Annotated in this window: 52 protein-coding genes and 1 pseudogene (2 of these 53 cut by a window edge); 21 read left to right on the top strand and 32 right to left on the bottom strand. The window is 45.5% G+C overall.

Features of this window, described 5'->3' with window-relative positions:
• Positions 1-615, top strand: the 3' portion of a protein-coding gene (locus tag ACXAGQ_RS17655; protein ID WP_475255573.1) for a hypothetical protein. The gene continues 69 nt to the left of window position 1, outside the view; only the last 615 of its 684 coding nucleotides appear in the window; its start codon lies off the left edge, out of view; it ends in the stop codon at positions 613-615.
• A 76-nt stretch (positions 616-691) separates the two neighbouring features.
• On the opposite strand, the gene ACXAGQ_RS17650 is transcribed toward ACXAGQ_RS17655, so the two are convergent.
• From ACXAGQ_RS17650 to ACXAGQ_RS17630, 5 genes are all read right to left on the bottom strand, one after another.
• A complete protein-coding gene (locus ACXAGQ_RS17650) occupies positions 692-1,594 on the bottom strand; it encodes a L,D-transpeptidase family protein (protein ID WP_475255572.1) in 903 nt (300 codons plus the stop codon).
• Positions 1,595-1,822: 228 nt separating this feature from the next.
• Positions 1,823-2,956, bottom strand: coding sequence for an acyl-CoA desaturase (locus tag ACXAGQ_RS17645; RefSeq protein ID WP_475255571.1), 1,134 nt, complete (start codon positions 2,954-2,956; stop codon positions 1,823-1,825).
• Between the two features lie 147 nt (positions 2,957-3,103).
• Positions 3,104-3,748 (bottom strand): SDR family oxidoreductase, encoded by a 645-nt coding sequence (locus ACXAGQ_RS17640; RefSeq protein ID WP_475255569.1) that lies wholly within the window; start codon positions 3,746-3,748, stop codon positions 3,104-3,106.
• Positions 3,749-3,872: 124 nt separating this feature from the next.
• Complete coding sequence (locus tag ACXAGQ_RS17635) at positions 3,873-4,358, bottom strand: acyl-CoA thioesterase (RefSeq protein ID WP_475243056.1); 486 nt, start codon at positions 4,356-4,358, stop codon at positions 3,873-3,875.
• A gap of 190 nt (positions 4,359-4,548) precedes the next feature.
• Complete coding sequence (locus tag ACXAGQ_RS17630) at positions 4,549-5,223, bottom strand: hypothetical protein (protein WP_475255568.1); 675 nt, start codon at positions 5,221-5,223, stop codon at positions 4,549-4,551.
• 270 nt (positions 5,224-5,493) lie between these two features.
• Between ACXAGQ_RS17630 and ACXAGQ_RS17625 the strand changes: the two genes are divergently transcribed.
• From ACXAGQ_RS17625 to ACXAGQ_RS17615, 3 genes are all read left to right on the top strand, one after another.
• Positions 5,494-6,342, top strand: coding sequence for a lipase family protein (locus ACXAGQ_RS17625; RefSeq protein WP_475255567.1), 849 nt, complete (start codon positions 5,494-5,496; stop codon positions 6,340-6,342).
• Between the two features lie 77 nt (positions 6,343-6,419).
• The gene (locus tag ACXAGQ_RS17620; RefSeq protein WP_475255566.1) at positions 6,420-7,148 is read left to right on the top strand and encodes a nitroreductase family protein; all 729 of its coding nucleotides are present in this window, start codon (positions 6,420-6,422) and stop codon (positions 7,146-7,148) included.
• 90 nt (positions 7,149-7,238) lie between these two features.
• Positions 7,239-7,733 (top strand): hypothetical protein, encoded by a 495-nt coding sequence (locus ACXAGQ_RS17615; RefSeq protein ID WP_475255565.1) that lies wholly within the window; start codon positions 7,239-7,241, stop codon positions 7,731-7,733.
• 112 nt (positions 7,734-7,845) lie between these two features.
• Here the strand turns inward: ACXAGQ_RS17615 and ACXAGQ_RS17610 are convergent, their stop codons facing one another.
• From ACXAGQ_RS17610 to ACXAGQ_RS17575, 8 genes are all read right to left on the bottom strand, one after another.
• Positions 7,846-8,655: an alpha/beta fold hydrolase gene (locus ACXAGQ_RS17610; protein WP_475255564.1), complete on the bottom strand. Its 810-nt coding sequence runs from the start codon at positions 8,653-8,655 to the stop codon at positions 7,846-7,848.
• A 66-nt stretch (positions 8,656-8,721) separates the two neighbouring features.
• The gene (locus ACXAGQ_RS17605) at positions 8,722-10,074 is read right to left on the bottom strand and encodes an MATE family efflux transporter (RefSeq protein WP_475255563.1); all 1,353 of its coding nucleotides are present in this window, start codon (positions 10,072-10,074) and stop codon (positions 8,722-8,724) included.
• A gap of 107 nt (positions 10,075-10,181) precedes the next feature.
• Positions 10,182-10,760, bottom strand: coding sequence for a nucleoside triphosphate pyrophosphohydrolase family protein (locus ACXAGQ_RS17600; protein ID WP_475255562.1), 579 nt, complete (start codon positions 10,758-10,760; stop codon positions 10,182-10,184).
• 222 nt (positions 10,761-10,982) lie between these two features.
• The gene (locus tag ACXAGQ_RS17595; RefSeq protein WP_475255560.1) at positions 10,983-11,339 is read right to left on the bottom strand and encodes a YibL family ribosome-associated protein; all 357 of its coding nucleotides are present in this window, start codon (positions 11,337-11,339) and stop codon (positions 10,983-10,985) included.
• A 516-nt stretch (positions 11,340-11,855) separates the two neighbouring features.
• The gene (locus ACXAGQ_RS17590) at positions 11,856-12,641 is read right to left on the bottom strand and encodes an HAD-IIB family hydrolase (protein WP_475255559.1); all 786 of its coding nucleotides are present in this window, start codon (positions 12,639-12,641) and stop codon (positions 11,856-11,858) included.
• A 58-nt stretch (positions 12,642-12,699) separates the two neighbouring features.
• Entirely contained in the window at positions 12,700-13,983 is a 1,284-nt protein-coding gene (locus ACXAGQ_RS17585; RefSeq protein WP_475255558.1) for a TRAP transporter large permease, read from the bottom strand.
• Positions 13,984-13,991: 8 nt separating this feature from the next.
• A complete protein-coding gene (locus tag ACXAGQ_RS17580; RefSeq protein ID WP_475255556.1) occupies positions 13,992-14,456 on the bottom strand; it encodes a TRAP transporter small permease in 465 nt (154 codons plus the stop codon).
• A 93-nt stretch (positions 14,457-14,549) separates the two neighbouring features.
• Positions 14,550-15,563 (bottom strand): C4-dicarboxylate TRAP transporter substrate-binding protein, encoded by a 1,014-nt coding sequence (locus ACXAGQ_RS17575; RefSeq protein WP_475255555.1) that lies wholly within the window; start codon positions 15,561-15,563, stop codon positions 14,550-14,552.
• A gap of 273 nt (positions 15,564-15,836) precedes the next feature.
• On the opposite strand from ACXAGQ_RS17575, the gene ACXAGQ_RS17570 reads away from it, so the two are divergent.
• The 3 genes from ACXAGQ_RS17570 (at position 15,837) to ACXAGQ_RS17560 (ending at position 18,854) form a co-directional block, all read left to right on the top strand.
• Positions 15,837-16,541 (top strand): glycerophosphoryl diester phosphodiesterase, encoded by a 705-nt coding sequence (locus ACXAGQ_RS17570; protein WP_475255553.1) that lies wholly within the window; start codon positions 15,837-15,839, stop codon positions 16,539-16,541.
• A 42-nt stretch (positions 16,542-16,583) separates the two neighbouring features.
• Positions 16,584-17,330 (top strand): DeoR/GlpR family DNA-binding transcription regulator, encoded by a 747-nt coding sequence (locus ACXAGQ_RS17565; RefSeq protein WP_475255552.1) that lies wholly within the window; start codon positions 16,584-16,586, stop codon positions 17,328-17,330.
• A 231-nt stretch (positions 17,331-17,561) separates the two neighbouring features.
• Positions 17,562-18,854, top strand: a complete 1,293-nt coding sequence (locus tag ACXAGQ_RS17560; RefSeq protein ID WP_475255551.1) for a DEAD/DEAH box helicase — start codon at positions 17,562-17,564, stop codon at positions 18,852-18,854.
• A 51-nt stretch (positions 18,855-18,905) separates the two neighbouring features.
• Here the strand turns inward: ACXAGQ_RS17560 and ACXAGQ_RS17555 are convergent, their stop codons facing one another.
• Together ACXAGQ_RS17555 and ACXAGQ_RS17550 are read right to left on the bottom strand one after the other, a co-directional pair.
• Entirely contained in the window at positions 18,906-19,805 is a 900-nt protein-coding gene (locus tag ACXAGQ_RS17555) for a PfkB family carbohydrate kinase (protein WP_475255550.1), read from the bottom strand.
• Between the two features lie 141 nt (positions 19,806-19,946).
• Positions 19,947-21,797 (bottom strand): beta-ketoacyl synthase, encoded by a 1,851-nt coding sequence (locus ACXAGQ_RS17550; RefSeq protein WP_475255548.1) that lies wholly within the window; start codon positions 21,795-21,797, stop codon positions 19,947-19,949.
• Positions 21,798-21,953: 156 nt separating this feature from the next.
• On the opposite strand from ACXAGQ_RS17550, the gene ACXAGQ_RS17545 reads away from it, so the two are divergent.
• Both ACXAGQ_RS17545 and ACXAGQ_RS17540 read left to right on the top strand, forming a co-directional pair.
• A complete protein-coding gene (locus ACXAGQ_RS17545) occupies positions 21,954-22,934 on the top strand; it encodes a GlxA family transcriptional regulator (protein ID WP_475255546.1) in 981 nt (326 codons plus the stop codon).
• 99 nt (positions 22,935-23,033) lie between these two features.
• Positions 23,034-23,546: a hypothetical protein gene (locus tag ACXAGQ_RS17540; RefSeq protein WP_475255544.1), complete on the top strand. Its 513-nt coding sequence runs from the start codon at positions 23,034-23,036 to the stop codon at positions 23,544-23,546.
• Between the two features lie 110 nt (positions 23,547-23,656).
• Here ACXAGQ_RS17540 and ACXAGQ_RS17535 read toward each other — a convergent pair whose 3' ends face one another.
• The 3 genes from ACXAGQ_RS17535 to ACXAGQ_RS17525 form a co-directional block, all read right to left on the bottom strand.
• Positions 23,657-23,941: a hypothetical protein gene (locus tag ACXAGQ_RS17535; protein ID WP_475255543.1), complete on the bottom strand. Its 285-nt coding sequence runs from the start codon at positions 23,939-23,941 to the stop codon at positions 23,657-23,659.
• Positions 23,942-24,106: 165 nt separating this feature from the next.
• The gene (pulA, locus tag ACXAGQ_RS17530; protein WP_475255541.1) at positions 24,107-27,427 is read right to left on the bottom strand and encodes a pullulanase-type alpha-1,6-glucosidase; all 3,321 of its coding nucleotides are present in this window, start codon (positions 27,425-27,427) and stop codon (positions 24,107-24,109) included.
• A gap of 335 nt (positions 27,428-27,762) precedes the next feature.
• Positions 27,763-28,995 carry an autotransporter domain-containing protein gene (locus ACXAGQ_RS17525; protein WP_475255539.1) on the bottom strand — a complete coding sequence of 411 codons (1,233 nt, stop codon included), beginning with the start codon at positions 28,993-28,995 and terminating at the stop codon, positions 27,763-27,765.
• A 313-nt stretch (positions 28,996-29,308) separates the two neighbouring features.
• Here ACXAGQ_RS17525 and ACXAGQ_RS17520 point away from each other — a divergent pair, with 313 nt between their 5' ends.
• The 3 genes from ACXAGQ_RS17520 to ACXAGQ_RS17510 all read left to right on the top strand — a co-directional run bounded on the left by ACXAGQ_RS17520 (position 29,309) and on the right by ACXAGQ_RS17510 (position 31,476).
• A complete protein-coding gene (locus ACXAGQ_RS17520; protein ID WP_475255537.1) occupies positions 29,309-30,634 on the top strand; it encodes a winged helix-turn-helix domain-containing protein in 1,326 nt (441 codons plus the stop codon).
• A 77-nt stretch (positions 30,635-30,711) separates the two neighbouring features.
• Positions 30,712-31,101, top strand: coding sequence for a hypothetical protein (locus tag ACXAGQ_RS17515; RefSeq protein WP_475255536.1), 390 nt, complete (start codon positions 30,712-30,714; stop codon positions 31,099-31,101).
• 87 nt (positions 31,102-31,188) lie between these two features.
• Positions 31,189-31,476, top strand: a complete 288-nt coding sequence (locus tag ACXAGQ_RS17510; protein WP_475255534.1) for a hypothetical protein — start codon at positions 31,189-31,191, stop codon at positions 31,474-31,476.
• An 82-nt stretch (positions 31,477-31,558) separates the two neighbouring features.
• On the opposite strand, the gene ACXAGQ_RS17505 is transcribed toward ACXAGQ_RS17510, so the two are convergent.
• Both ACXAGQ_RS17505 and ACXAGQ_RS17500 read right to left on the bottom strand, forming a co-directional pair.
• Positions 31,559-31,885: a peptidylprolyl isomerase gene (locus tag ACXAGQ_RS17505; protein ID WP_475255533.1), complete on the bottom strand. Its 327-nt coding sequence runs from the start codon at positions 31,883-31,885 to the stop codon at positions 31,559-31,561.
• 185 nt (positions 31,886-32,070) lie between these two features.
• Positions 32,071-32,760 carry a VC0807 family protein gene (locus ACXAGQ_RS17500; protein ID WP_475255531.1) on the bottom strand — a complete coding sequence of 230 codons (690 nt, stop codon included), beginning with the start codon at positions 32,758-32,760 and terminating at the stop codon, positions 32,071-32,073.
• Between the two features lie 241 nt (positions 32,761-33,001).
• Here ACXAGQ_RS17500 and ACXAGQ_RS17495 point away from each other — a divergent pair, with 241 nt between their 5' ends.
• Both ACXAGQ_RS17495 and ACXAGQ_RS17490 read left to right on the top strand, forming a co-directional pair.
• Positions 33,002-34,546 carry a glutamate synthase-related protein gene (locus ACXAGQ_RS17495; protein WP_475255530.1) on the top strand — a complete coding sequence of 515 codons (1,545 nt, stop codon included), beginning with the start codon at positions 33,002-33,004 and terminating at the stop codon, positions 34,544-34,546.
• 78 nt (positions 34,547-34,624) lie between these two features.
• Entirely contained in the window at positions 34,625-35,164 is a 540-nt protein-coding gene (locus ACXAGQ_RS17490) for a hydrolase (protein WP_475255528.1), read from the top strand.
• Between the two features lie 85 nt (positions 35,165-35,249).
• Here ACXAGQ_RS17490 and ACXAGQ_RS17485 read toward each other — a convergent pair whose 3' ends face one another.
• A complete protein-coding gene (locus ACXAGQ_RS17485) occupies positions 35,250-36,011 on the bottom strand; it encodes a DmsC/YnfH family molybdoenzyme membrane anchor subunit (protein WP_475255526.1) in 762 nt (253 codons plus the stop codon).
• Positions 36,012-36,185: 174 nt separating this feature from the next.
• Entirely contained in the window at positions 36,186-37,592 is a 1,407-nt protein-coding gene (locus ACXAGQ_RS17480; RefSeq protein WP_475255524.1) for an MDR family MFS transporter, read from the bottom strand.
• Between the two features lie 228 nt (positions 37,593-37,820).
• Between ACXAGQ_RS17480 and nagA the strand changes: the two genes are divergently transcribed.
• On the top strand, positions 37,821-38,945 hold the full coding sequence (gene nagA / locus ACXAGQ_RS17475; protein WP_475255522.1) for an N-acetylglucosamine-6-phosphate deacetylase: 1,125 nt from the start codon (positions 37,821-37,823) through the stop codon (positions 38,943-38,945).
• Between the two features lie 112 nt (positions 38,946-39,057).
• Positions 39,058-39,948, top strand: a complete 891-nt coding sequence (locus ACXAGQ_RS17470) for a LysR family transcriptional regulator (RefSeq protein ID WP_475255521.1) — start codon at positions 39,058-39,060, stop codon at positions 39,946-39,948.
• Positions 39,949-40,023: 75 nt separating this feature from the next.
• On the opposite strand, the gene ACXAGQ_RS17465 is transcribed toward ACXAGQ_RS17470, so the two are convergent.
• Positions 40,024-40,326: a hypothetical protein gene (locus ACXAGQ_RS17465; protein ID WP_475255520.1), complete on the bottom strand. Its 303-nt coding sequence runs from the start codon at positions 40,324-40,326 to the stop codon at positions 40,024-40,026.
• Positions 40,327-40,639: 313 nt separating this feature from the next.
• Between ACXAGQ_RS17465 and ltaE the strand changes: the two genes are divergently transcribed.
• The gene (gene ltaE, locus ACXAGQ_RS17460; protein WP_475255518.1) at positions 40,640-41,650 is read left to right on the top strand and encodes a low-specificity L-threonine aldolase; all 1,011 of its coding nucleotides are present in this window, start codon (positions 40,640-40,642) and stop codon (positions 41,648-41,650) included.
• Between the two features lie 74 nt (positions 41,651-41,724).
• On the opposite strand, the gene ACXAGQ_RS17455 is transcribed toward ltaE, so the two are convergent.
• Both ACXAGQ_RS17455 and nhaD read right to left on the bottom strand, forming a co-directional pair.
• A complete protein-coding gene (locus ACXAGQ_RS17455; protein WP_475255517.1) occupies positions 41,725-42,378 on the bottom strand; it encodes a hypothetical protein in 654 nt (217 codons plus the stop codon).
• A gap of 231 nt (positions 42,379-42,609) precedes the next feature.
• Positions 42,610-43,998, bottom strand: coding sequence for a sodium:proton antiporter NhaD (nhaD, locus tag ACXAGQ_RS17450; protein ID WP_475256615.1), 1,389 nt, complete (start codon positions 43,996-43,998; stop codon positions 42,610-42,612).
• Positions 43,999-44,409: 411 nt separating this feature from the next.
• Between nhaD and ACXAGQ_RS17445 the strand changes: the two are divergent.
• The 3 genes and pseudogenes from ACXAGQ_RS17445 to ACXAGQ_RS17435 all read left to right on the top strand — a co-directional run.
• Positions 44,410-44,679: pseudogene (locus ACXAGQ_RS17445) on the top strand (ABC transporter ATP-binding protein); the annotation flags it as partial.
• A complete protein-coding gene (locus ACXAGQ_RS17440) occupies positions 44,676-45,146 on the top strand; it encodes a hypothetical protein (RefSeq protein WP_475255515.1) in 471 nt (156 codons plus the stop codon). The pseudogene ACXAGQ_RS17445 and the gene ACXAGQ_RS17440, both read left to right, overlap by 4 nt.
• A gap of 156 nt (positions 45,147-45,302) precedes the next feature.
• Positions 45,303-46,517, top strand: coding sequence for a serine hydrolase (locus ACXAGQ_RS17435; RefSeq protein WP_475255514.1), 1,215 nt, complete (start codon positions 45,303-45,305; stop codon positions 46,515-46,517).
• A gap of 53 nt (positions 46,518-46,570) precedes the next feature.
• On the opposite strand, the gene ACXAGQ_RS17430 is transcribed toward ACXAGQ_RS17435, so the two are convergent.
• From ACXAGQ_RS17430 to fdhF, 5 genes are all read right to left on the bottom strand, one after another.
• Positions 46,571-46,693, bottom strand: a complete 123-nt coding sequence (locus ACXAGQ_RS17430) for a hypothetical protein (RefSeq protein ID WP_475255513.1) — start codon at positions 46,691-46,693, stop codon at positions 46,571-46,573.
• A gap of 166 nt (positions 46,694-46,859) precedes the next feature.
• Positions 46,860-48,572 carry an SgrR family transcriptional regulator gene (locus ACXAGQ_RS17425; protein WP_475255511.1) on the bottom strand — a complete coding sequence of 571 codons (1,713 nt, stop codon included), beginning with the start codon at positions 48,570-48,572 and terminating at the stop codon, positions 46,860-46,862.
• A 263-nt stretch (positions 48,573-48,835) separates the two neighbouring features.
• Positions 48,836-49,204: an NADH:ubiquinone oxidoreductase gene (locus tag ACXAGQ_RS17420; RefSeq protein ID WP_475255510.1), complete on the bottom strand. Its 369-nt coding sequence runs from the start codon at positions 49,202-49,204 to the stop codon at positions 48,836-48,838.
• Between the two features lie 491 nt (positions 49,205-49,695).
• A complete protein-coding gene (locus tag ACXAGQ_RS17415; protein WP_475251115.1) occupies positions 49,696-51,132 on the bottom strand; it encodes an IS1182 family transposase in 1,437 nt (478 codons plus the stop codon).
• Positions 51,133-51,275: 143 nt separating this feature from the next.
• Positions 51,276-55,430, bottom strand: a complete 4,155-nt coding sequence (fdhF, locus tag ACXAGQ_RS17410; RefSeq protein ID WP_475255509.1) for a formate dehydrogenase subunit alpha — start codon at positions 55,428-55,430, stop codon at positions 51,276-51,278.
• Positions 55,431-55,781: 351 nt separating this feature from the next.
• Between fdhF and ACXAGQ_RS17405 the strand changes: the two genes are divergently transcribed.
• Positions 55,782-56,720: a chemotaxis protein CheV gene (locus ACXAGQ_RS17405; protein ID WP_475255507.1), complete on the top strand. Its 939-nt coding sequence runs from the start codon at positions 55,782-55,784 to the stop codon at positions 56,718-56,720.
• A gap of 175 nt (positions 56,721-56,895) precedes the next feature.
• Here ACXAGQ_RS17405 and ACXAGQ_RS17400 read toward each other — a convergent pair whose 3' ends face one another.
• On the bottom strand, positions 56,896-57,156 hold the full coding sequence (locus ACXAGQ_RS17400; protein WP_475255506.1) for a hypothetical protein: 261 nt from the start codon (positions 57,154-57,156) through the stop codon (positions 56,896-56,898).
• Positions 57,157-57,167: 11 nt separating this feature from the next.
• Positions 57,168-57,671, bottom strand: partial view of a sortase-associated OmpA-like protein PdsO gene (pdsO, locus tag ACXAGQ_RS17395; RefSeq protein WP_475255505.1) — the 3' portion only. It continues 249 nt past the right edge of the window; the window shows 504 of its 753 coding nt (coding positions 250-753); the start codon falls outside the window, past its right edge — the gene reads right to left on this strand; it ends in the stop codon at positions 57,168-57,170.

The raw sequence follows: 57,671 nt of genomic DNA, 5'->3' as shown, positions 1-57,671 counted from the left end.
CATACTGCTTACATGCTCATCATATCTTCAGGATGTGCTTTTGTTCGCTTGGGTAAGGCGGAATACACTGTGACTACGGGTAATGGTTTATTTATCCCTTTCGACTGTCTGCATGCTGTTACTATCATGCCTGGTTCAAGCTATAGCAAAGTTGAGTTTTCTCCTCGCCTGACACAACCAATCTGCCGTGAAGCTGGGTTCTTCAGAGTGACACCGCTTATTTCTGCAGTCTCAAGAGAGCTCAATAAGTGGTTAAAGATGGATAATGAGATATCACTTGAGGGCGAGAGCGGAAACCTGCTGCGCGTTTTGGCTGATCAAGCAACGAAGCTAAAAGTAAATAGCAAAGCGACCTGCCCGTCACTCAGTGGACACCATCAATTGTGCCTTAATTCACTACTAAAAGGTGACAAGGTAACAGATAGTAAAGCTTTAGAAGCGATCACCGCCTACACGAGCTTCTCTGTTAAAGAGATTGAATCTTGTGTGCTAATGCGTGAAGCACTCAAGCTTTCTCGTTCTGGTCGTAAGCTTCCTCAAATCGCCGAAACACTCAACACATCACCTGAGATGATTTCCTCTCTAGCTATGCCTGTACTGGGCCAAGATCTGTAATATAACGGCATTAGTCCCCCAATAAACAAAAAGCCACCTTCCGGTGGCTTTGTTGATCTCTGCTCGAGGTTACTGCTTAGTTTAGTCTTAGCGGCACACCAGATTGCTTAAGCAAAGCAACTTCAAGGTTCTGGTAACCCTCGTCACTACCAGCCACCTCTGCAATTAGGCTGTCTGGGGCTTTAACAGTCTTAAATTCACCTTTTTGGTTTTCACTTCTGGATAGTGGCTCATGAACCTCTACATACACACTGCCATCAGGCTCTACTGTGTGCTTCAAAGGCTGGTTGATGATTTGTACTCGGGTTCCTCGGTTAACCTGGCTAAATAACCACTCAACGTCCCATGGGTTCATTCGAATACAACCAGAGCTGACACGCATGCCAATACCAAAGTCTTTATTAGTACCGTGGATCAAATATTGGCCGCTGCCATAAGACAGCCTCATTGCATACTCACCCAATGGGTTTTCTGGGCCTGCTGGTACAACACCCGGAAGCTCAATGTTGTGCTTCTCACGGTATTCCTTACGAATGTTGGCCGTCGGTGTCCAGGTTGGATTCTCAATCATCTGACTGATACTGGTTGTCATCTTAGGGGTTTCACGCCCTACCCGACCAATACCAATTGGGAATACGTACATTCTTTCACTATCTTTCGGGAAGTAGTACAAACGAAGCTCAGCAAGGTTGATTACTATGCCCTGTCGTTTTGCATTGGGCAGTACAAGCTGCATCGGTACCGTCAACAGCGAGCCTGGAGTCGGTAGGAACGGGTCAACACCCGGATTGGCAGCCATCAACTGCAACAAACCGATGTTGTATTTATTGGCAATATCAAGAAGACTGTCGCCTTTAACAACTTGATAGTACTCCATAACGCCAACTAACTTACTGTCGGCATCAGGCTTTATATATTCAACGGCTTGAACAGAGCACGACATTACACCAGCGAGTAGCATTAACAACAAGCGTCTCACACCAGTACCTCCATCTATAGATCCCCTAATTATGGCAAATCTCATTCTGCTTAATTTTATGAATCACTACATTTGCAAAAATGAGACATTCTTTGACAATTCTACTGGTGACCTTGCATCGCTACGTCAACAAAACGTCAATGATTTTTTAAGAGCTTAACTTGTGACCAATCAATAAGTCAAAAAAAGCGGGGATATTCCCCGCTTATGTTAACTATGTCACTGTTTTTAAGCATATTGCGCAGTAAGGCGATGCCATGACTTCCGCTGCTCCTCGAGCATGGATTTCATTTCTTTATATTGTTGCAAGAACTCGAAACTCTCGTAATGCTTGAGCAACTTCTTCTTCTTGAGGTCGATTAGACGCTTCTTAACGGCATAGTAATCCGCAATTTTCTGCAACAGTAGCTCATATTCTTCATCTAACCGTGCAAGTTTCAATTGGGTGGTTTGACTTTGTGTATTCCCCATCAATTTCTCTTGAACTCGCTTGTGAAGCATTTTAGCTTTCGCTTTTTCAATACGGTCTTCTGGGCTTACACGCAGGTTCTTCGTCGCTCCCAACCACGATAGTGATTTGATCAGCCATTTTGTTGGGTCAAACTGCCACCAGCGGATACCGTTACGGTAGTCATTTTCGAAAATGTGGTGATAGTTATGATAGCCCTCACCGAATGTCAGAAAAGCTAGGAAGCCATTGTCACGGGCAGTATTTTTCTCGGTGTAAGGCTGAGATCCCCAGATATGGGCCAGGGAATTGATGAAGAAAGTGGTATGGTGGCTCAATACTAAACGTACGACGCCGACTAACAATAGGGCTCCCCATACATCTCCATGAATCAAACCAAAAGCAAGAGGTATACCGAAATTAGTGGCTAGCGCCAAAGGTACATAATACTTGTGTTGCCACATTACGATTTTGTCTTTCTGTAAGTCTCGACAGTTGGTGTAATCACTGTATCGACTGGCTTGGTACTCCCGCAGCATCCATCCTATGTGACAATAGAAAAACCCCATTTTCGCAGAGTATGGGTCTTTATCATTGTTATCGACATAACGGTGATGAACACGGTGATCTGAAGACCAGTGGAGAATACTGTTTTGCAACGCAAATGCGCCGCCAATTGCAAAAATAAACCTTACAACAGCGTTGGCTTCATAGGTTTTATGTGACCAGAGACGGTGGTAGCCCGCGGTAATTGACATACCACAGAACGAAAACGCAAACAGCAGCATGAGCCACTGTGCCCCATCAAAGCCTACAAAATAAGCGTAAAGCGGGGTTGCTATAACAGCAACAAGAAAAGTAACAGCAAAAATCGCAACATTTAGCCATAAAATCGGCGGTTTGGTAGAGGTCATCCTTTTGATCCTATCCATTGAGCGTACAACTGTAAGCCAGAATAGCCTTCATTATCATTTGCGTCAATTGGTTAAACAATTAGCAACAAAAAAAAGCCATCAATAATGATGGCTTTGCAATATTTGAACCGGATTTTTTAGAGGTACTCAGCACTTGAAGTTCGCTGTGTAGACAGGATCAACACAGGCATAGATTTGCCCTACCGCATTGTCTTCAGATAATACCTGATAAATCAGACGAGCAACTTCAGCGCGAGTTATCAAGCCGTGTACTTCCCCATCTTGCGAAAGTTGACCCTGTTCAGTCACTTCGCCGTCTTGCAAGCCTCCAGGGCGAAGGATAGTGAAATCTAGTTGGCTTGTGGCCAACCATGATTCGGCAAGGCTCTTCTCACGTACTGCTTTACCAAACACGGCTTTGGCTTTATCAGATAAAAACGCCCATGAATCACCACAACCCAGCGAAGTGACCATCACGAAACGACGAATATTTCGTTGCTCTAGTTCATTAATCACCAAACGGTGACCAATGTAATCGACGGGAACGTCAGCCTGAAAACTTCCCATCGTAGATACTGCGACAGCATCACTAGGGACAGAATCCAACAACTGATTAATGCTCGCTTGTTCAAGCGCATCACCCAAAACGACATTTACACCCATAGCTTCCAGTGCTTCAGCGCTTTCTGGTTTACGTACCATTGCATATACATCTACGCCCTGGTCACGAAAATAACGCGCAACTTCAAAACCAAGACCACGGCTAGCGCCAAACAAAACAACAGGATTCATTGAAAACTTCCATTAGACAAAAACAAACAATAATGATTATAACTATCATTACTGCTTTGTCTTAACTTACTATCAAATCGTTGATCTATCCCAAGTTCTATAGTCTTTTACACTTCCTAATAGATCACTTTATATACTTCACATGCGCTTCCATCTCCTCTCCGATTTCCTTGCGCATGTTCATCAATTTAATAGCCGACTCTCTAAGCACTTTATCTTCGTCGGTTTGTGGTACCCATTCGGGCACATCTGTAGGCTGACCCTGTTCATCGACGGCAACCATAATCACAATACAATGCGTTGTCAGTTGGTTCTTCAGTTCTTTCGGATCGCTAGCCTGTACGTCTATCGCGATATGCATAGAAGAACGCCCGGTGTAGATTACCTTAGCTGTTACTTCGACTAGGTTTCCTACATGAATAGGTTTTACGAAACGAATGCCACCAGCGTAAGCCGTAATACAGTATTTGCCACTCCACCCCGCCGAACAGGCATAAGCAGCCAAATCGATCCACTTCATTACGGCGCCACCATGCACTTTGCCACCAAAATTGACATCTCCAGGCTCAGCTAAAAACCTTAATGTCACTTCCCGCTGTCGATTACTCATATTAACTCCCACTACTTTTGGCGGCATACCTGCCCACTATTGTCATCTTAGTGACGTATAAACATCATTAGTATTAACACAAAGGCAACAATAAACACGTGGCAAGCTCACGGAAATGGTATTTATCTAATTTGAAAGGAAAAGAAAAAGCGCCCTGAGGCGCTTTGTGGCGGTTCTGTTTGTGCAATGATTATGAGCTTTGGCTGACAGATTCCAATTGACGCTCTAACGTCGCAAGCTGTTGCTTCAATTCTGCGTTTTGCTGGCTCAATGATTGATTAGCTTGTTTCGCTTCTATGTTATCCACTTCAAGCAGACGCACTTGCTCTTCAAGCTGCTTGCTGGTTTCAGTCGCGGTTTCTAGATCTGCTTTAACTTTACGTGCGTTACGTTGTGCCGTTTGCTTGGCTCTTGTCGCTTTAGTCACGGCCTCCTCGCTTTGAGTCAAGGAAGAAGCCATTTCTTCTACCTTAACTTGCTGAGCAGATAACTCAGCCAGTAGTTCAGCCTCCTTTTCCTTAGCCTGTTCTAGCTCTTGCGCAAATTCCTCGCTCGCACTAGTGGGCAACCCTGCTAGTACACTCCACTGATCGGCCATATTCCTCGTCATTTGATCCATTAGATCAAACGGAAAGCACAAAGATTGTTGTTGATCACTTCTATAGGCAAATTGCTTATCCATCTCCTCAATGATTTTGAGGCTTTGTTGATAGCTCTGCTCCAACATCCGTTTTGTGCTTTCAACCGTCATGGTTTCAATAGCTTTACCAGCTAGCATCATATGCTGAAATTGTTTAACGAGTGCTTCCGGCTGTGCCGCTTCGCTAAACTTCATAAAAGGGTGAGAGTTAACATCATAATCCATCATGTGTTCCTGCCATGTATCGTTTTGAATAGTTAAAAAAGTATGTAAAACCAGCCATCTATTCTTATAACAAATTAACGCCAAATTGGACAAACATTAAGCAAGGTATTTCATAAAATTTGATCTACCTGCAATGCACTATTCATCTTACAAGGCTTGCATGACAATTTTGATTGCGCACAGTGATCACCATCAAACCAGAGCCTTAGTAGAAATGTCACATAATTAGGCTATATGTTTTAGTCATCTATCCGGTGAGGCCAGCGTTGAATGAAACCGTTAAAACGATACCAATATGAGCGCTATGCCATTCTTTGTAACCTCGCCTACCCCACAACCTTTAACCACACCTTGTATGGTTTCGATAAAAATGGTCGCCATGAAGTCACAGACCGTTGGGGCCGAACCATCATTCGTATTCTATGGGGAGAAAGAAAGGAAGTGGTTGTAGTATTCAAAGGGTCGCAAAGTGTTTGGGATTGGTTGATCAATTTGGCTTTTTTTCCCAAAAAAATTCGTTCAGGGGATCGAGAATGCCATGTTCACTGGGGATACTATTCATTACTGGAGCAACGTAGCCAGGCTAGTACTATCAAGCCTAACCCGCATTTAAGTGACACGATGAACGCCGAGTTCATGCAGGCTAGCGAGAAAAACCTTAAGCAAACATCGCTTTCATTGTATGAGCAGATAGAATCCGTGTTGCTTCCCCTTATACAGCAAGGGAAAAGAATAAGCTTTACCGGTCATTCTTCAGGAGGCGCTATGGCAATATTAGTCGCACACCGGCTATACCAGCATCAACCCGCCGCGATTAGAAGGATTGTGACTTTCGGTCAACCCGCTACCGGTTTCTGGAATTTCAAACAGCATTACCCACTCGCTAAACGTACCTACCGTATATGCTGTGATTTGGATGTTGTGACCTTTCTGCCCCCTATTCCTTTTATGTTTTGGCATGTAGGGAAAGCACTCTGGCTTCACAATGGTAAAATTTATGAAGATACGCCTACCATGGTGAGGTTATACCGCTCTATTGTGAGTTGGTTGCTTAGGCCCATTACCTACCATTACATGAACAAGTACATCCGGAACAAAGACTTCTTTGATAAACACTAAGTAAATGGTGCCATCAACTTTGGGACTGTTCGTAAAGCAGGTATAGTGAGTTCAGGCTTTTTACTTTATCGATCAATATGTCTGAATCAACAACTGTATTATCTGAAATCATTCACTCTCGACGCTCAGTGCGTAAATACGATCAATCCGCTCCCTTCGACCATCAAGCTGTCACCCGTTCACTTGAGCTTGCTATCCTTTCTCCAAATAGCTCGAACATGCAGTTATGGGAGTTTCACCGTGTCGCTAGCGATGACAAAAGGCAACAACTTGCACATTATTGCATGGGACAAAACGCCGCTAAAACTGCCAATGAATTAGTGGCTTTTGTTGTGACACCACATAAGTGGAAAGGTCGGGCTGAAATGAATGCCGAAACAATACGGGGAGCATTTGAAGGGCGCGAAGACGCCACAGCAAAACGTGCACTTAAGTATTATGAGAAATTGATCCCTTTCGTTTATAACAATGATCGGTTCGGGATCTTTGGCTTCGGCAGAAAGATCCTCTGTTATGTCCTGGGCTTCAACAAACCAATGGTGCGTGAAGTCAGCAAAGCGGATGTACGCGTGTGCCTTCATAAAAGCAGCTCACTAGCTGCCATGACATTTATGACAGCTATGCGCGCCGAAGGCTATGACACCTGCCCGATGGAAGGGTTTGACTCCAAGCGTGCAAAAACGCTTCTAGGGCTACATAAAGATGCGGAAATCACCATGATAGTAAGCTGTGGTAAACGCGCTGATGATGGTATCTATAGCGAAAGGCATCGAGTTGCCAACGATGAGGTTATAATCAGTCATTAATTAGGCAAATAAATCGCGAGCCATACCCAGAAGGTTTCTTTTGCGGTATGGTGTTGTCAATCAAAGCAAAAAGAACGGTCAGTAGTCCAGATGAAACAGCTCATCGAACGAAAAAACCGGTGGATGGCAAGCCATATCACCGATGCGGAGTTCCCAACCCCACTCAGTGAAAAAGGTCTTGCCTTATACCATGCTGCTCAAGAATCATTAGATTTTGGTCCCTACCAATCTCCTGATTCAGAAAGCTCACTATCACTGACCATCTACCCAGTAGACTGCCATCCTCTCACTATTCGATACTCGCTTGTTCTTGCTAACCGCTGGCAAAGCGAATCTGACAAAGAAGCCTTGATTGAATACCTTACACAAATTATGTTTGAAGAAAATTCGCCTGCGCAGTTATTTGTTGGCTTCTTCAAAGGCAAGCCAGCGGCATGTGGCATGATCTTCCAAGATGACGAGCACGGCAGTTTGATTTGCGATGTGGCAGCACTGCCATTACCTAATCAATCTGAACTGATCAGTGAAATGCAGCAAGCGTTGTCAGAAAGGGCTGCTAGCCAGCCGCTTTACTGTGAGAAATAAACTAAGCTCCCCTGCCTGGTTTGCATAAACATCTATTACAAAAAGAGCCAGTCATTTGTGACTGGCTCTTTAGTCTCTACCCGTTTAAGTTACCTGTTCGAGTCAAATCATGTTAACCGGCATGCTTAGATAAAAACGCACCCAACTTTTCAGTGACAAAATCAGGTTGTTCTAGGTTACTGATATGGCCAGCATTTGGGATCAGCACAAATTCACTGCCAGTGATACCATCATGCATCAACTGAGACTCCAATACCGGGCGCATCGCATCTTGTGCACCAACCATGATCAAGGTAGGCAGCGCAAACATCTCAGCATCTTCGAACATATCACGACGTCCGAAGACCATTCGGCCTACTTTTGCCAAGGTATGGGCTTTATCTTTTGTTACTGACAACAGTTTTTCACGGAATCCATTGCGGATTGGATGGTTATTGTCCAACGCTGCAAACTGTCGCTCATCGAAGAACTGAACGATGTCAGAAGTCAGTGCTGAGTGTTCTTCCATTTCGGCCATCTTGGCAAAATATTTGGTATGGACGACTTCTGGTTCAAGACCAACAAAAGTATCCATCAATACCAAGCTCTTAACGCGAGCAGGTGCATTAATCACAAGTTCGGTAGCCCACATCCCCCCGGAAGACAAACCAACAAGGGAAAATGTCTCAATCCCCAAACTATCAAGAAGAGCCAACACATCATTGGCATAATCACTCAGTGTTCGGGTTGACTCTGGTGCTACTGAAGAGTCCCCATGGCCCCAAAAATCCGGGACGATACAACGGTATGACTGGCTTAGCACTTCAACCTGCGGCGCCCACATACTGCTATCCCACAAATAACTATGCCCGAAGACAAGCACAGGGCCTTCACCAATATCCTGATAATGCATTGTTTGCGCATTAAGAGTAAAAGTTTTCATACGTTCCATTCCAACTTTTTGTTTTCGTTATAATTCAGACCCAAAGTACTTGGGTATATTTCGCTATTACGTCGTGCTGTTAGCAAACTTAGTTTCTACTGCGCGCATGCCTCGCTGATAGGCGCTCCAAGCGACAACACCCGCCATCACATTGCCCACCATAGCGCCAATAAATAGCCCCTGAATGCCACCGTATTCTGCACCAAGCCAAAGCAGTGGCAAGAAACAAACAAACAGACGAAGAGCGGATATCACCAAAGCACGCATTGGCATGGTTAACGCATTACAGATAGAAACCATCAGCATGCAAATACCCAGCGGTCCAAGACTCAACGGTACCCAAGTTAAATGAATGGCAAGAATCTCACCAACAGCCTCTTCACTGGTGAGTAAACCCGTTAGTGGCGAAAGCGCAATAAAAAGAAGAACCGCTATTGCCAGCTGCCATACCAGAACGAACTTCACTGCCAGTGATACCAGAGACTTAATCTTACCTATTTCCCCTTTCCCTAACCATCGGCCCACCATAGGCGGCATTGACATGGTAAGTGCCAGGATAATTACGATAGAGAAAAATTCCAGCCTTGAGCCCAATGCCCAGGCAGCAACAGTCGCTGCGCCAAAACCCGCCACCAGTTTAGTTGCCAACATCGACGAGACAGGTGGCAATAGCTGGCTAAGCATTGCTGGCGCCATGATATTGACTAGCTCTTTCATCGAGGCAAAAACATCCAAGCCCTGCCATTCAAAGCTTAGCCAATGGCGCTGAATGACCTTTGGGTACACAGCAATCATACCAATGCCGAAAGCCACGACAGTCGCCCAAGCAGCGCCGACTAACCCCATGTCGAAGGTAAAGATAAACAAAGGGTCAAGCGCCATGTTAAGCAAGCTGGTTACCACCATCATGATTCCCGGTAGCATAGTATTACCATTGGCGCGGCATAAACTATAAGCAAAGTACAACATGGCACCACACCAAGAGCTCGCCAGCCATGCAGGCCAGTAACTATCAATCACTGGATACACAGCTTGTGGTGCACTGAGCAATTGCAAGATGCCACCGCGAGCGAACCAGATAAACAGGCAGATAAGCAATACGCTAAGGGCGCCAGTAATGACCACTAATCCACCCAACTGTTTAGCACGTTGGAAATCACCACTGCCCAATACTCGCGATATCAAAGATGTTGTTGCGATACCTAGCCCCACCTGCAGGCCGATAATCACCATTTGCATCGGCAGCGTAAAGCCTTGAGCAGCAAGAGGCAGCACACCTAGCTGACCAATAAAAGCACTATCAACCAGTTGAAAGCTCATGAGGGAAAGTACGCCAAACAACATTGGCCAAGTCATGTCGAATAACTGGCGACCGAGAGACGTTTCAGAAGAAGGCTGAGTTTCTGATTTTGAAGGCATAGTGTTATATATCTTTTTTTTCGATTATAAAAGTCTACATACAAAAAAGCTCGGCAGTAAGAATACGTTGTTCTCACTTCACCGAGCTTTATCATTGCCGACTTAAGTTACGCTGTCACCAGCTTAACGAGATCAGCTGGACGGTAGTAGACCGATTTTAGTACTTTACCTTGGCGAACTAGTTTGCCACCAAGATCAACGTCTTTGGCACACTTAGCGATGATGAATTCGCCTTTCTGGCTACCGACAATCTCTACACCTTGCTTGGCATAGAAAGCCTGAGTCTCTTCGAACTCTGTTTCATTACGGCACACTTTGCTCATGTTGCTTGAATGTACTTCGTCCCAGCATGAAACAAAGTCAAAGCCCAAGCGGTTGGCAATTTGCAGCAACAAGTCAATCAGGTAGCTGATACCGATGTTTGACTCAACCTTGTTATCACCAAGGTGAACCAAGCGGCCCATTAGCACATAAACAGAATCGACAATTGCATCGGCCTGCTCAACTAAAGAATCTGCTTCTGCAAGCTCGGTCAGTTCTTCTACTGCCAGCGATGTGTGTAGTGCATCAGCCTGTTCGTTCAAACTGGAAGGCGAATCGATATCCAAGTCAAATGTGTTACGAAATTCATGAATATCACGGTAAAGGTGATCGAACAGTGCTTGATCCAAAACAGACAGCTTCATGCAACTTTCCTTTAAGTCAAAATAACCCTATTACACCAATGAGTATCACGCGGCTATGTTCAATGCTTCAACCTCGATGGTATCTGCCTAGCACGCAAAACAATAAACTCGCTGGTATATTTAGGTTGGAGAAAACCAAAACTAAGGAGCATTTAGCTCCTTAGTTAATTTCGCCTTTGCTAGATATAGCATTGGCGGATAGCCAGGCTCGTAGCCGGCTAATTAGAACTCTTTAGGAGCAAAACCAGTCACAACTGTAATACCCATTTCACGACCAAGTGCCGTCATAGGGTGTACAACAACCAATCCTTTCACTGACTTTTTCAGTTTGCCCATGTCAGATTGTTCAGCTTTAGTCAGAGGACGATTGAAAGCCAACGACGTCACATCAGACCCTTTTTTGTTAAGTTGACGTTTTGTCTGGTGCTTAACTTTATTAATTTTTTTGGTAATGGTCTCGATTTCTTGTGTCGCTTGACCTGCAATTGCCTGATCACCGCGCTCTTGTGCCCCAGCCAACTTACGACGAAGTTTATCTAAACGGTTATTTAGATTCTGAAGCTCTTTATTTAAATTCATGTAGTTACCTTATTTTACTGCACAATACCCCGTGGCTTGATGCCAGGATAAATTGCTTGACCGACAAGTATATAACAAGCGTCACACTTTGGTCGAAGGATCTCACAAAAAATATCCCACTATCACTGCCCCCTTTCACGATTCAATTGTCACATATCTGCCGCCACCGCCATTAAACCGCCACAAGCGTCGCAAAAACGACACACGACATGTTGATGGAGTGGCTTATTTTTGCTCTCATTGTATTTTATAAATACCTTTAATTATCTGAAAGTAAAGTCAACATAAAGTCGCAAGGGGTTAGCATAAGGATATGTGCAGATATTGTGGGGAACAGCAGCACCGACTACGGGTAAGACGTAGTTTCATAGAACGTCACATTACCCATAAAAAACAATACAAGCTGTACTGCCCGGTGTGTAAGCGGACTTCTTTCGTCACTATCGGGGGTAACCTCAATGAGTTAGTTAGCAACCAAAAGTAAAAACAGGCCTCTCGACCTGTTTTTTCATGATGTTACTTTATCGCTAACAACTGATCTGCAAACTCTGCGAAACCGAACCCGCCAGGTTTGGTCATTACTATCTGTGGCTTAAATTGCAGCTGATCCCAGTAATGCTTGATATTTGCCACACCAACACTTTTTGGCAACAACTCAAACATGTATTGATCATTCATAGAATCACCGACGTAGCACGCAGTCTGCTTGATCTGATTATCCGTTAAGCCTTTTTCTTTTAAGAAAGCCGTTGCAGTGTCTTTCTTCGAATGGTCACCATACCATGCATTGATATGAATAGAGCTTGCTGTTGCACTGGCACCCAGCGCATGAATACGGCTTACAATTTGATTCACCGTTTCACTATCCACCTTAGGGCGGTTCTGGCCGATATCAATGGCGACTTCGCAAATTCGGTAAGCTTGGTCCAACGTCAGATTCAGCTCTGGGTAGTCAACAAGAATCGCCTCTATCTCTACTTTCAGGCGTTGCTGCGTGTTGCGAATATCTTCAATGGGTACATCGGAGCGAAGCGTCAAAAAGCCGTCTTTCTTCTCCATGATCACGGCACCATTTTCCGCCAGTACCGCATCGACTGGCCAAAGCTGGGCAATATGATCCCCCCAGCCTGCACATGCCCCAGTGACAGCAACCACTTTCTTGCCTGCTTCTCGCAGTTTTTGCAGGGCAATTAACGTCTCTGGTGGAAGTTGACCTTGCCAGGTTAGCGTATCATCAACATCCGTCAGTACCCATTCAATCTCTTTCCAATCTGGCGAAAGCACCATCTCTTGCGAATTCATATAAACCTCAAACCTTTCTATGTGACTCCCTTGGTACTGCTCCACCAAGGGAATCGAGTTACAGCATATTCGGCAAGAACATCACCAAACTTTCTGAAAATGTCAGTAGCATCAACACACTGAACAGTGCCAACAGCAATGGCAGCACTTCTTTGACGAAATCCACCATTTTTACTTTTAGGATGGAGCAAACAGTAAACATCATCGAGCCAAATGGCGGGGTTACCCCACCGATCATAATGTTGACGATAACGATGATGCCAAAGTGCACAGGGTTCACACCCAAGTTCAGTACTGCCGGTAGCAATAGAGGCGTCAGAATAATCATCGCCGCACCGCCTTCAATGAACATGCCCACAACAAGCAGCAAGATGTTGATCAACAGCAACAACATATATTTATTATCTGTCAGCTCAATCAATGCAGAGGCAACATTGTGTGGAATTTGCTCCAGCGTCATGTAATAGCCGAATACCATTGCACCAATGATAATAAACATCACACTACTGGTACCTTGTACCGTCTCGCGAAAAATCATTGTCAAATGGCGTAAATGCAGCTGACGGTAGACAAAAATACCGATGATAGTACATAGCAAGACGGCAATCGCACCGGCTTCAGTCGGTGTAAACAGGCCAAAACGCATACCTAAAATGATACCGAAAGGGATCAACAAAGCAGGGATAGCTTTGAAAAAGTACTGCCAACGCTCTTTCGCTGGAGCAGCTTCACTGCGAGATGGCTTGTAATTTCGTTTTCTCGCGATAAAGGCAATGGTTACCATCAACGAGATAGCCATTAAAATTGCTGGCACATAGCCGGCAATAAACATTTGGTGTACAGATACGTTTGCCAGTAGTGCAAAGATAATCAGGTTGATACCTGGCGGAATAACCGGGCTGATGCTCGACGAAGCTGCGGTCACTGCCGCAGTAAAAGGCAGACCATAACCTCGTTTAGTCATCTCAGGCGCCAAAATCTTTGACTGCATCGCAGCATCAGCATTGGCAGAACCTGAGATGCCGCCCATCATCGTACTGAGCAATACGTTGACCTGAGCAAGGCCACCGGTTCGGTGTCCTATCATTGCATCAGCAAACGCCAGCAAACTTCGACTTATCCCGGCATAGTTCATCACAGAGCCCACCATGATAAAGAACGGGATAGCCAACAGAGGGAAAGATTCCGCTGAACTGATAAAGCGCTGCATCACCAAAGTGACGGGAATCGAGCTATTCAAGAAAAGGAAATACACCATCGCCGAGGCAATCAGCGAAAAGGCAATGGGGATGTTCAGCAGAAATAGAACAAACAAAATTACAATAGGTAGATAGCTTTCCACGAAAAGACCTATTTATTACCGCGTTTTAGCGTGTTGATATCATCAAAAATGAATTTCACGGTATGAAGCGCCATCAGCAAAAAGCTAACAAACAACACACCATTAATGGTGAAGTAAGACATTCCCATTACAGGAGTGACCTTATTAGACAGCATCATGTACTGGTAGCTCAGCACTGCCATCAAGATGTTCAGAGCAAGCAAAAACAGCATTACCAGTAAATGGAAAGGACGTTTGGCTTTTTTCGGCAACAGGGCCACCACCACATCAACGCCCATATGGAGTTTGTGCTTGTAGCATGAGCTGATCCCTAGGTAGACCGCCCAAATAAAGCAAACAACAGAAAGCTCTTCGCTCCATGGCACGACAAAGCCAAAGCCATATCGCAGCACGACATTCACAATCACCATCAGCACCGTGATACTGATAGCAATAGACGCCAATATTTCTTCAAGGTTACGAATCAAAAACACATTGTTCTCCTAAGCAGTAAATAAAGCGCCATGCAGGTAAGAAAGCGCCGGTGCTCCCTACTTCACTGGCGATTCCTAGTATGGCGCTACTGCTTATTCTTGGTTAGCTCGGATTGTCGCCAGTTCATTCATGATGGTGGCGTGCACACCTTCGCTCCACGTTGGGAACTGGTTGTAAACCTCAGCAGTCAGTTTGTTGAACTCTTCAGAGTTAACTTCATTAAACGTTACACCAAGCTCTTCTAGTTTCTGGGTGTATTCTTGGTCTAGCTTGATGAGTTCTGCCGTATTGGATTCAGCACCTGTTTCTAGCTCTTCCATGATGATTTGCTGTTGTTCAGGAGTGAACTTGTCCCATACAGAAGGTGAGATATAAATGCCTACAGTACCCAAGAAGTGCTTACTCAAAGACATGTTCTTCGCCACTTCATAGATCTTCGTTGAGTACATGGTTAGGATAGAGCCTTCCAGACCATCAACGACACCTTGCTGCACACCCGCATAAGTCTCAGGGAAAGGCAGTGCCGCAGGCGCTGCACCCATTGACTGCAGTGTGCTAATGAACAGCTGGCTCTGCGGAACACGGATACGCATGCCTTTCATATCTTCCGAGTTCACAATCTCTTTGTTACTGATCATATGGCGGAAGCCAAACATGTAATCAGCATTCAGTACCTTGATACCCTTTGCTTCTGCCTGCGCTGACAAACCGGCTACATAGTCAGTTTTCATCATTGCTAGGTATTCATCGTAAGTGTTGTAAAGCATTGGTCCAGCCAAGGCGGCAAAATCAGGTACGTAATCGCCGAGGTAGCTCAAGTCTTCTACCGCAATCCAATTCGCACCATTAACCACTTGCTCTAGGTTATCTTTGTAAACAGGTAGCTGGCCGCCAGGGAAAACCTTAATATTCACCGAACCGTCTGTACGTTCGCGGATAGCATCCGTTGCTTTAATCAATTCCTGCGTCAACAGTTCATTTTGGGTAAACACCAAGCTCATGTTCAGATCAATCGGAGCCGCTGTATCCGCGGTTTGATTATCAGCTTCACCACAGCCAACAAGCAGAGCAGTAGCAGTCAAAACAGTTCCTAGTAGCTTTTTCATGTCCTTTAGCCTTCAATATAATTATTCGGATGAAAACGATTTACGGCTGCGAGTATGAAATGAAAATATTACATTCATATGAACATTGAAATGTTGAGTTTGAACATTCAAATGAAAAAATTCATCACGCCGTAAGTCCTGCCATTTAAACTAGAAATACAAACCAATAGTTAAATTATAGTGCAAATCCCATGTGTCATAATACGGTAACATTAGCCGAATAATGTTATGCCAATTTTCAAATGAACATCAACCAAAAATCATAGGTATATCATGATCACTGGCCATCGCGGTGCCGCAGCCCTTGCTCCCGAAAACACACTAATCAGCATCCAAAAAGCAGCCGAAGCCGGTGTTAGCTGGGTAGAAATCGATACCCAGCTGAGTGCCGATGGCATTCCTGTCGTCTTCCATGATGAAACAGTCAATCGCTGCACAAACGGTAAAGGCAAAATCGCTGACTTAACTCTAGCGCACTTAAAATCTCTCGATGCGGGAAGCTGGTTTAGCCCGGATTTCTCAGGAGAGAAGATCCCGACGCTCAGCGATGCACTTGATGTATGCTTGGCACTTGATCTCACACTTAATCTAGAGTTAAAAATCCACCACGATGAACATACCGAAGCTTTGGTTAAGGCTGTCGTTGCTTTGATTAAAGAGAAGGGTTACCCGCTTGATAAGCTGCTTTTTTCTAGCTTCAAGAAACAAGCATTGGCATTATGCCAGCAGCTAATGCCAGAAGTGCGCCGTGGCTTCATCTGTGAAGTGTGGAATGATTACAGCTTAACATCCTTAGCAGCAAGCAAGCCTTACAGTGTGCACATTGACCACCACATTCTGACTCCAGTCATTGCCAAGAGCATCAAAGATGCTGGTTACATACTAAAAATCTGGACGCTGAACAAAGCCGACAAAGCCCCACACTTCTTCGACATGGGTGTCGACAGCATCATTACCGACGCGCCAGATAAATTTTAATCATTTTCAACATATTGGCTGAATAGACAAACTGGTACAAAAATGGAATTGAATCACCGCCAAAAGCAAATCCTGACAACCATTCGGGCTGAAACCGAAGTACAGATAGATCAGCTCGCCGAGAAATTTGCTGTCACAACACAAACTATCCGGCGTGATGTTAACTACCTGTGCGAACAAGGGCTTGCCCGCCGAGTCCATGGCGGTGTCAGCCTACCTGCGTCAATGACTAATACCAGTTACCGCTATCGCTCTGAAGTCGAATCCAAAGCTAAAGGTGACTTAACCGCAATGGCTGCAGCGGCTATACCAGACGGTGCCACGATTATGATTGGCATAGGCACCACCCTCGCGCACTTGGCCCAGCATCTGCTTGCCAAGCAATCATTGCGTGTCATCACTAATAACCTTAAAGTCGCCCAAATCCTTGAAGCCAATGAAAATATTGAAATCTATCTAGCCGGCGGCCAGTTCCGCCGCGAGCATCAAGATATAATGGGCAGTAGCGCCGTAGATTTTTTCAATAGTTTTGAGGCTGATATCGGGATTTGTGGATGCGCGTCGGTGACTGCAAGCCACTATGTCATGGAGCACGAGAACATCGAGTCCGATATTTCCAAAGCAATAATCGGGAACAGCCGTAAGCAATGGCTGGTTGCTGATGCGAGCAAGTGGGGTCGCTTTGCGGCCATGAAGGTTTCCCCTTTAGATCAGTTCGATAAGATCTTTACTAACAACAGCTATCTACCTAGCGAGTTACCTGTACAGCTGGCAACAGGCGCTGAGTAATACCTTGGCGAGTCAGCAAAAGTAGCCGCCATTGAAGTCGGTCATAGTTAGCATCAGGGCTGCAAATCCCTCCGCAGCCCTCTCTCTTTACCCTGTATCTTTGATTATTCAGTACCAACTGCCGAAATTAACGTCATTTTTTCCAAATAAGTCCCCACAGGTGACTAATATTCATCTATAATCTTCGCCCATATTTTTGTCAGGCTCAGCCGTCTGCTTTAGGAAAGAAGAATGTCATTTGCATCACAAAACTTTTCTCAGGATATTGTTCGCGCACTTACCGAGTGCGGCTATGAGAAATTAACTCCAATCCAACAACAAGCGATCCCACACGCTCGTCGCGGAAACGATATTCTTGCCAATGCCCAAACAGGTACCGGTAAAACAGCAGCTTTCTCACTGCCGATCATCCAGCAGATCCTGGACAACCCAAAACCCCGTAACCGTTTCAACGTTCGTGCCCTTATTTTGGCACCAACCCGTGAACTGGTTGCTCAGATTGCCAAAAACATCGAAGACTACACCAAATATACCGATATCTCGGTGGCGGCTGTCTACGGTGGAACCAAGATGGGCTCTCAAGAGAAAAAACTTGAGCCTGGCTTGGATATTTTAGTTGCCACTCCAGGTCGCCTGCTAGAGCACATGGAGTTAAGCAATGTGACACTTGCTAACCTTGAGTTCTTGGTATTCGATGAAGCCGACCGTATGTTGGACATGGGCTTCATCAATGATATCCGTATGATCATGAGTGACATCCGTAACCACCCTCAGACGATGCTGTTTTCTGCCACTTTCTCTTCTCAAATGAACAAGCTGGCAAACGACATTACCCGCAAGCCAAAGCGTATTTCAGTGAGCCCTGAAAATGCTACGGCAGATACGGTCGCCCACGTTGTTTACCCTGTTGACCAAGATCGCAAACGCGAGTTGCTGTCTGAGTTGATCGGTAAGAAAAACTGGAAGCAAGTGCTGGTTTTCGTTAATTACAAAGAGACAGCCAACGAGCTGGTGAAAGAACTTAAGCTTGATGGCATCAAAGCAGTGCTTTGCCATGGTGACAAGGCGCAAAGTGCCCGTCGTCGTGCGCTAGATGAGTTCAAAGAAGGCAAAGCACGTGTGATGGTGGCAACCGAAGTCGCTGCACGAGGTTTGGATATCCAAGGCCTGCCGCACGTAGTTAACTTCGACATGCCTTTCCTGGCTGAAGACTACGTTCACCGTATTGGCCGAACTGGCCGTGCTGGGCTACAAGGTCATGCGGTATCTTTTGTTAGCCGTGAAGAAGAGCTAACACTTCAGCAGGTTGAAAACCTGATCAAACAACGCATCAAACGTATTCAACTTACGGGTTATGAGCCGAAAAGCCGTGATGCTCTATTGGATAAAATCCATAATAAAGCGGCATTCCGTGATCGCAAAGGCCGTACCAATAACCCAGCGGATCAATCAGATGCAGAACGCCGTGCTCGCCTGCGCCGTGCGGTACTGAACAAGTCTAAAGTGACCAAGCTGAAGAAATAAGTTATTTGCAACCTACTATCAAAAAAAGGTTAGCCATTGGCTAACCCTTTTTTATCCCTTCTGCGCCAGATAAGCTTTAAACGCCTCGCCAGGGACCGAGCTCTTGGTCGAAACCGCTATCGCGGCCCAAGATGAACCTACCTCCATTGACTCTGTAATGGATAGACCTTGTAACAAGCCATGGATAACCCCGGCAGCATAAGCATCACCAGCACCAGTCGTATCAACCACTTCGGCATGAGCCGCCGCGACATAATATTCACCAGACTCTGTATAGGCAGTCGCCCCTTTGTCACCATCAGTCACAATGAAATATTGAAGCGAGTCTCCCGCAATGGACTTGCCGTATTGGAAAGGCTCAAGTTTATCATCGTGGGCTTCACCACCTTGAGAATAAAAATGCGCCATTAGATCCGATTGAGATGTAATAAGCACCTGACACGGTCGAACGCTTTGACTTTTAGGTAACTGAGCAACAACCAAAGATGTCCTTGTTTGCAGAGCGCTGGTTTGCATAGCTTGGGTTTGCAAAGCTTTGGCTGCCCACTCCTCAATACCATCGGCACTGGAGTTGAAATATACAGCATCCCAGTTAGCAAAGTCGGGGGCGGCACCTAGCGCAAAAGCCGGACGCTCGGGACGGATAATCGTACGCTCGCCATCGGGTGTCATTAACAGCATCAGCTCGGGAGTCACGATATCATTACGTTGTAACAACGAACAATTGAGACCTTTCAGACTGGCTTCGGCAAGCAGCCAATCTGCCGTTTCATCACGACCGACCTGGCTTACCAGTGATACATTATGCCCGGCATAAACAAGTGCCAAGCCTGTATTAGCGCCGCCACCACCTAAACGACGGCCCAAATCCTGATAATGATGCCTACCACCCGCTTGCAGTGATTCTTTAAGCTGCAGAACCCTATCACAGTTAAGGTTTGCAACTAGCATAACGTTAGCCAACGCCTAAGACTCCTATTCGTTGTAATAATTCTTGTTGTTATAAAAGTTTTAACGGCTCACGTTACCATAAAAAAGCCGCAGTGTATGAACTGCGGCTTTTATTCGTTAACTCCCCCATATCGGGTTGGTTTAACTGTAATCGGCGTATGGGTTAACCGCTGTCAGTGGGATTGGCTCAGCAAATGCTGAAAGCTTAATAGAATCCGTTGTTAGCTCCACAGAGGTTTCGTCCATGACACTTTTGCCAAAGTGGTATCGAATTGTCTCTTCACCTACACAGGCCGCCTTGTCATTAGCAACAGCCTGCGAAGATACGGATTCATTCTTGTTAGAGTAAGCAGCAATTTTCTCGTTGCTGTATTTCTTCGACAGCATTGTCATCGTTTGCTGTGGCGAAAGCACAAGGCTAGAAGCGTTGTTGCCACCAAATCCTTTGGCATTAAGGATCACCGCTTTGTAATCCTCACCATGCTCGCCAGCAAAATAGTGATCAGTCAAGATGTTCAGATTCGACTGATGCACATCATCTGCGATATGGTCGATCGTCTTGATCCCCGGGATCCAACCATACTGCCACACACCCAAGGATGCTATTAGCTGATCGCCAGGCGCTGAGCTCATTGAATGGCCGACATAAGACTTGATCGCCGCCACTGGCCAATTCTCGATGCTGAATGTTTTAGCGACCTCATTCAAAATATGGCTTTCAGTCACTCGGTTCTGCGGTGTTCCCGTACCATGCGCTTGGACATAAGTCTGCTTAACACCTTCAGGGCCAAGGATCGCTTTCGCTAATGCTGCAGCTTTGGCGACAGTGACATAGTTACCCACGCCCGGTGCCGAGATGGATTTTTTATTGGCATCAGCATTGATGAAGACATCCGCTACCGAACCATAAATGTTTGCGCCAAGTTCGAGCGCCAACTCATCATCCATCAACACTACAAACTGAGCTGATTCTGCCATGGTAAAGCCAGCATTCGATGAAAACGGTCGGCAAGCACGACGGTTGTCAACGGTATCACTGTTATCCAATGCCTTTAGTTGAGCGTCTTCAGCCAATGCCCCCATCACTCGGAAGCCTTCCATGATTTCGGCAACAACTGGCGCTTCAGCATTACCCACAATGGCTACGCGAGACTTGCCCTGCTGAATATCTAACATGCCTTGGCGCAGGTTATACAAGAAAGTGGCACATGCTCCCATACTGGTACCTGTTGTACCAATACTGTTGATCACATAGCCATTGATGAAATCAGCAGGCATTTCAGCGAGAGACAACGCCATCATCTTCGAACTCACGCGGCCACCAGTCAAAGGTGCAGCCAACATGCCGGACAATGAATTATCGTCTACCTGAGCCAATGCACTGCCCGCGTAGACCGAAACCTGATCCGGCTTGATATGCTTGAGCACTTCATCCCAATCCATACCTAGCGAGTTAAGGGCATCAGATGCGCCGTATACGGTCAAAGTGAGTCCACGGGGATGGAAGCGAGAGTTATAAAGCTTAGCCGGGTCAAACCCAGTCGGAATATTACCGCCACTTGTCACTGGAAAACTCACGCGATCTTCCAGCAACGCGTTCAGCTCTCCCGTCACCGTGATCTGTACTTTGCTACCCTGCTCTTCCACTTGCCAGTTGTCCGGGATCTGAGTGGGCATTTTCAACTTTCTTAACGTGAAAGAAATTGTTTCCTGGCCACCGTTTAGCGCCGCTTTGTATTGATAGCGCAAGCTATCAGGATCAAACGATTCAATGCGTCTTACAAGCGTACCCGCCTTGATAGCCTCGATGATTTCGGGATCTAAACCTGCCTCACCAGACAACCCCATCCGGTGTGCTAGATCCTGCCAAGTGGAGGCCATTTCCTGGTCGGTAAGCACATCTGCCACCATGCGCTTATAACTATGAAAACCCGAACTACGACCAGCGGCATTGATACCACCGAAGCCTACAATTAGCGGTAATGTTGACATCCTGAACCTGCTCCCAAAATTGAAGAGCACATAGATTACCAATTTACACTGTTCATTCATCTGGCATTAATGCCAAATTAACTGACAAATACGCCAATCGATAATATGATTGGTCGAATTGATGTTTTGGTATACTTTGATAGGTTATTGATAAACATGAAAATTGGTTTTCTCCTCTATGAAAGAGCGCTAATAACCGGGATTTCTTTAGCCGCCGAAATGCTCAGTTCTGCGGCCAGTCTTCGCCCTCGAGCACAACAACGGAGTCAGCCGTTTACAATCAATCTCATCGCTCCCAAACTAGCTCCAACCAAAGTCACTGCAGGGCTAAAACTTCAGCCGGACATTACCTATGACGACGACCAGCACACTTTCGATATATTGATCCTGCCCCCCATGTGGGGAAACCCGCAGCAGTCTATCCACCGTACACCAGAAATTATTCCTTGGCTCAAGGCTCAATACCAAAAAGGGGCGAAGCTAGTGGCTACCGGTACAGGCGTCGCTTGGCTAGCCGAAACAGGTTTGCTTAACAACCAAGTGGCGACAACCCACTGGTATTTCTTCGATACATTTGCCAACCGCTACCCGAAAGTCATCTTGAACCGCCAAGCTTCAATCACCGCTGCCGACGGTATTTACTGTACAACCAGTATCAACTCACAATCGGAGATGATACTGCACCTAATCACTGAGTATTTCGGTCAAAAAACAGCGCAGACCATAGAGACTCACTTCGGCCATGAAATCTCTAAATCAACCCAGCAGCCGTTTTATCAAATTGGTGGACAGCTACAGTTCGACGAATCGATAGCCCTTGCGCAAGACTGGATGAAGAGGAATCTTGCCAGCCCTATCACTGCACAAAGTATTGCAGATCATTGTGGCGTGCCGCTTCGGACATTTAACCGGAAGTTTAAAGACCAAGTAGGAGAAACGCCCCACCAGCATCTACAGCGCTTAAGAATGGATGCCGCACAGCAACTGCTGCGAGATTTTGGTATGTCGGTACAAGATGTTGCCGAGCAAGTTGGCTACAAAGATGCACATCATTTTTCAACCCGGTTCCAACAGCAGTTTACTATGAGCCCAAGCCAATACCGAAGAATGGTGAAGACCAAGATTTATAATTCATAACCAGAAATAAAAAGAATTATATGTTTGTAGCTAATTTAAGACACTGCCAAAACAGTATGAATCACTATGCTTTGAAAAGATGTTTTCAAGGGCAGTTGTATGAAGCACCTCACTTTCGCTTTTTTGCTTACTTCTTATTTGGTCAGTACCTATGCTAGCGCCAAGATCCAACCTACCAGTGGGACACTCAATAACGAAGGTATGTGCCGGCTTGATATGTACCATCTGACCAAAAGCCAGCAAAACACCTTCACCCCCGACTTGCAGATAGCCGTCATTACCAACAACACCATGCGCCATCGTTATGTTGATTTGAAAACGGATATCGATCACCCGGTCGGTTTCGAGAATATCCACTACTATCGCTCAGGTAGCCCAGTGGAAGTTTTCACCACTAACTGGCGTAACAATGGCACCAAGCACACAGTCGGCAGGTTCGTCATGCTTGGAGGCACCAGCGACAAACAAGCCTTTGATATATTTGCAACTTTAATTAAAGAAGATAAAGGGCACTTCGAGTTACGTGGTAACGACAAAAAGTACCGAATCAATGCAAACGAGGAAGATGTCACCGATTTTCTTGCTTGTGTGAGAAGTCACTATCGTCCTTGAGAGCAGCGTCCTTAACAAATCTAGATACAACACCGAATAGAACCCATAAAAAAACGCCAGCTTTAAAAACTGGCGTTTTTCGAATCTGATTTATTTCAAGCCTATTTATTTCAAGCCATTGACTGCTTCGAACCATGAGGTGCTGAGTGGGTAACGTCCTCATATTCACCGTCAATAGTCGAACCACTTTGTGTCTGACCATAGCTCTGGGTGTAGCTTTGCTGGGTATATCCCTGTTGTCTCAACGCTTCTTCATAAGCAGCATTGATTTTCTTTCTGATAAACGGTCTGGCAATCAGTGCACCCAATCCGATGAATAGCCCCATGACAGCCGCAAATGTCACAGTAAAGAAACCCAGTACTAAAGCAAAAATGCTGGTAAGTGTATTTTTCATCGCTAACCTTCTTTTCTATCGTACTTTCATGCTTTGCAGTGTATAGCAGCGAAAATGAACCAATGATGAACGATCTGTTTATCTTTGCAATTGACAGGCTCTCAATACGGGCTCCATAAAAAAGCCCTCTACATAGAGGGCTTTAGGCTCAATAATAAATATTGATTATTTTTCTGTTACCGGGATACCTGCGCCACGGTTAGCGCCCTCACGTTGGATTTCAAACACAACAGACGTCCAGGCGGGTACCTTAGCTGTTGCGCCATCTGTAACACCTGAGGTTAAATCAGACGTGTGGTAAGGGCTTAGGGTTAGTTCCTTTTTCACACCATTCGCATCTTCCACATCGATTTCTTGCTCAGTCGGTGAAGCGTTAATCACAATGACTAGGCCATCAACTTTACTATCCAAATCAGCACCTGAAGTTGTACCGTTATCAATAGACATAACGATTAAGCCAGGTGTTTGATCACTGCCCGTATTGTGGAAATCAACGCGTTGCTTAACTTCTTCACCCTTGCCCAACGAGATTAGTGGATACGACTTACGAAGCAATGCCAACTCTTTGAAGTACTCAACCATATTGGCCATATCGTCGTGATCTGGCTTCGCATTGAGCCCTGCTGAATTGATCACCTCTTCGATAAGTTCGTAGTTGTCGCCATCTTTATCCTTACGCGGTAAACCTTTATCCCAGTTGTTATCATTAAGGGTGAAGTCAACCAAGTTATACCAATCCCCTGAATCATAGGAGTCACGCTGCATAGACTTAGAACGCAATAGTTCAGATCCCATGTGGGTAAATGGCATACCTTGACCTAGCATTGCGGTAGCAAGCGAAACAGCCTGCATACGAACACGTTCTCCAGTCGTCACAGCGTAACCAATCTTGTATTGGTTGTTGTCCCACAGCGTTTGGTTATCGTGTTTAGAGACGTAGTTTTGGATCTCTGTTGGATCAACCGCATAACCAGCAGGTGCACCGTTGTAATCGAGGTCTTCACCGGTGATCTTTTCTCCTGTCGAATCAATCATCTCAAAGTCTTTCAGGTTGCCAGCCATGCCAAGACGGGTAAGGTCGGCATAATGCAGTGCTGTTTCTTTCGTTACATCACTGCTCTCATTAGGCTGAACATAGGCACCATTACCAAAGCCTTGGGTTTTGCGAATGCCCTCTTTGCTGTCAAACGGGCTGCCGCCCCGCACCGCATCACGCAAGCGATCAGAGAAACTACCGATACCTGTTCCGCCCAGGTTCGGCTGGGTTGCTTGGACAAACAAGGCGTCATTCTCTACTTCACCGAAGTTCCAACCTTCACCATAGAAGTAGGTATTCGGATCAACCTTCTGGACTTCAAGCAACGAACGCTGCATTTGATCCAGAGGATGGTGCCCCATCAAGTCGAAACGGAATGAGTCAATCTTGTAATCACGAGACCAAACCACCAGCGAATCACTGATCATCTTCTCGAACATGGCTCGCTCCGGTGCCGTATTTGAACAACAGGTAGAGTTTTCAACGGTACCCGTTGTTGGATTCAAGCGCTGGTAATACCAAGGAACAAGTTTATCGAGCACAGAAGTACGGGCTTCAGGTCCTGCTGAGTTGGTATGGTTGTAGACCACATCCATTACTACGTTCATGCCAATATCTTGTTTAATTGACAACACTGCTTCACGCAGTTCTTTTATCCGTTGCGGCCCATCTGGATTGGTTGAGTAAGAGCCTTCCGGCACGGTGTAATGGAATGGGTCATAGCCCCAGTTAAAGCCATCGACATCTGAAACAAAACGGTTCAGTTCCTGTACGACTGGGTTGTCCTTGGTATCACCCTGCTTCACCTCGGCAAGTGCTTCGGCAATTGTCATACCTGATGTACAGTATTTGGCAAAGTCAGAGTTTTTCACTGCCGGGTTGACGTCGCAGAGTTTGCTAAACGGCTCTTCGATATTTGCAGCTTCATTCGGGTTTTCATTGATAGTGGCAATATCGAAAATAGGCAATAGATGTAAGTGAGTAACACCATTTTCACTCAATGATTTTAGGTGTTTAACCGGGACAGAGTCCGATTGCGTAAAGGCAACAAACTTACCACGTGCACTTGCCGCTGTGGATTCATCTTGCGCAGAGAAATCACGGACATGCGATTCATAAATCACGAATTGCGAAGGATTTGACTGATCTATTGGGCGCTGAAGATCGTCCCAGCCCTGAGGTTTAAGTGCAGGATCATCAAGATCAATCACCTGGCTGAACTCAGAGTTCATCGACAGGCTCAATGAATACGGATCAGTGACCTGATAACTTTCAACTTTTCCTGAAACCGGATGGAATACATCGACCAAATACCGGAAGTAAGTACCATTTGGTGCCTTATCCGTATCTAAAGACCATACGCCTGAGGTTTCATCGTAATCCATCTGAAGGCGACCCAGTTCTTCTTTGTCATTGTCAAAGAGAACGGCTACGACATTCTGCGCTGATGGTGCCCACACGTTGAATTTCGTTGAGCTGCCCTCTATAACCGCACCTAATTCAACATTGGCTGCTGCTGTTGCAAATAGCTGATCAAAAGCCCCTGCTGGCTGAACTTTTGTTCCGCTTTGAACAAGGCCCTCTTCATCAACAGCAAGGGCAGCTAATTCTGCCTTGATAACCGGGCGCATATCTATCGCACTGTCGATCGAGTATGCTGTTTTATCAGCAAGGTGAGGGAACTTCGCTTTTACATCAGCACTTAATACTGTTGGTTCCAATACGATGTATTCGGCGTCATATTGATTTTCGCTGTTTGGGCCAAAACCGCCTTCCAACTGAACGTAGAGTCGAACCTCGTCTGCTGACTCCGCTCCCTCCCAGATTAACGTATGCCCTTCAACCAAATGTGCTTCGGCATTAGACACACCAAATAACAATACATAAGCATCGCCACGATCGTCATAAGCGACATTGCTACCTTTAACATACGACGCAGTCCTATCTTTGATCTCGTTGAAGTCTAGTTTTGCGTCGCTACCGGAAAGGTTACTTAAGTTGTCATCACGAATGATAAAGTTAATACAATCTTTACTTCCGCTTTGTAGTGGTAACTTCCAATATGGTCCGTACTCATCCTCACCTGCAGGGACGATTGATTTATTACTCCAGTCACCATTAACTAACCCAGCACGATCACAAGTATCATCGTTCCATACATGAAGGCTATAACCGCTGAAGTTGGCTGATGATTTAGCAGCACCATTTCTCGCAACCATATAGATAACGGCTTCATCATTTCCGGCTGTAATTGGCTCTTCTACCGAGCCACTTTCAGGAAGATAAGCCGCTGGGCCATCCGTTTCAGGTAGTTCAATATCAATAGCAGGTGGATTGGTCGTATCAAACTTACCATCATCTGACGACGATGAGCTGTTACAACCAACAATAACAAATGCAGAACACAGTGGAATAACGGCCTTGGCAACCGTTGATAATTTAAAGTTCACGAGATTTTTCCCTTTATACTCATAATTTTATGGGGGGAAGTATAAAATTTGAGTTTTAATTATGGCGGGAACAATACTGAATTTTACGCTCTGCATACTGTGATCGAAAGCACTAAAAAGTAGATTATTAACAACAGTTCATAGCATTATTGGCTGGAGGTCACCATTTGTAGTCGGTCTACCAAAATTTGTGGTGTGTACAGAATAGGACATTCCTCACGGAAGGTGTGTCACACTAACCGACAGAAATATAAAGAATAAATATCGTCCAATCGTGCCCATAAAACAAAGCCCGGCTTAGCCGGGCAGATAATCTTTAGATGTCGACATTCACATTAATCCAGCGCCATACTCAGTCCCACAGAGATGGTATAAGCCGATAAGTCGTCATGCCATACCAGTTGACTTGCTTCAGCATAACCATACCAGTCCTTGCTGAGTGCGCCTGAAATACCTAAATGCACACGCCCATAAACATCATCATCAGACTCAATCACAATAGGTAAGATACTGCCAGAATAGTTGGATTTGAGCTGAGAGATGATACGCTCCTTACTGCTGGCGATATCATAATGTAAATACCCCTTCGCATAAGGCTGGAACACACCGAAAGGAGTCCTGAATGGATGCGATATGCTCATACCTGTGATCAACATGGTTGACTCAAGCGCATCAACATCTTCGATCTTTGAGAATAGATAACTAGAATTGCTCAGCGACAATCGCTCCTCGTACCGATCAGTATCCGACAAGGTATATTGTAAGCTGCTTTCCAGAGCAATATTTAAGTAGTTATATTCAAAAATATAACCAGTACCCAACGAGAACACCCATATATCTGAGTCTGCTTCACTCGCATTATTAACAACAGGGTCGGTGTACAAAGTCACCTGCCGCTCTATATCGGTGTCCATCACCGCATAACTGGCGTTAAAGTCTATAAACCATGCATCTTGGAAGTAGGTGAAATACCCAGAAGCCATTAAGCCATCAATTTCGGTATCACTGCCTTCTGACAAAGGTTTATAGAACGGTAAACCCAACGTTAACCCGAATAAATATTGGTTTTGATATAAATAATCCCCACCTAGGGTTAACGAGTAACCACTTTGCTCCTGCTCTGCCGATTTGCTAAATGATGCATTATCGGCAAGCACGGTATTATCTACTCGAATATAGCCGGCAACTTGGGAGTGATAACCGTCTCCGAATACTCCGCTATCTGCCAAGGCTTTTTCTGGTAAGCCTGGCGGTGTATAAACTGAAAGGGGATCATTGCTATACAATGGCACATAAGATGATGAGATACGGTGCCCATGTGACGCATGCCTTAATCCGGCAGAATTAGCATGGTTGTTTATAGACCGATATTTTTTATCGACTTTATCACCCCGGACATGGCTAGCCATGCCTTTGAGTTCTGCCATCGCCGTATCAACTTCTGCAGTAAGCTTTTTCTTCAATGACCCATCAAATAAATCCGAGCCAAAAGCATTATTAGCCGCTACAAAACCAATGATACAGATCACGGGCAGGCAGGATTTTCCCCTTACAACTGACGCAATCATATAGCCCCCAATTTCACGCCACTTATTTATCTACAAACTGCGATGTGGCTTATAGTTATGAGTGTAGATAGCCTTGGGAGTCCAAAAGTATGAACTGCACGACCGTCGCAAAAACTATACAATTCTCTTTTTTTTGATATTAAAACTGTCTCTAACCATAAATTTTTGTTCAAATCCGGAGTAAAAAAATGCCCTATATATGGTTGTGAATTTCGAAGTATGGCAAAATTGTCAAATTAAATAGATACTTATATTTCCCTGTTGAATAATTCAGCCCCGATTTAACTAACACATATGATACTGAGCACATTAAATGTCCAAGAAAGTTAATGATTCTAACCACGTAGCACAGATTTCTGATAACTTTTTCTTTGACTGCCAAAAAAAATCATTATTCAGTCAAGCTGGTCAAATACTGCTAAATCGAGCTGAAAAAGAAGTGCTGTTCCAGCTCGTTAGCAGAACACCGGATATGGTCAGTAAAAAAGATTTAATAACAGCCGGTTGGGCACGGGAAGGCGTATCTGAAACATCACTTTTTCAAACGATCCGTACGCTTAGGATTAAGCTTCAGGAAGAAGAAATAGGTCAATATATCCAGCTTGTCCCACGCTTAGGATATAAAATAACTATAAGAAAATTTGTGACACCAGTTGAAATCAGTGTCGGTATAACCTCTACAAAACACGCTCACAAAGCCAAAGCAAAAAATCACACACACCTGCTTAGCCTGTTGTTATTAGTTGTATGTATCCCTTTATTTTGGTTTCTTTCCAATGGTTGGGTTGCCAATTATAAGTACAAACTCATTAATGATGATAAAAATAATACAATTATCTTTTTGTCTTTGTGGCAGGATGACTTCGACTACCTCCTCCAAGCTAATGACACCTTCATCACCCCCGGCAACCTCAACAATAAGCTTATGTTTATTCACAAGCTAGATAATGAATTTTCTATTGCACTCTGTGATAAGACACCGGATGGCTGCGATATCAACACCGCCCATGCAATTAACTTCCATCACTCTGAACTGACTGCAATATGGGATCTTCTTGGAAACTATCTACCGAAGGTGCCGCCACTCGCTTCAATGGATGTACTGAAGGACAATACCTCCATCCAGACTGGGGTTAAGTCCTATAATATTTTCCTGGAAAACGGTGCTTTTACAGCAACTCTTTCACATCATTTCGCTAATTTAGTTGATGACGGGAGTTGGTATTTCAACACAATTAATTATCGTCCAACCGCTGATCATACTCAGTTCATCGCTTATACCTTCCGAGGCGGGAGAGCTACGATGAATGAGAACAGCAAAATGCCCTTCTTAATATCCGTTGATAGTTTTCCTGAATACCACTACTGGGCGCTTAGTCCTGAAGACCAAAAACAGTTTGGCATCAAGCCATTCACTCAGCGTGAACTTGAAACTAATGATTTCAATGTCAATGTCGATGAGTACACAAGCTACTTGCTATACCGCCAGCCACGTCTTCAATTGTGGCTCTCTGAAGGGTACGGCTTTCACTGGTTCATTAAGCAAAAGAGCGATGATGATGTCTTCAATAAATTAATTGAGGGAACCAAGTGTTCAGCCTTACCCATTAAGTTTGACAACCCTTCAATATGCCCTTAGCCCCTAGAATGAGAGGATAACCTACCGCATCCTGCACCTGCGTATATACTTACACAATCCGGTTGCGAGGAGGCTGTATGCTAAACAATATTAATATGTTGTATCTTTTTGGCTTCCTCTCATTTAATACTTCAGCAGTTGATCAACTAGATTCTATCACCGATGAAATTTGCCTGTGTTTAGAGGCACCTCACCAGCAAGTTGAAAAAGAGCTCGATTTGTTGCTTGTAGCCCAAGACGCCAAGGATCTTGCTGGCATAACCCACTCCCAAAACCTCATAATGGAACTCATTAGTGCTTCAAAGCTGTGTCTGGAGTCTTACCGCCAGCGATACCCTGACATAGCGAAAGACATCACCATGGAGGAACAAGCACTCAGCCTTTTAGATCAAAAATGCCCTGACCCACTTCTTGTCTACAGAAGCAAAACGGAAAACGTGCCGGTGCTACAAGAAAACAGTCACTAAACCAATAGAACGGTTATTGCGATCGCGATTGAATGTAAATAATATGTAAAATAAACCTACAAGAGTACAGGGATTGGGGGCAGCTTTATGGTAGTGAAAAAAGCGCTATTTCTGTTTTTTTATCACTTGAGAACATTCTTTGAATTAACTTTCAAGCCAATGCTCGGGCTTCTTACCATTGGCATCCTTGTTGCTCTCTTACTCATGATCTCAGGTCAAAACCAGATGGTTGGCATGTTGGTTTTGCTGGGCTGCATTAGCATTGCATTGTGGATCGCTCTCGTTCGCTACTACTATTCAGCTATCCTCTGTTGGTCCGATACCCGAGAAGATGACACAACAATCATCCCCTTTCCTGCCCGAACAGATAACTAGCAGGAAGATATAAACAAGCAATGCTGAAATAACAAGCCTAAAAAAGGCGCACAAGGCGCCTTCATTCAAAGTGAGTGACTTATCAAACAGTGTAAAGCACTTTGATAATATGCCAGCCAAACTTGGTCTTTACGACTTCTGGGATCAACCCACGTAACTCTGGGTTCTTCAATTTCAGTGCTTCACTGGTGCTTATCGCTTTGTTGGAGAAAACCGCTTTATCAAACTGCGGCACCATCTGGCCTTTACGGAACTCACCCAAGTCACCACCTTTTTTGCCTGACGGGCATGTGGAATGCTTCTTTGCCAACGTCTGGAATTTTGCACCCTTCTTCAATTGCTGAAGAAGATCCTCTGCCAGTTCTTTATGTTTCACCAGAATGTGTAGTGCATGTGCAGTGCGAGCCATGGAGTACCTCATTTTTCTATGCTGCTATAACAGCATTATTCAATATCGCTTGCTCTTGCATCTACCGAATAGGCAAGAGCTTTTGGCGTGAACTATACACGTCTATCGCTTTTCAACCAACTCTGCTTTTCAGAAGACATAAAAAAAGCCAGCAATGATGCTGGCTTTGATTGCAGAGCGTGCTGTTACTGCTCAGCTTTCAATATTTCGGCAGTTTCAAGCTGGGTCATCTGACGGATCTGACGCCACATATAAAAGAAAATACCCATCATCATTATCATGGAAGGAATCGCAATCGCAGGGTAACTCACCAGCGTTAGGCGTCCCAATTCTTCATTGAATGCCTGAGAGCCAGCAGGGCTAGTGACAATCATTTTAGCCAGGATGTAGTTCATTGCTGATGAGAATACGAAAGTACCGGCGAACAGGTAATTCGATGTTAGCAAGCGACGGTCAAAATCACGCTTGCGCCCGAACTCGTTCAACTTTTCGTTTATGAGGGGAAGGTTCAATACCGTGTCGTTAAACAGCATCTTGCTAACAACTGGGTACTTGGTGAAGGTCGACGCAAATACACCGATACCAATCAAGCCAGGGATCAATGCCTCTTTGACTGCTAACCATTTCGGGTCAAGCTGCAATAGGCCGATACCACCAGTCAGGAGTACACTGATAAAACCTAACAAAGATATAAAGTTGAATTTTTTGTACTTAATGAGCTCGTAGCCACCCAGCACAACCGGAAAAGCCAAGGCAACTACCAAAGCGCCAACAGAGCCTAGGTATTCATCACCACTGAGCTTCATCAATACAACTGAAGGCACGATGACATTAAAAATCAAATCGTTAAGAGGGCTAGCTTTCTTTTCCGTCATAGTATTTTACAAAGTCTTTTAAACGTAAACATCTGCATTGTTCCGTGAATTAGGTCCGCTGTAAAGTAGCTGACCGTTACAAAAGATTAAATTGTCTTTTCTGAATTAGCAAAAATCATTCAATTTCGCTATCAATCGTCTAACGATCCCTTCGTTTACCCTAGCAACGACAATCGTGCAAACATGCGCATCCTCTTCCATACTTTGAGCATACTTTTTGGCTGTTCTTGTGGAGCGATTAATGAGTAAGCCTGTCATTGCAAATAACAAACCCGTCAAAGTTCAGTTAGAAAAAGGGCAAACCTACTACTTCTGCACCTGCGGGCGTTCGACCAAACAACCTTTTTGTGATGGCTCGCACCAAACGACCGACTTCAAGCCAAAGAGCTTCAAAGCCGAGCAAGATGGCGATGCCTTTCTTTGTGCCTGCAAACATACTGCGAATGCGCCATTTTGCGACGGTACACACAAGCAATTTAGCCAAGAGGATGTTGGCAATGAAGGTCCGGGAGTGACAGCAAGCCAAGATGCGCTCCCAACCGCCAAGGCAACAAAAGAAGAGCCCACCGTTGAGTTCATCCACCAGTTAGCCCGAGAGGGGCTCAGTAACCTTGGTCACCACGGTGCCATGACTGCCATGGGAGTCCCCCGTTACCAACTCCCTGATTGGAATGATATACAAATCATGGTGGCCCAGATGGCTAAAAAGCCGCTGATGGAAGATGCCAAGGTAGGAACGGAATTGGTTATTGGGCCTAAAGCGAAAAAGCCACTTGTGCTTAGCATGCCTTTGTTTGTTTCTGACATGAGTTTCGGTGCCCTTTCCGAGGAAGCTAAAACAGCACTTGCCATGGGCGCAGAAATGGTTGGTACCGGTATCTGCTCAGGGGAAGGAGGTATGCTAGCAGAAGAGCAGCAAGCCAACAGCCGGTACTTCTACGAGCTGGCCAGCGCTATGTTTGGTTACCACGAAGGCTTATTGAAAAAAGTCCAAGCCTTCCATTTCAAAGGAGGACAAGGTGCAAAAACCGGTACAGGGGGCCACCTTCCAGCAATTAAAAATACCGGTAAAATTGCCAAGACCCGCTGCCTACAAGAGGGTACAGATGCCATTTCTCCCCCCACCTTCAAAGATCTGAAAACACCACGCGACTTCGCTGCTTTTGCTGAAAATGTCCGGGTGATCACTGGAGGGATCCCTATTGGATTCAAACTCAGCGCCAACCATATTGAGCGAGACATGGGTTTTGCTCTCGAGGCAGGTGCTGACTACATCATCCTCGATGGCCGTGGCGGAGGAACCGGTGCCGCACCTGAAATTTTCAGGGATCATATTAGTGTTCCCACCATACCGGCTCTAGCAAGAGCAAGATACTTCCTCGATAAGCAAGGTATGACGGGGGAAGTGACATTAATTATTACTGGCGGCTTGCGCACGCCAACTGATTTCATCAAAGCTATGGCCTTAGGGGCTGATGGCATTGCGCTGGCCAATAGCGCTATGCAAGCCATAGGTTGTGTGGGAGCTAGGATCTGCAATACCAATAACTGCCCCGCAGGGATTGCCACGCAAAACCCAGAGCTGCGCAAGAAGCTCGACCCCAATATCGCTGCAGGTAAGCTATCTAACTTTTTAACGGCATCTTGCGAATTAATGCAGGTGATGGCGCGAGCCTGTGGCCATCATCACCTTAACCAGTTCAACCAAGATGATTTAGCAACCTGGAATCGAGAAATGGCGCAACTTGCTGGTATTGAATACTCGGGATTTAAGCAACGCGAATAACCAAATTGCGAACAGGCTATTTTTAATCGCCCTCAAATTCCTATATGGTAGTAGCTTAACTAATGAGTGGATATTCATATGCTTACAACAAACGATACTGCGCTAGTAATAGTTGATGTCCAGGGAAAGCTGGCTCAAATCATGGACGGCAAAGAAACCCTTTTCAAAAGCCTAGAAACGGTTGTTAAAGGTGCCAAAATTCTGGATATCCCGATTATTTGGGTAGAGCAAATTCCTCACAAGCTAGGCCCAACCATTCCGCAAATCTCTGATCACTTGCATGGTCACACCCCAATCGCAAAAAATAGCTTCAGCTGTTATCGAGAGCCTAAATTTGTCGAAGCATTGGCTGCATCAGGCTGCAAGAACGTAATTGTAGTCGGTATCGAAGCTCATATTTGTGTTTACCAAACAGTTCGCCAACTACTTGAAGCGGACTATCATGTAGAGGTTGTTGCCGATGCTGTGTCGTCACGCAACCCAACGAATAAACAAGTTGCCCTGCAAAAGATGCAGCAATTTGGTGCGTCGTTAACAACAGCCGAAATGCTAATTTTCGAACTCCAGGAAGTGGCCGAAGGTGACCGTTTTAGGGAAATCCTAGGCGTTGTAAAATAGTCACTTGAGACTTACTCATACAAAAAACCGCGATGCTAAAACCTTAGCATCGCGGTTTTTTGTTGGGGGCTAAATGAGAGTATGCCTAATAACCAACACCCGCAAAGTATGATGAAAGTACGCTCAAGGCTAATGCAAAAGTCATTACACTCATCACAGGCTTGCTCTTGGTCATAATAGGCATATACCAAACGCCCACAGCAGCCAATAACAGCCCGAGGCTCACGACCTGAGCAACGAAAGGCATGATTGTCCCCTCTGCTTCAATTTGGCTCGCCAGCTCTCCGAGTTGCGCCAAACCGGTCAGCAAGCAAACAATAGCGATAGCTGCGCCTACTCGGGGCAATATCGAATTCAATTCTTCAACTTTGTGTTTTGCTCTAATTAGACATGCATGTGCTAGCAGCGTCCCCCCACACAGCGTAGTCGCCAAGAAATGTGAAGCAACAAGCCATTGCTCACTGCGCATCATCAAGCCATTGAACAAGTAGCCTGCACCTACGGCAACAGCGAGTGCCAGGCAACACTTACGAAAAGCATCTGAGCCAACTAGCGCTTTTTCTGCAAACCAATACATTAACGCAGAGGCAAAAAATGTTATAGCAAGAAGTGCCTCGTACCCTATCTGATAACCATCGTCAGTTTTAGAAAGCATCAAATTGAGTTCCCGCAACATGAGTGCACAAAAAAGCATTAGCCATAAAACAGGCATAGCCCTATGCAGCCTATCTGCTTGGCCAAAACACAGCTTGCCCGTAAACAGTGCTAGGCCTTGTACAATAAATGCACCAATGGCTAATTGGGTTAACACACTAGAAAGAATAAACGGCCACTCATACCATGCCATGACTCACCTCGTCGCCACACACCGTGACGATATTAAAAACTAAGGCGGCGTATTGTGCCTGACAGCAATAATTTGTCCACAAAAAAGCCCTGTTTAAATCCAAGCGACTTCAAGGTAACTTAGATTTAAACAGAGCTTTTCATTGAGTCGATTGTGCGGAGCTAGATATGCTCTCTATTGCTCGGGTTTATAAGACCGCTTGGGCTTAGCCACATCCGTCGATAACGGCTGCACCTTCAAGCACAAAAGTGCCACAACCAAAGATACCACTGCAACAATAACCAAGCCGCCGTAGGTTACTGTGAAGCCCTGCCCCAACGCGACGGGATCGAACTGTGCAAGGCCGTCTGCACTTCCTTCCCCCACCAGTACAGGCACTTTGATATGAAAGAGCGCCGCACAAAACGCAACACCTATCGCACCGCCAAACTCACGGCCATAGCCAAACATGGAAAGCCCGATCCCCCTATCCTGGGGAGGTAATACATTCTGCACAACAACATTCAAGCTTGGTAATGTCAGCCCAAGCCCCAAACCAGCAAACGCAAGGGCTACAGTCATCAGCAAGCCTTGATATAGGAGGAAAACGGCGACAACGGACATCGCAAAACCGAGCACAACCAGTGATTTATAGTAACCCGTTTTGGCGATTCGTTTGCCCCCTAGATATGCCCCACTGGTAATACTCATCATAAAGACCATCATGATAAGGCCACTAGCCGAGGCGGTCATGCCATGCTGCCATTGCATCTGTAGCGGTAGATACACCAGCACAGCAAACATCAGGAGCTGCGAACACATGATGAGCAAAACACTGATGAGATAACCAGGAAGCTCAAACAGCCTAGCAGGGAGAATCGGATCAGTAACTCGCTTCTCGACAATAATAAACATCATGGTTGCGACAATAGTCGCGAGGATCAAACCCACTTTGCTGAACGCGATATCCGGTGACATCAACAACAGCAAGAGCGTGGTAATTGTCATCAATAAACCGGCTCCAGCCCAGTCAAAACGGCTATCGCGCCCTTTACTGAGGTGCTTGAGGTTAGTATTAATCATCCACAACGCCAAAGCGCCTAGCGGTAGATTGATCCAAAATACCCAACGCCAACTCAAGTGTTCGGCAAAGTAGCCGCCAAGCAATGGGCCAGCAATACTCGATGCGGCATATACCGCAGATATGTACCCCTGGTACTTACCGACTTCACGCGCAGGAATACAATCAGCAATAACCGTGAATGCAAGGGCAATCAAGCCACCACCGCCAATCCCTTGTAATACCCTCGCCCCTACTAGGGTCGGTAAGTCTTGGGCTATAGCACAAGCGACCGAGCCCAACAGGAATAATGCGACACTGACATTGAGCATCTTTACCCTGCCAAAAATATCACTCAATTTGCCATACACTGGCAATACAGCGGTTGCTGCCAATAGGTAGGCCGTCACCACCCAGGTCAGGGCTTGTCCGGCTCCCAACTCCTCACCAATGATCGGCAACGGCGTCGTAACAATGCTTTTTTCTAGTGAACCCAGCGCAATAACCAATGCAACGCTGGCAAAAATCGTTTTAGGCGACATATGCCCTCCTGTGAATGCGCCACAAGGATAAATCAAACAATTGATTACGAAAACAAAATATTACGGAGCATAAGCTGACATTAATAGCCATTACAGGATTGACAAGCGAGAAGTATTACTCTAACTTATTTTTTAAAAGAAAATAAGTTAACTTGTATCACACAGATTTGCTTAATCGTAGGGTAAAGCATTCACTTATTCTATAACGCTTCGAAAGATGGGACGCCTATGTACGCTATCACAAATATCAATGTTTTTAACGGTCGAGACACCCTCGAAAACCATGCAATTATTGTTAACGGCGATACCATTGAGGCCATCGTTCCGATGGAAGGCAGTAGCCTACCAGCAACAGTCCATGATGGGCAGGGCCTGACAGCAACCGCGGGGTTCATTGACCTACAGCTCAATGGTTGCGGCGGCGTAATGCTAAATGTCGATCTCTCAAAGCAAACACTTGACACCATGAATGCGACTAACATTCAGAACGGCACCACCCAATACCTGCCGACACTCATTACTAGCAGGCAAGAAACCATGTGCCAAGCCGTAGAGCTAGTTTCTACAATTCAAAACCATGAGAGCGAAGGTATCATCGGTCTGCACCTAGAAGGGCCATTTATTAGCAAAGAAAAAAAAGGGGCCCATAATGAAAGCCACATTCGAATCTTGGATGAGCTAACAGCGCAATACCTAGCAGATAATGCAAACCACATTTCTGTGGTGACCCTAGCACCGGAAAATACATCCCAAGCTGTTATCGATATACTCAACGATGCGGGTATTACAGTATCTCTGGGTCATACTAACGCTAGTTACCAGCAGCTATCAGCCAAAAAGAACCTGAAAATGGCGACGCATTTATACAATGCAATGACACCTCTGGGCTCCAGAGAGCCTGGCACCGTGGGTTATATTTTCGATAAAAAACCCCATGCCGGCATCATTGTGGATGGCATCCACTCTTCTTACGCCTCTGTTCGCATTGCTCACCAATTACTTGGCGAAAAACTATTTATGGTGACTGATGCTGTTGCCCCTGCCGGCACGGATATGACCGAATATGACATGGCCGGCACCACTGCGTATGTCACCGATGGCAAATGCCATTACGCTGACGGAACGATTGCCGGTGCAGCCATTACAATGATTCAAGGTGTAAAAAACTTAATAAATCATGTTGGCCTTAGCCGAGAGGAAGCGCTTCGAATGGCCAACCTCTACCCTGCTAAAGCGGCTGGAATTGCCGATCAGTACGGCCAGCTCTCTCCAGGCTACAAAGCCAACATTACTTTGCTCGATGATCACAATGATGTGTGCTCTGTATACCAGATGGGTAAAAAGCACTTTTAAGCACAAAACATATATATCGTAGAAAGCGGATACCTTTGGGTATCCGCTTGACGTTATAGCTAGGCAAATGGTACTAATCGCTTCATGTTGTCTAAACAGTCCTTTATCTTCGATGCTAAATAACCAATGGCTACATACTTTTATCACCTTGGTGGAAGTTGGCCACTTCACTCAAACCGCAGAAAAGCTGTTTATGACCCAACCAGGTGTCAGCCAGCATATTAAGAAGCTGGAAGAGCAAGCCGGCACACCGTTGATCAAACGTATCGGCAAACGGTTTGAGTTAACCCCCGCAGGCCAACACCTTTACCAGTACGGGTTAAGACGGCAGGAAGAAGAGAAGCAACTATTGGGACAGCTTTTGGCTGATGACCCATATAGCGGAGCGTGTCATCTGGCCTGTTCAGGCTCCTTAGCCATGTTTTTGTACCCTCATTTTCTCGCCCACCAACAAGAACACCCGGCAATGAGTATCCACTTAGAGTCGGCACCGAACCAAAAGATTCTTGAAGGGATCAAAAATAGTCAATTTGATATCGGCATTATTACGCATGCTGTTGAAGATCAGTATTTCGAGCATACACAAATTGGCCAGGAAGCATTATGCGTCGTTGTGCCAGCGACCTACCCTGACGATAAACTGGACATGACATCGCTCTATTCAGCCGGCTTTATCAACCACCCTGACGGTAAGCACTACCTACAACAGGTTCACAACGCCAATTACAGCGACAGCCATTTTGATTTCAACAAAATCAAACAGACGGGGTACATCAACCAGCTCAATCAAATCTTGCTGCCAGTCTCTAAAGGACTCGGGTTCACGGTACTTCCAGAAAAAGCCGTTAATCACTTTAGCTATCAAGAGAAAATCAAAACCTTAGCGCTACCCAATATCGTCCGCCAAGACCTCTATTTAATCAGAAAGCTACATAAGCCTTTACCCAAGCGCTATCTACATATCATTGATAAAATAACGGCACTGTTAAGTGACAATAAATAAAAAAATCCTGCTGTTTAGGCAGGATAAAAGAACTCTTCACACAGGTGCAGAACCAATATGTCATAGATCTAGACGTTACAGATCCCGCATTAAAATTTCATATTCCTCTTCAGCAAGCTCTATGAGCTTGGCAAGTTCTCGTGCATCATCACTCGACAAAGGCAATTGCCACTGCACATCATCCTTTTGAAGCTGACTTTTACAAACAAGTTCTGTTTTTTTACCTTTAGAATAGAAATAGAGCTGGTCAAACTCACCACTCAAATGGCTATTCTGCTCTACAATATCCACCTCAAGCTCTCCTACAGGACTTACAGTAACCTCAGCATGTAGATTTGATTCTCCAGGTAAAATGAAATGTCTATGCTCAGCCAACATATGACAGCCTCCTATCTGACTTACGCCATGATTCTCCCGCGACAGCGAACTTACCAGAGTAGCCCGCTGATCAACGCTGCATGCAGCGCCCCAGTCTGCTTTCAGTAATAAGTCTAGTTAAAACAAAAACCATCTAATTAAAATTCACGAAAAGATAACAAATATTCAATCGTTTTTTTGCTCGGTATCAAATTTTCGCTATTTCAAAAAAATCATGGCATGGTTTTCTATCCACAAAGGTCAGTTTCTGGCAAAGTCATATACCAAAGGCAAATAACGCCCAGATTCAACCATCAAAACCAAGGAAGTACCCATGATAGATTTTCGTTCTGACACGATTACCCGCCCTACGCAGGCCATGAGAGATGCAATGGCGACAGCACCTGTAGGGGATGATGTGTACGGTGATGATCCTACCGTCAATGATCTAGAGCAGTGGGCGGCAGAGCGTCATGGTTTTGAAAGTGCACTCTTTTGTAGTTCTGGCACCCAGGCTAATTTGCTGTCGCTCATGGCTCACTGCGAACGTGGTGATGAATATCTATGCGGCCAACAAGCCCATAACTATATGTTTGAAGGTGGCGGTGCAGCTGTACTTGGCTCAATCCAACCGCAGCCGATTGAAAATGAAATAGACGGCACACTTCCCTTTACCAAATTGCGCGCAGCGATCAAACCCGATGACGCTCACTTTGCCCGTACTCGCCTCCTAAGCCTCGAGAACACAATTAATGGAAAAGTCTTGCCCCTTTCCTACATGGCAGAAGCTCGAGAATTTGTAGACCAACATAACCTCAAGCTGCATTTGGACGGAGCCCGAGTTTACAATGCTGCCACAGCCCTGAATGTGGACATCAAAGAAATCAGCCAATATTTTGATTCTATGACAGTGTGTTTGTCTAAAGGCTTGGGGGCACCAATTGGGTCGCTGGTATTAGGTGATAGTGCTTTTATCGCCAGAGTGCGTCGTTGGAGAAAAGTGCTGGGCGGAGGCATGAGACAAGCCGGTATATTAGCCGCAGCAGCCAAAATAGCGCTGACTGATCATGTAGATCGCCTTGATGAAGATCACGCCAATGCAAAGAAATTGGCTGAAGGCTTAAGTCGCTTACCGGGATTTAACGTCAATACTGATGTGGTTCAAACCAACATTGTCTTTACCAAAGTGGATCCAGCAATCGACCAGCAACAATTAGCACAGGCGCTGAAAGCGAAAGATATCATTATCACCCCAGGAAATCCGATGCGGCTCGTCACCCACCTTGATATCAGTAGTGAGGATATCGATACCTTCCTTATTGAGTTGGAAGCCGCTTTGAAATAACCAATCAAATATAATAAAGGCGCTTAACTCACTGTGAGTTAAGCGCCTTAATGTCTCTACCAAGCGAGTTCAAACTAGAAACGGTAGCCAAGACTCACTGATGATAGCCCGTGTTCAACTTTAATATCGCCATCATCCATTCTTGTTGGCACAACCAGCCTCAAGCCCAACTCCCATTGCTTATAATTGACTACCGTGCCGAGGTGGGAACTAAAGCCAAACCCCGAAGTGTCAAAACCTATCTGGGTATTATCCGAATTCTTTAATTTTCCATCAGCATTGAGATAATGCACACCCGCACCAATTTCAAAGCGCCAGCTTTTACACGATGAACAGAGTTTTCGATCACCGAGCTGGTAAAACAATACCGGTGTAAGCCCAACGGAATACCCTTTGTAGTCGCCGCCAACAAACTGATCATCATCACCATCGTCGTAATCAAGATCAAAGTAGCTTGCTGACATTTCAGTGTGATAGCCCCAGCGCGTTGATTCAGAGAAAAAATACGGCGCTTGAAAGAGAGAGATAACAGGGGTAACCGAATGTGATGAATTAAATGGAATATTGTTGAATTGCCCCTGACGAGAGATATCAACATTACCGGTCGATTTAGCAATGGCCAACTTCACACTGGGAACCCGGAACAAAGTATCCAAGTCCAAAGCACTGGCCGATGGGGCCGAACAAAGCGCAACTACGCCAAAAATTAAACATCCTTTATTTTTCATACGCCATCCTATGACTAATACAGCTTATCAACCTCAAGTACAAACCTTATTGAGGTGGCTTGGGTATACTTCTAGTTAAGCACGACAATTACCCAAAAAAAAGCCCAGCATTTGCTGGGCTTACATTTCATTATTCTTTAGTGATGTTCTACACACTTTCTTTATATCACAGTCATTTGACAGGTGTTTTTTTAACCAGATGCGTTTTTAAAACCTGCTTCCAATACAGTATTAGAATAAATGATTATTCAAAAATAGATGGCAAAGGATGCTAGCAATATACCCCAAAGCAATAACGGGCATCCATTTAAGATGACCGAAGAAAGTATATTTCCCATGAGCCGCCCCCATCAGTGCTACGCCAGCCGCAGAGCCAATCGACAGCAAGCTACCACCAACACCAGCAGTCAACGTTACCAGCAACCAGTTACCCAGTGAGAGCTCTGGCTGCATTGTCAAAACTGCAAACATGACAGGAATATTATCTACAATGGCTGACAATATGCCTACCATCACATTGGCCCAGACAGGATCCCATTGGGTGTACATAATCTCAGAGACCACTCCCAAATAACCCAACAAGCTGAGGCCACCCACACACATCACCACCCCGTAGAAGAATAACAAGGTATCCCACTCGGCATGTGAAACCCGTTTGAACACATCAAAAGGCACTACCGAGCCAATCCGCTTTAGGGCTTCTTCATCATTATTAGCGATTGCCAATGCGGTTTTCTTTTCCAACGAACGCGGCAGGGTTTTGCGAAGGTAAAAACCAAAGAACTGCAAGTAAGCCAAGCCCATCATCATGCCAATCACCGGTGGGAAATGAACCCAGGCATGGAAGCCAACCGCTGTTGCGATAGTCATAATGAACAAGAACACAATGCGCCTTGCCCCACGTTTCAATTCGACATACTCGCTTGTGGTATTTGGTCGCGTCTTAGGCACAAAGAACGACATGATGATCGCAGGGATCAGGTAATTCACCAGGGATGGAATAAACAAATCGAGGAACTGCATGAAGCTAACGAGACCAGTCTGCCAAACCATCAAGGTCGTAATATCGCCAAAAGGACTGAACGCCCCGCCAGCATTGGCTGCTACGACAATATTGATACAAGCAATATTAATAAAGCGAAGGTTGCTACCGCCAACTTTCATCACAACCGCACACATAAGCAGAGCTGTCGTCAGGTTATCTGCGATAGGAGAAATAACAAAGGACAAGAAACCAGTCAGCCAAAACAGGCTCCTGAAGTTAAACCCCTTACTGACCATCCATGCTTGCAATGAATCAAAAAGACGCCGCTCTTCCATCGCACTGATATAGGTCATAGCGACTAATAAGAACAGTAACAGTTCGGCATATTCCAGTAAGTTATGCTCCAGGGCTGACTGTGCCAATTCTATCTGTCCTAGTTGTTGGAAGACAAAACCGATCATCAACCAAATTAAGCCAGCAGCTAACAAAACTGGCTTCGATTTTCTTAACTGAAGATACTCTTCCCCCATGACCAAACAGTATGCAAGGCCAAAAATAATTAATGAAGCGTACCCCACTGTCGACTGGGTAAGATCTGTTCCTGGTACCGCCGCAAAAACATTTCCTGATGCCATCAGGGTTGCTGCGCTCCCCCCGCACAACATACTTCCTCGTAACCGATTCATTGCTACTCAACTCCATGAGTGATTTACCTAGCATTAGTCTACACATTCCTTTAAGACATTTTCGTGAACCAATCCAACAAGTTAGCAATAGCACCAACATGCAATTAACAATACTTAAACACAAATGGGTTCGTCATAGTTTTAGAACCAATCGCATGCAACACACAGCATTTTTTTTGCTAACTCGATCGCACTTAAAGCGACATATCCTTTGCAAAACACATAAATGATAATAGTTTTCATTTGGTTTTAGAGATTAGGGAAAGAACATGGAACAGGCGTTTCACCCCGACCCTCTATTGAAAGTTAGAGAACTCGAGGTCACCTATGTCACTGATAATGGTGATTTTAAAGCAGTAAGAAGAAACCGCCGTTATGTACCGTGGCAGAATTGTAGAATGGGGAGATACTCAAGATATTCTTAAAAACCCTACCCATCCCTATACCCGGCTGCTGATTTCAGCAGTACCAGATCCTGATCTTCCTTTTGCCAATCTAGTTGAAAGTGAACCAAACTATTCTTTGACTGCTGATAAAATCCGTTCTGTCAGCATCATGCCGTCTAAGGAAATTATCCAACTTGGCAAGAATCACTTTGCCCTTAAATGGAAGGAGGAAACCGTAGCGTGAATGAAATCAATTGCTGGCTAACAAAGCTAAAAAATGAAGTCGCCCATAAAGAATGGGACACGACAATCAGCGCTCAAATACTCAATCATGCACCGAGGTTAATGTTTGGTTCCATTATTTCCGAAAGCCAGCATGAAGCCATCGCACATTGGCTTGAGCTTTGCCAGCAATTGAGTCTTTACTACCAACGTAGCGGTGAGGATGATCTTGCTTTTCATTACATGCAGTTCAGTTACAGTAAAGTACAGTTGCTCGCCATAGCGCCAGATCAAGACGAAGCAATACAACGCTGGGCGATCAAGAAACTTGAACGCATGACCATCAATATGCTTGAGTTTTGTCAGCGGCATCCTCAGCCAATTTGGCAAGAGCATAGTCGGCAATTGATTGAAGACCATATCAGTTTCATGCACCTTTGCAGCGACAAGAACCTTTCTTATGGTTCGGTCATACAACAACGGCATTAAAATAAAATAGCTAACAATCGGAATACCCCGCCAAGCTGTATCAGTATTGAGACAATGTGATTATTCATGACAGACTCAATATCAAGTTAGTCCTGCATTAGGATTATTTACTATGATGAAAAGTGCAACAATACAGCAGACACGGGGTTTGTTCCGATGATACTTCCATCCTTTCGACACCTATACCAACCGCTGATCTTTGGTGCGGTTTCGCTAGTGACTTCAACAGTCAGCATGGCAGATACCCACCCTACACCGCCGGAAATTGCGGCTCAGTCATGGCTTCTTATGAGTTATGACACAGGACAGGTTATTGCGGGTGAAAATATCAATGCCCCCCATGCCCCGGCTAGCCTAGTAAAAATCATGACCAGCTATGTAGTTGGGCAAGAGCTTAAATCAGGGCATATTGCCTCTGATGATTTGGTGGTAATAAGTGAAAATGCGTGGGGCAAAAAATTTCCTGGCTCGTCAAAAATGTTCTTAAATGTGGGCGATCAGGTATCGGTCGATGATTTGAATCGTGGGGTCATTATCTCATCAGGCAATGATGCTACAGTTGCGCTCGCGGAACATGTTGCCGGGCACCAATCTGCCTTCATCGAAATGATGAACCGCTACGCCGAAAAAGTCGGAATGAAGGATACATACTTTACCAACCCACATGGCCTGGACTCTGCTGACCAGCAAACAACTGCTTATGATATAGCATTGCTATCTAAGGCACTGATAACAGACTTGCCCGACATATACCCGCTATTCAAAGAGAAATCATTTACGTTTGGTAAAATCAAACAAGGGAACCGCAATGCGCTGCTATGGGATACCACCATCAATGTCGATGGCGTCAAAACTGGTTACACCAAGCAGGCTGGATACAGCTTGGTTTCCTCTGCAGAGCAAAATGGTCAGCGGCTGATTGCTGTTGTGCTTGGTACCCAAAGTGCAACAGTTCGCCGCTCTGAGAGCAAGAAGCTATTAACCTGGGGCTTTCGTTTCTATCAAGATATCGAGCCGAATTTCAGCAAGGATGAACTTTTGCCTTTGCGTGTCTGGTACGGCAGCCCATCCACGGTTGATGTTGAAATCGGCTCTGGGGGAAAAGTCACTATTCCCCGCCGCCAGAGGAAAAATGTTGAATACGAAATTGTCTACCAAAACTTGGAAGCCCCTATCAGCGAAGGGCAAGAGGTCGGCAAAGTGGTGTGGTATATCAAAGATGAAGTCATTGCTGAGCAACCGTTGCTAGCGACCGGGGCTGTCGAAGAGGCACCATGGTACAAATCCATGTTTGATATCATGTGGCGGCCTATCAACCAATGGTTCAGTGACCAAAACGATGCATTAAAAGCGTCTGTAAACCAAACCTAACTTTTGAACAAGACACAGAACAGGCATAACCTGTTCTGTGTCTTTAATTGGGTTTACTCATAGTCATCATCAATATCTTCAGAGTCAAACCAGTCATCAAATTCAACTTCATCCTGATTTTCATCCCAAAGTTCTTCGTCTCTCAATTCAATATCATTCGGGTCAAATTCAAACATTGTGACTCTCCATGCTAGTTATGAACATGTCATGACATAACAATCCGCTTAATTGACCGCTTCTTGTTAAAACACGACATGGGTACTTTGTAATCAGCAGGGATGTCAAAACGATGAATGAAAAATGGTAGAAATATGAACTTTGAACTTAGCTACGGCTAGTGGCTCAGAATGCCTTATCGTTATGCTCTGGTTTCATCCAAACAGACTTAAAGTCGAACCAACCCATTGAGTTTGATTGCATTCCCTGAACTGCACCTGTGTCGTCGACACCAAGCCAGTTGTGAAACAGAGGCATAATCTGGCCAAACTCAACGAGCTTTGCCCCTATATGCTGGCATGGCGAGGCTTGATCAGGGTCTGCTCGCCACCTCATGACCTCTTGTTCGAGCAAATTAAACTCATCACTAGGCATCGCTCTGGCAATATGATCGAAATTAAAAAACCAAGATAGCAAAGCATCATCTCGGTAATTCATCAAGCTCATGCCACCCAACCAAAAATCAATTTTATTACTGTGCTTACCTAGTGCGATTTCTGTTGTTGTTAGTTCTAGCATTTTTAGCTTTATACCATCTTCCGCCAAAATATCCTTTATGGCATTGGCGACATGCGGATAAACCGGATGCTGACAGGCAAAAGCAATAGTGACAATACGTTTTGACGTGGGCACTGAGACAGGCTGTGAGTGCAGCGGTACATGGGTCCAGCCGGGCAATATGCCGTAGGCATTGGTAAGGCGAAAATCACCAATTTGATCTTTGTTGAGACGCTGCAACAAATGCAACGCGGTCAAGCGTCCTTGCAGGTATTGAAGCCAGCTTGGATCGGCAGGTAACCCACTGATACGGTTAAATAATAGGAAGTTACACCCCTCGTCTAATTTCAGCCGGCTAGATACACTTACCCCCCCTAGCTGGCTGGCATCTGTAGCAGGTTGCAAGTAACATGAAGCAACTTCAGACAGCATCCAGATATCAACCACGTCAATCAGAGCACGGAATCCAAAATAGTGATCGGAGGCTTCAAGTTTAAATCGCTTATTGTCGTTTTGAATGACTTTGTAGGGGCCAGTGCCAACAGGAAATAATACATTGGGGTTATCCATATCCGCATCAGCAGGCTGGATCATGGCAACTAGGTTAGTCAGCAAATCTGGGAATCGGTGATCATCTTCTGAGAGGAAGAAATCAATGGTATTGGTAAAAGGCGCTTCAATTTCTTCGATATGGCTGAACAGACGATGCTGTTTCACCTGATTAAAGGTAGCAACAATATCTTCACTACTCAGTAGCCGCCCATCATGGAACCTTACAGAAGGCCGGATATAAAAACGCCAGTGTCGAGGGTTCAGCACCTCCCAATGATGGGCTAAGTCCCCTTCTACTTCCTCTTTTTCCTCGTTTATACGGGTGAGGCCATTAAAGATCTGCCTTACCAGATGCTGCTCGGAACGGCGCAGCGGTTGAAGCGGGTTAAGGTTACTGAAGGCACGATAATAAGGTAAACGTACGATCTGCTTACCATGTGCTGTCGTATGGCCAAGCTGCTCTTGGATAATCTGCGCTAGCTTGTCAGCATTGTGCTCAAGTGCTTCGAGAGCAGGTTCAAGCTTGCCTTCTGCCACCAACTTCCTAGCATGCATAAGTTGCAATTCATTGTCAGTGCTACAAAAAGTTAGCCGCGACTGCTTTCCACGCCCGACAGCAGGATCCCACTCGATCCAGCCTTTGTCGACCATTTTATTGATAACCATCCGAACATTACGCCGAGTACAAAACAGGACTTCTGCGATGTCTTGGAGGTTAGTATCGGCATCTTGCCCAGAGAAATGGTTGTACAAGCGCTGAAATTGAACTTTTAGCCGTTGACCGCTCATAAAAGAGGAACCTATTTATATTGTTTCTTCTGTTTTAGACTTCCTATTTTAACGTAAAAATAGCCATGTACCCAAGAGGTACTTGGCGGCATAGTGCAAGTTATTATCTAGCTGATAGATACCCCCCCAAAATAACTCCTGAGTGAACCTATGCCGCCATCCTTACTTCCTTACTCCATCACCCGCAGCATAGTACGAATCAAGGCAAATTCCAGACACAAAAAAACGGGCATTAAGCCCGTTTTTATCAAGATGCTAACCCGTTATGCTGTTTTGGCAATTAGCGTAGCCGTGGTACGTGACATCTGGAATTCACGCCATTTTGCATACATATAAGTCACTACGACAGAGAAGAACAAATATGATAGCGAGAAGACAAACGGCGAATTGATTAGGTTTAATTCAAGCCCCCACATGACGCCGGCAATAGTGACACCGATTTTGGCCATCAATCCCATCAGCAACATCAATAATGCAAGTTGTGGATATCGCGTCGAACAACGGAATGCGAGCCAGTAACCAGCTCCAACCGCCATTGAGGCTACTCCAAAGCCGACAAGAAAGGAGTGAAAATGCTCACCAGATAGTAAACCAGCAACGGCAGACAACAAAAAAATCAGACCGAATTTCATAATCACCTCTTTAGAGAAAGTTAAGAATGCGTCCTTTCGATGTTCTAAGCTAATACGAGCATTTTCCCACCTCTCGATCAAAATGCACACACCCTGCTGCTCTGTAGCACACCAATTCTCACTCCAACTTTCATCATTTTACAAATTGTAACACCCTAAATATCTATCACTATTCAGTTTAACCCCACCCTGTTAAGAATGTGTAACAAAGCACTTAAAATGTAAGAAATAGTGTCAACAAGCCAAAATTCGTAGAAACCCTCTGGTTTATAGCGCTATAAGAGTGAAATCTTAGAATTTAATATCAGCATAAAACCCACCAGCAGGATTAAATATGGAATTTAATCTTCCACTTATGGTGATTTATAATTTGTGACAGACATAAAAAAACACCCAGTAAAACTGGGTGTTTCAGATTGCTGACGAACCCCACTTTTTAAGTGGGGTTCTTTTTAGAGAGCGGCCGTAGGCCGCGATCGCGATTTTTTTACCTACCAGCTCGGTTGGAGGCTCCTTTGCTCTTCTCGCCTGATATTGACTCGTATTAACCTAATTAGAGCGTTTATAAGGCCTATTTTCTGTAAGCAGCCCAGCACCAAGGCCATCTTCTTGATATTTTGAGCAGCAGCGGCCAACCAACATTGCATCTGCACCTTGTTCAACCCCCGGAACCGTGCATATCGGTGACCATGATGCTGTTTCGCATCTGCGAAGCTTCTTTCTACCGTTTCTCCCCTTCGCCGATAGGTCCTTTTACCATAAGGTGTCAGCCGTATTTTGTTTGCTCGTTCCACAGCCTCCGCGTAGATATGCCGGGTTATCACCTTCTTCATTGTTTTGCTTTGGGTGCAGTCATTTCTCATCGAGCAGAGCTCACACTCCTTGGGGGCCGAGTGGTATTCTCTGTAGCCTTCTCTTGACGTGGTTTTATAGATAAGTTCCTGGCCATTTGGGCACAGGTAAGTGTCTGTTTCTTTGTTATAGATAAAGTGCTTCTTCTTGATAGCATTCTGGGTGCGAGGCGGCCTACGGTAACCAAAGAGGCCAAGGATTTCTCTTCGTTCAAGGCTCTCAGCAACAGGAGCCGTGAAGTATCCAGCATCAAGGCCTACGGCTATAGGATTCAGGTTGAACTGGTTGAGCGTGTAGTCTAGCCGATTGATATAAGGCTGGGAGTCATTGACGTTACCTGCGGTCGCATAGGTATCGACGATAATCCCATGCATGCCATCGACGGTGCGGTGGTCAAGGTAAAAGAACCCTTGCGGCTTGTTATCCCGCGTCATAAAGCCGCTTTCAGAATCAGTCGTGCTCACTTTGGTATTTTTGAGCTTAGGCTCTGATTTTCGCTCAGCTAAAGGTTTTTTCCCTTCGGCTTCCCGCTCCTTGGCCACATCTTCGTTGAGCATCTCAAGGTAGGCACTGGTGCGGACAGCTTGCTGTTCATTGGTAAATTTCTTCTTGTTAGCATTGGCTTTGAGGTGGGTGCTGTCGGTGAATAATTCATTCCCGGCGACGAGCCCTTTATCCATGGCCTGGAGTACGATATTGGTAAAGATGCGTTCAAAAATATCCGTCCCGTTGAAGCGGCGGATGCGGTTTTGGCTGAGCGTCGAGGCATGGATAACTTTCTCTGTCAGTGACATGCGAAGGAACCACCGATAGGCCACATTGACCTCGATTTCTTTGACTAGCTGACGCTCGCTCTTGATGCCAAAGATGTAGCCCAGCAGGATGATTTTAAACAAGCGGACGGGGTCAACAGGAGGCCGGCCATTGTCTTGGCAATATAGGTGAGCGACTTCGTCTCTAATAAATTCGAAATCTATAACTTGGTCGATTTTACGTACGAGATGATGCTTCGGAACCAGCTGTTCCATTGTGACCATTTCGAGTTCGTACTGTTGGGGTGAGGGTTCTTTTAACATGTCGAGATATCCATATTTCGATATCTCTATTAGATCAAAGGCCTAGCTTAAAAGCCAGACCTTTGTCATCAGTCTGAAACACCCAGTAAAACTGGGTGTTTTATGATATATGGAAACTAAGGCTTAATGACTAGATAGACAAACTATTCTACTGTCTCTAGCATTTTTTCTACCCTAACCGCAGCAACCTTAAACTCAGGGATCTTCGCATAAGGGTCTGTCGCAGTAACGGTCAGCTTATTGGCCGCTGACTCCACAAAGTGGAACGGGACAAAGACGACATTAGGTTGAATTCGCTTGGTAACAAAAGCCGGCGCATCAATTGAGCCACGGCGAGTTGACAAGGTCAGCATCTCACCGTTAGATACACCTAATCGCTCAGCATCAAATACTGAGATCATCACTCTAGGTCCAGCAAGATTATCAAGGCCTTTCGTTTTGCGCGTCATTGTTCCTGTGTGGAACTGCTCCAACAGTCGCCCTGTGGAAAGCACCATCGGATACTCATCATCAGGAAGCTCTGCAGCATACAAGAATGGTACTGCAGCCATCTCAGCCTTTTCGCCACGGACAAAGTTCTCTTGGTGCATCACACGCGTACCTGAGTGGTTTTCATCACGACATGGCCACTGCAGCCCGTCTTTGCCGACACGCTCCCAAGTAATACCTGCGTATTGAGGTGTTAGCGCATTAATCTCTGCCGTAATCTCCTCAACTGACTGATAATTCCAGTCACTGCCCATCGCGTTAGCAATATTCTGAATGATCTGCCAATCTTCCATTGCCAAGCCCGGCGCATTAACAGCTGGGTTCAAGCGCTGAACTCGACGTTCAGTATTGGTAAAGTGGCCAGCCTTTTCAGCAAATGAGTAGGCAGGAAGCACGACATCCGCCAACTGAGCGGTCTCAGTCATGAAAATATCCTGCACAACCAAGAAATCGAGCTTATCAATTGCTTCTAATACGTGCTTCTGGTCAGGATCGCTCAATACGGGGTTCTCACCCATTACGTACAAACCGCGTACTTCCTGCTTACAAGCTGCATCGATAATCTCAGTCAGGGTCAAACCAAGCTCAGCTGATAAGTCTGGGCGATCCCATGCTTTAGCAAACTTAGCGTGGGCTTCCTTATTGGTGACCTTCTGGTAACCAGGGAAATCCCAAGGCAACGCACCCATGTCACAAGCACCCTGCACATTCGATTGACCACGAAGCGGGTTAATACCGCCGCCTTCAATACCGATGTTGCCGCACAACAGCTGTAGGTTCGCAATTGAACGTACGTTATCGTGGCCAGTCGTATGCTGGGTAATACCCATTGAATAGTAAATCGCCGTACGTTTGGCCGTACCAATAACCTCAGCCAGCTTGAGCAAATCAGCTTGTTTAACACCGGTAACCAGTTCAACTTTATCCGGCGCGTAAGCGTCACTCATTACCTCAGCTTTGAGGTTCTCATAACCCTCTACGCGTTGTTCGATATAGCTCTGATCTTGCCAGCCGTTCTTGATGATTTGCTGCATAATACCGTTTAGCAGCATCACGTCAGTACCCGGGCGATGTGCCACGTATAGCTCGGAGTGATCAGCAATATCCACTTTCTTCGGATCAGCGACAACCAAACGTGCCGTACCCTTGCGAAGCGCCTGTTTGATATGCGAAGCAATGATCGGGTGAGCTGAAGTGGTATCCGAGCCGATAATAAAGATCAGATCAGAATGGGCAATACTCGGAATATCATTGGTCATTGCCCCACTACCCAGCGACGCCTCTAGCCCTGTCACCGTTGTGGAGTGACACAAACGCGCACAGTGGTCGACGTTGTTGGTGCCAAATTCACGGCGAATAAACTTCTGGAAAGCGAAGTTATCTTCGTTAGTGGTTTTCGCTGAAGAGAAACCAGCTAATGCATTACCGCCCGACTCTTTCTTGATTGAAGAGAATTTATCAGCAATCAGTGAAATGGCTTCATCCCAGCTAGCAGGTTGCAGTTCGCCATCTTTGCGGATCAACGGCTGGCTCAGGCGCTCTTCGCTTTGGATAAAGTCAAAGCCAAAGCGGCCTTTAACACAAAGCATGCCTTGGTTCACCGGCGAATCTTTTGCACCCTGGACATAGCGGATCTTATCCGTCAGTTCATCCACATACATGGTGACCTTACAGCCCACGCCACAGTAGGTACAAATGGTATCTACCGGCTTAAGCATTTCAATACGGCCCTGGGACTTGTCGCGGGCGTCGGTCAATGCGCCAGTCGGACATACCTGCACACAAGCACCACACTGAACACAGTTTGAGTCGCCCATGTTATAGCCGTTCTCAAAGCCCGGGCGGCACTCCGGACGCTTGGCGCTGTTGCCGTCAGCATCTTTCATGAAGCCCAGTACACCATGAACAGCTTTGTTGCTACAGGTATCGACACACTGGCCACAGCTGATACAGCGGTTGGCATCAAAGACAATAAATTCAGAGCTGTCGTCAACAGCAAACTTCTGGCAACTGGACATATCCAGCTCATCTTTGTCGACCTCGTATTCAGTCGCAAAGTCACGAAGTTTACAGTCGGTATTAGCTTGGCAGCCACACTCTAGGCAGCGCGCGGCTTCACGCATCGCTTCTTCGTTCACAAAGCCTGTTTCAACTTCAGCGAAGTTCAGCTCGCGTTGTTCACTGGTCAGCTCGGGCATGATCGAGCGCATGGCCTTCTGGATCCCTTCGAACTGCTTAGGATCCACGTCTTTTACCTTGGCCGCCTTCTGCGAGTTGTATGGCTTGACAGGAATATGCTCCATATCGCCATTAAAGAAGCGATCAATTGCCTCAGCAGCTATTCGACCATCTGCAACGGCTTCAATAGCTGTAGCCGGACCACGGCGGAAGTCACCAATACTGAAGATGTTTTCAACACCTGAGTGCATGGTGCTGTCGTTCGACTCAAGGGTTAACCAGCGGGTCACTGGCAATTCAATAGTGTCATTATCAAGGAACGACAAATCCGGCTTTTGCGATACCGCAGAAATCACTGTATCGAAATGCTCGACAAAATACTCGCCCGTGGCTTCCGGACGGCGGCGGCCTGAAGCATCCGGCTCACCCAATGCCATTTTCTCAAGCTTGATTTCTGTCACTCGGCCATTGCTATCAGCAATGTTTTCAACCGGATTGGTCAGGAAGTGGAACTTCACGCCTTCATGCTCAGCTTCAACAATCTCATAGTCTTCGGCTGGCATTTCATCACGGGTACGACGGTAAATCAGTGTGGTATCCGCGCCGGCACGTACTGCGGTACGCGCACAGTCAATCGCGGTATTACCACCACCAATAACGGCTACTTTTTTACCCGTGGTGTAGTTTTGTGTCGTTACGTAATCTTTCAGGTAATCGACGCCTAGGTAGCAACCGTCTTGATCACTACCCGGGTAGTTCATTTCAACTGCTTGAGAAGCACCAACCGCCAGGCAAACCGCGTCATACTGCTTGGTCAGCTCAGATAACAAGAAGTCTTTACCCAGCGTGGTATTGGTTTCTACCTTCATACCATTGCGGCAGATAAGTTCGATTTCTTTATCCAAAATCGCTTTTGGCAGACGATACTCAGGAATACCATAACGCAGCCAACCACCCGCTTCAGGCATCGACTCGAATACAGTGACAGTGTAACCCTCATTACTGAGGTAATAACCACAGCTCAAGCCACCCGGTCCACTACCGATAATGGCAACATTCTTGCCCTTATCAGTTTTTCGCGGTGGTACATACTGCTCTTGCGCTTCCAGATCAATATCGGCAGCATGGCGCTTCAGCTGGCGGATTGCGATAGGCTCATCGACAATACCGCGGCGACATTCAGTCTCACAGAATGCAGGACAAACACGACCGATAGAGAGCGGCATCGGCAAGGTGCGTTTGATCACCTCGACAGCTTTTTGATGGTCGTTTTGGGAAATATGGTACAGGTAGGACTGAATATCGACACCAGCAGGACATGCTGTTTGGCAAGGTGCCTCACAGTCTGCATAGTGATCTGACATAATACGGTTAAGTGATTGGCGGCGGCGCTCAGACAGCACTTCGCTCTGTGTCGTGATAACCATTTCAGGAGTGGCTGCCACTTCACATGCACGCTGAATACCTTGGCCTTCAATATCCACCACGCACAAATCGCATGGTACTTTTTCACCGTTTTTATTTAGCCCACACAGGGATGGGATTTCAATCTCGAACTGTTGAGCGAGTTCAAGAATTGACAATTGACCGTCAGTAGCCAGAACCTGACCGTCTATCGTGACATTGCTCATAGTTGCCTCTTTCTGTTGCTGGCACTGTGCCTTTATTATGAGTTTCATAGGCTCTTTAAATAGCTAACTTCTTGTTTATAGGGAGAAGCAGCACAGTGCTCAGGATGATAACCAGTAGAATTTTTATTTAGGTTTAGTCGATCATCTTTTTTTAGTTATTAGGCCAGACTATCGGGCTACAGCAGCAAATTCCTTGATTTGAAACATTTCGGCAATTTATTTTGTAAAATAATTAATGACATCGGATCTGTTCTAGCTTTTTATTGCATGTGGTTACTCTGACTTAGACAAGACCATGACACTGAGATAATATATTGATAAATTTAATATTACCGATCTCTTGAGCATTTAATGACCAATATCCTCGACTCTGTTGACCAGCGAACAAACCTCGTTGGTGAAAACCGCTTAGAACTACTCATCTTCCGGCTTCACACCTCTCAGTTGTTCGCCATTAATGTGTTCAAAGTAAAAGAAGTGGTAAAACTACCCCGGTTAAATCAATTACCAGGCTCTCACCCTAATATCAGCGGCGTTGCTAACATTCGTGGCGTTTCTATTCCGGTTATCGACTTACGAAGTGCCATTGGAATGCGTGTTTCCGAGCCGCAGTGCGAATGCAACATCATCATCACCGAGTACAACCGTAGTGTGCAGGCTTTCTTAGTCGGCCAAGTGATGAATATCATGAATTTGACATGGCAAGATATCCAGCCACCGCCGAGCCAGGTAGGTAAAAATAACTACCTCACCGCTATTACTAAAATTCAAAAAGACAACCATGAAAGACTGGTCAGTATCATTGATGTCGAGAAAGTACTGGCAGAAATTATTGATTACGACACGCAAATCTCCCAGGATGTGTTGGATCAATCCCTACTCAATCACTTTGCAGGTCGTAAAGTGCTTATCGTTGATGACTCATCGACAGCCCGTGGCCAAATAAGAGAAACCTTGTCGCAACTTGGTTTGGAAGTTATTGAAGCACATAACGGACTTCATGCTCTAACAATGTTGAAAAACTGGTGTGACAAAGGCATCAACCTCAACGATGAGCTACTGATGATCTTCACCGATGCAGAAATGCCCGAAATGGACGGCTACAAACTAACCCATGAAATTCGCAATGATCCGAGAATGCGTGATCTGCATATTGCCTTAAACACCTCGCTAAGCGGTAACTTCAATGAGGCGATGGTAAAAAAAGTAGGCTGTGACCGGTTTATTTCTAAATTCCAACCCGACCTTCTAGTCGAAGTGGTCCAAGACAGGCTAAAGCAGATCCTTTAACCATATAAGCTCGCCCTAGAGGTTTTCTAACCAAATAAGGGCGAGCATTTATACCGCCTTTCATTACTCTCTCCGGTTCGTTTTCCTCCTTTTCTTTTCATTTTTCAGCAATAGATAAGGCTGAAATGCAATAATGAGACTTTAAGTAACAGTTCGTACCAAACGACTTCATCTATCATTTTTGCCCTACCTTTTTCTGCATTCCAAGCGTGTTATCAGCTTTATTAGGTAAGCGGTGAATGTGTTGCTCGGTATCAACTGCCCGCCAATTTTCATCCCAGGCGTAAAGTGTTTCCCCGCCAACAATATCTATCTTTTGATCACTAATATCATCAGCCCTCACCGTTAGTTGCATGGTGAGCAGCAAGGTGATCAGGAAGGAAAGCACCCAGCTAGGTGCCTCCTCTTTGACCTTTTTCGTCTGTTGTTCAGTCATGCCCACCTCGCTTAGTGGCTTTTCGCTGTGCTGACGTTGTCACTTGCACTACGCAAGGTCACACGGCGGTCAAAAAAGTCGCCTTCGAAATTCTGCTCATTTTTAAGTGGCTCTTGATCACCATAGGCACTTGCGTACAGCTGAACACTTTCAACCCCTTGTGACTCGAGGTAATTTCTTACCGCTTCTACGCGCTGTTCCGAAAGCGTTAGGTTACGTTCGCTACTACCACGGCGGTCTGAGTACCCAGATAGCTCCCAGCGAATATCTGGTGCATGCTTCATGATCTCGGCGATTTCAGCCAACTGTGCCTTAAATAGAGGTTCGATGTCTGCCGAGCCGGTTCTGAAGTGAACATTCATTTCGAGCGCTAAATCTAGCTGACGATCCTGGTGGTTCATCAGGTCGTATTTATCTTGCTCTAGTCGGGCAATATCAATTTGGGCTTGGTTATATTTCTGGCTGATTCGCTCTAACTCGGTATTGCGGGCAACCAACTCACCCAACTCTTCATC

The sequence above is a fragment of the Photobacterium sp. ABD4_091 genome (assembly GCF_056160145.1).
This window is presented reverse-complemented; position numbering and strand designations above follow the sequence as displayed.

Excerpts from the sequence above, each read along its gene's own strand:
- ACXAGQ_RS17645 (WP_475255571.1), bottom strand. The coding sequence starts at position 2,956 with ATGACCTCTACCAAACCGCCGATTTTATGGCTAAATGTTGCGATTTTT.
- ACXAGQ_RS17640 (WP_475255569.1), bottom strand. The coding sequence starts at position 3,748 with ATGAATCCTGTTGTTTTGTTTGGCGCTAGCCGTGGTCTTGGTTTTGAA.
- ACXAGQ_RS17635 (WP_475243056.1), bottom strand. The coding sequence starts at position 4,358 with ATGAGTAATCGACAGCGGGAAGTGACATTAAGGTTTTTAGCTGAGCCT.
- ACXAGQ_RS17630 (WP_475255568.1), bottom strand. The coding sequence starts at position 5,223 with ATGGATTATGATGTTAACTCTCACCCTTTTATGAAGTTTAGCGAAGCG.
- ACXAGQ_RS17625 (WP_475255567.1), top strand. The coding sequence starts at position 5,494 with ATGAAACCGTTAAAACGATACCAATATGAGCGCTATGCCATTCTTTGT.
- ACXAGQ_RS17620 (WP_475255566.1), top strand. The coding sequence starts at position 6,420 with ATGTCTGAATCAACAACTGTATTATCTGAAATCATTCACTCTCGACGC.
- ACXAGQ_RS17615 (WP_475255565.1), top strand. The coding sequence starts at position 7,239 with ATGAAACAGCTCATCGAACGAAAAAACCGGTGGATGGCAAGCCATATC.
- ACXAGQ_RS17610 (WP_475255564.1), bottom strand. The coding sequence starts at position 8,655 with ATGAAAACTTTTACTCTTAATGCGCAAACAATGCATTATCAGGATATT.
- ACXAGQ_RS17605 (WP_475255563.1), bottom strand. The coding sequence starts at position 10,074 with ATGCCTTCAAAATCAGAAACTCAGCCTTCTTCTGAAACGTCTCTCGGT.
- ACXAGQ_RS17600 (WP_475255562.1), bottom strand. The coding sequence starts at position 10,760 with ATGAAGCTGTCTGTTTTGGATCAAGCACTGTTCGATCACCTTTACCGT.
- ACXAGQ_RS17595 (WP_475255560.1), bottom strand. The coding sequence starts at position 11,339 with ATGAATTTAAATAAAGAGCTTCAGAATCTAAATAACCGTTTAGATAAA.
- ACXAGQ_RS17590 (WP_475255559.1), bottom strand. The coding sequence starts at position 12,641 with ATGAATTCGCAAGAGATGGTGCTTTCGCCAGATTGGAAAGAGATTGAA.
- ACXAGQ_RS17575 (WP_475255555.1), bottom strand. The coding sequence starts at position 15,563 with ATGAAAAAGCTACTAGGAACTGTTTTGACTGCTACTGCTCTGCTTGTT.
- ACXAGQ_RS17570 (WP_475255553.1), top strand. The coding sequence starts at position 15,837 with ATGATCACTGGCCATCGCGGTGCCGCAGCCCTTGCTCCCGAAAACACA.
- ACXAGQ_RS17565 (WP_475255552.1), top strand. The coding sequence starts at position 16,584 with ATGGAATTGAATCACCGCCAAAAGCAAATCCTGACAACCATTCGGGCT.
- ACXAGQ_RS17560 (WP_475255551.1), top strand. The coding sequence starts at position 17,562 with ATGTCATTTGCATCACAAAACTTTTCTCAGGATATTGTTCGCGCACTT.
- ACXAGQ_RS17555 (WP_475255550.1), bottom strand. The coding sequence starts at position 19,805 with ATGCTAGTTGCAAACCTTAACTGTGATAGGGTTCTGCAGCTTAAAGAA.
- ACXAGQ_RS17550 (WP_475255548.1), bottom strand. The coding sequence starts at position 21,797 with ATGTCAACATTACCGCTAATTGTAGGCTTCGGTGGTATCAATGCCGCT.
- ACXAGQ_RS17545 (WP_475255546.1), top strand. The coding sequence starts at position 21,954 with ATGAAAATTGGTTTTCTCCTCTATGAAAGAGCGCTAATAACCGGGATT.
- ACXAGQ_RS17540 (WP_475255544.1), top strand. The coding sequence starts at position 23,034 with ATGAAGCACCTCACTTTCGCTTTTTTGCTTACTTCTTATTTGGTCAGT.
- ACXAGQ_RS17535 (WP_475255543.1), bottom strand. The coding sequence starts at position 23,941 with ATGAAAAATACACTTACCAGCATTTTTGCTTTAGTACTGGGTTTCTTT.
- ACXAGQ_RS17525 (WP_475255539.1), bottom strand. The coding sequence starts at position 28,995 with ATGATTGCGTCAGTTGTAAGGGGAAAATCCTGCCTGCCCGTGATCTGT.
- ACXAGQ_RS17520 (WP_475255537.1), top strand. The coding sequence starts at position 29,309 with ATGTCCAAGAAAGTTAATGATTCTAACCACGTAGCACAGATTTCTGAT.
- ACXAGQ_RS17515 (WP_475255536.1), top strand. The coding sequence starts at position 30,712 with ATGCTAAACAATATTAATATGTTGTATCTTTTTGGCTTCCTCTCATTT.
- ACXAGQ_RS17510 (WP_475255534.1), top strand. The coding sequence starts at position 31,189 with ATGGTAGTGAAAAAAGCGCTATTTCTGTTTTTTTATCACTTGAGAACA.
- ACXAGQ_RS17505 (WP_475255533.1), bottom strand. The coding sequence starts at position 31,885 with ATGGCTCGCACTGCACATGCACTACACATTCTGGTGAAACATAAAGAA.
- ACXAGQ_RS17500 (WP_475255531.1), bottom strand. The coding sequence starts at position 32,760 with ATGACGGAAAAGAAAGCTAGCCCTCTTAACGATTTGATTTTTAATGTC.
- ACXAGQ_RS17495 (WP_475255530.1), top strand. The coding sequence starts at position 33,002 with ATGAGTAAGCCTGTCATTGCAAATAACAAACCCGTCAAAGTTCAGTTA.
- ACXAGQ_RS17490 (WP_475255528.1), top strand. The coding sequence starts at position 34,625 with ATGCTTACAACAAACGATACTGCGCTAGTAATAGTTGATGTCCAGGGA.
- ACXAGQ_RS17485 (WP_475255526.1), bottom strand. The coding sequence starts at position 36,011 with ATGGCATGGTATGAGTGGCCGTTTATTCTTTCTAGTGTGTTAACCCAA.
- ACXAGQ_RS17480 (WP_475255524.1), bottom strand. The coding sequence starts at position 37,592 with ATGTCGCCTAAAACGATTTTTGCCAGCGTTGCATTGGTTATTGCGCTG.
- nagA (WP_475255522.1), top strand. The coding sequence starts at position 37,821 with ATGTACGCTATCACAAATATCAATGTTTTTAACGGTCGAGACACCCTC.
- ACXAGQ_RS17470 (WP_475255521.1), top strand. The coding sequence starts at position 39,058 with ATGCTAAATAACCAATGGCTACATACTTTTATCACCTTGGTGGAAGTT.
- ACXAGQ_RS17465 (WP_475255520.1), bottom strand. The coding sequence starts at position 40,326 with ATGTTGGCTGAGCATAGACATTTCATTTTACCTGGAGAATCAAATCTA.
- ltaE (WP_475255518.1), top strand. The coding sequence starts at position 40,640 with ATGATAGATTTTCGTTCTGACACGATTACCCGCCCTACGCAGGCCATG.
- ACXAGQ_RS17455 (WP_475255517.1), bottom strand. The coding sequence starts at position 42,378 with ATGAAAAATAAAGGATGTTTAATTTTTGGCGTAGTTGCGCTTTGTTCG.
- nhaD (WP_475256615.1), bottom strand. The coding sequence starts at position 43,998 with ATGGCATCAGGAAATGTTTTTGCGGCGGTACCAGGAACAGATCTTACC.
- ACXAGQ_RS17435 (WP_475255514.1), top strand. The coding sequence starts at position 45,303 with ATGATACTTCCATCCTTTCGACACCTATACCAACCGCTGATCTTTGGT.
- ACXAGQ_RS17430 (WP_475255513.1), bottom strand. The coding sequence starts at position 46,693 with ATGTTTGAATTTGACCCGAATGATATTGAATTGAGAGACGAAGAACTT.
- ACXAGQ_RS17425 (WP_475255511.1), bottom strand. The coding sequence starts at position 48,572 with ATGAGCGGTCAACGGCTAAAAGTTCAATTTCAGCGCTTGTACAACCAT.
- ACXAGQ_RS17420 (WP_475255510.1), bottom strand. The coding sequence starts at position 49,204 with ATGAAATTCGGTCTGATTTTTTTGTTGTCTGCCGTTGCTGGTTTACTA.
- ACXAGQ_RS17415 (WP_475251115.1), bottom strand. The coding sequence starts at position 51,132 with ATGTTAAAAGAACCCTCACCCCAACAGTACGAACTCGAAATGGTCACA.
- fdhF (WP_475255509.1), bottom strand. The coding sequence starts at position 55,430 with ATGAGCAATGTCACGATAGACGGTCAGGTTCTGGCTACTGACGGTCAA.
- ACXAGQ_RS17405 (WP_475255507.1), top strand. The coding sequence starts at position 55,782 with ATGACCAATATCCTCGACTCTGTTGACCAGCGAACAAACCTCGTTGGT.
- ACXAGQ_RS17400 (WP_475255506.1), bottom strand. The coding sequence starts at position 57,156 with ATGACTGAACAACAGACGAAAAAGGTCAAAGAGGAGGCACCTAGCTGG.